Here is a 57337-nt window from a genome sequence, read left to right as displayed (position 1 = left end):
AAATGCTTGCAGCAATGCTTACAGTAGATGATATACCAAATAGCTTAGTACTTGGAGATATGGATCCAATAAAGCGGAAAGCGGCAATAGATAATTTTAAGGATAGAACATCCAAAGTTAATATCATTATCAATTATGATGTTCTTACTACGGGGTTTGATTCAACCAATATTAGATGTGTATTTATTACCAGACCTACAAAATCAGTTGTTTTGTATAGTCAGATGATAGGAAGAGGACTTCGTGGACCAATGATGGGCGGTAATGAGGAGTGCCTTCTCATAGATGTAAAAGATAATATTGAAGCATTTGATAGTGAAGAAGCTTTTCAACATTTTGATGATTATTGGAATTAAGGAGGATGACAATGAGTCATAGTATAGTAGATGTTCGTCATATAGGAGATGCATTAAGGAATACCGGATATAAAAATATTGAAAGTGCAGTTGCTGAGATTATTGATAATGCAGTAGAAGCAGATGCAGATGATATTTTTGTGATTATCAGTGAGGAATTAAATCTTAGCACGGGAAGAAAACAAGTTAGCGAAATAGGATTTTTAGACAATGGTTATGGAATGACTTCACAAGTCCTGGGAAGTTGTCTAGGTCTTGGATCTACAACAAGGGAGCAGCGTCGTGGTATGGGTAGATTTGGTGTAGGATTGCCTCAATCTTCTTTATACGCTTGTCCAGAAGTAGAGGTGTTTTCTTGGCAGTCAGGTGTGGATGGTGCTTATAAGGTTTTCCTTAACATTGAAAAGGTTAAAGAAGGTACTCAGAAAGAAATCGAGGATCCTATCGCGGAATTATTGCCAGAGAAATATGCTAAATATATTAGCTATGTAACACCAGGAAAAACATATGACTTTTCGAAAAGTGGAACACTTGTTATTTGGAAACGTTGCGATAGAATTCAACCGAAAACCAGTGGTCCTCTTTCGGAACGACTTGAATTTGCTTTAGGACAAAAATTCAGATATTTTATCAGTAAGGGGATATCGTCCATTCGCATTATTCCAGATGAAAACCAAGAGAGTGCTATTGACGTATGCCCGAATGACCCACTTTTTCTTATGGAAAATAATCTTGTTCTTGGCAATCCATCACACCCTACAGATTTGAATAAAAGAAAACATGGTGTTCCATATGTTTCTGTGTTTGAGTTTTATAATGGAAAAGACCATCAAATTAATAATGGTATGATAGAAGTTCCGGTTAAGTACTATGATAAAGCAGGAGAAGTAGCTGAATCTACAGTGATTGTCAGATTCTCTATTGTAAAACAGGAGTTTTATGATGAAACAGCTTGTAAATCAAATCCAGGGCAACAACCTTTTGGAAAATATGCAAAAAAATTAGAAGGTATCTCTGTTGTAAGAGCGAACCGTGAAATAGATTTTAGACAGTTCGATTTTTATGAGAATATTAATGAGCCTGAACACAGATGGTGGGGGTGTGAAATAATCTTTGAGCCTGAACTTGATGAGTTATTTGGTGTATCTAATAATAAGCAATATGTAGAACTAAAGAGAATAGATCAAAATGATGTTGATCCAGACGATGATGTTAAACCAATTTGGTATCAGCTCTATGGAACGGTATATGACACAATAAAAGGCATGTACGCTAGGAATAAAGCTATTCGAAAAATGACCAGATCTACCAATGATATTGAAACAGCAGCAGTTGATATTATTAATAATGTAGAGCAGGATTCTGATGATGAAGAGGCATCTGAAACAAAAGAAGTGCGTACAATGACTAATGAGCAGGAGCTGATTGAAAAAGGAAAAGATGAGTTAAAGCAGCAAGGAATAGCTAATCCTACAGACGAAGATGCTCAACGTTTTATTAATAACTTTGTAAATATAAAGTATGCACAAATAGGACAATTCGGTCCACTATTTGATTTTAACTTCGAACTTTCATGCGTAATGCTTACAATTAATACCGATCATAAGTTCTATACTGAGTTTTTGAGTGAGATATTTGATAGTGGAGAAGTAAAGACATCTTTTGAACTACTTATTGCTTCCTTTGTACAGGCAATAAATAAAACTAATCGATATCAAAAAGAAGAGAACGATAGGTTGGTTACGTTATGGCAACAGAAATTACTTCAATATATTAATGAACAGTTAAATCCAAGAAAGCGTTGATTGGGTGTGATATATGAGTTTACTTATGTCGGATGAAATAAAACAGGTAGTATATGAAGAATTAGAATCTGCCACGCAGTCGATTCATATTATTTCTGCTTTTTGTAAGTGCAATGCATTTGATGAACTTTTGAAACATATTCCATTAAGTGTATCCTCAAAGAAATTGTTATTACGTTTTAGATTGGATGATTTAATTAACGGAAGTACAGATTTTGAGATTGTGGAACGTTGCCGTCAAAAAAATTGGAAAGTTTATATTAGATTTGATTTGCATGCAAAGACTTACATAATTGATAAAAAGCGTGGAATTGTCGGAAGCGCTAATGCAACTGGTAGAGGGTTGTCATTTGGTAGAAATGGAAACCTTGAAATAGCTACACTAATTGATATAAGTGAGGGTGATAAGCGCAAAATAGATATGCTGTTTTGGGAGGCAGTTGAAATAAAAGATGAATTGTTTCAAAAGTTACAACAACAGTATTATTCCGTAATCAATAATAGTAACTTGGATTCAATACAACAAAAATGGAACAATGATATTGAAGGACTCTTTACTCCTGATATTACGACACTTTTTTCATATGACTTCCCAGATGAAGATGATGTAAATGATAATAGTGTGTATCGTTTTCTTGGCCTGCCGGTAGAAGCAAGGAGCGAGGACATTATTGAAACTTTTAAGTGGTGCCGTTGTAATGTCTGGCTGCGAAAAGTCTTAAGGGAACATGGTGGTGAAATATATTATGGTGAACTTTCGGCGCTACTCCATGGAGCTATTATAGAAGATCCCAGACCATATAGGAAAGATATTAAAAAGCTTTTATCAAATCAGCTGAAGTGGATTGAAATACTTGCATCAGACGATATAGTTATTGAACGCCCGAATTATTCGCAGCGTATACGGTTAAGGAAATAATAAATAATCATAATGTGAGTGATTAGTAATCATATCAAATCCACGAATTTCAATATAATTCCGCATCTTAATCCCTGTTTTTTGACAAAATAAATTGTCAGAAAGCAGGGATTTTTTAAATGCTTTTTAACTTTTTATGTCAATTACAAAGTTGACGAATAAATGTTCGATTTACTGGAAATACTTACCTTATCAACATATTATAGGGAGAAAATTCATGGACACAGACAACCGATTACAATTTGGAAGATATGTAGAATCACTGAGAAAAAACAAAGGAAGATCTTTACGGGAAACGGCAAAAGCAATAAGAGTATCCCCACAGTATTACAGCGAGGTGGAGAAGGGCAGAAGCAGCACTTTCACTTCTGAGCGTTTGAAACTGTTGGCCAGTTTTTTACTTTTGAATGAAGAGGAATCCCATGCACTATACGACATGGCGGCAGAATCAAAGTCATCAAATGACATCGTTACCCCACAAGATTGTGCTGATTACATGATTGGAAATTCCTATGTCATTGAGGCACTGCGTTTGTCTATGGAAACCGGGGCAGGAGAAAAGGAGTGGCAAGTGTTTTTAGATGATTTAAAAGCAAGAAAGGGGTGAGTCTCTATGTACCAGCCAAAATTGAGAAAGCAGAGGAATGGTATTCCTGTTTTGAAGAACAGTGAGATTGATGACCATGCAGAAGCATTTCTTCATGATTACAATGCCGCTTTACTGACTACGCCACAGCCGATAGACATTGAAACATTTGCAGAATTTTATCTTAATCTGTCACTTGATTATGTTAATCTGTCTCATTGCGGACTGATTTTGGGCAGGATGATTTTTCAGAAGACAGAACGGGTTCCAGTCTATTTACCGGAGGTTAACTGTGCAGATTACCTGTATGCCAAAAGAGGCACGCTGCTTATTGATAATACGGTACTTGAGGACAAGAAGGGGTACCGCCTGCGTTCTACCATAGGGCATGAGTGCGGTCATTGGTTATTCCATTCCGATTATTACACGGGTAAGGTGCAAAGGAACCACCAGAGGAATGTACATCTGGCAGAGATGTCAGGTTGTAAAGATACCGATATTGTAGGCGGGGCGGAGCTGTCAGGCAGAAGAAGGCTGGTTACTGACATTGACTGGCTGGAGCACCATGCGAAGTATTTCAGCGCAGCTATTCTGATGCCAAAGACACCATTTCTTTCAGCGATATCAGATCTGGCGGATAGAGCTATGCTAAATGATACGGAATTATCAGAGAAACTGTCGGACACTTTCCAGGTATCGCCTGCTTCTGTAAAGATCCGTTTATCGCAGCTGGGGATTGACCAATATACGCTCAAAAATGAACGGATACAGGATGCAAAGCCGCTTTATCAATTATTTCAGATGTCAGGCATTCTGTAATTGGCGGGGTGCCATATACAGAAAAAGGCTGTCAACGAAATGGATGACAAGTATATTGGCATTATTTTTTTATACCTTGTGTCAACTGAAAGACTGACAGGAAAGGAGCCATGCAGGATTGAAAGAAAAAATAAACTGCCCAGTCTGCAGAAAGAGAGCTTTTGATATTTGTTCCACGGCAAAAGGGGAGGTATGGATCGAACTGAAATGTCCCCATTGCAAAAACATTGTAAAGTTCTGCTGTAGAATCAGCAGTATGCATCAAGAAAGAATCAAAGAAGAATCAATCAACTAAATAAAAACTACTGAGCAACGGATCCGCATTAAGCGAGATACCAAATGGCCGGAGTAAAGCGAGTTTTCAGCTTACTCTGGCTATTTTTTTGCCCGTTTTTATTTCTGCTTAACCGCTTTACTCCCGGTAAAGAAGGGAGCAGAAATGAAGATAAACTATGAATTTGTAACTGGAGAGAAATTCGGTTTAGAAGTGGATGACTGCATCGGGGAAATTGTCATCGAATTGGAGGTGTCACAGTCCCGGCGAAACCGTACTGAGACAAGACGGCATAATTCCCTGGAGACCATGCAGGAGCAGCAAATCGGGCGAAGTCCTAAGCAGTTCATTGATGAGAGTATGGATATTGAGCAGTTCATTGTAGATAAAGACGAGCGCGAAAGACTGAATATGGCAATCTCAAAATTGGATTACAGGGATTCTATGATTGTTCATAAGTATTATTTTGAGAATAAAACCATGCAGGAAATTGCAGCAGATATAGGAATATCGGCTACGGCAGTATCAAAACGGCTGAAAAAAATCCCAGTAAAATTAAAAAGTTTGCTGAGTTAGTTTAAAAACGCTCTTTCCCGTGGCTATAAAGTAGGGACATAAAAATGCCCAGGAAGGAAAGGAGGTTTTTGCAATGAAAATAATTCGGATTACCCTGAAAAAATACGGGGATTCCAACCCAATTTTATTAAGGGAAGAGTATCAGAAGGTATCGTTGGTTTTTGTTTCTCAAAAGAAGAAAACATGGGGCGAAACAGTGAAGGAGGAGATGTGTAGATGAAAAAGGTATTTATCAGCAGTCCTTATCGTGGGGATGTGGAAAGGAACAGAAAAACAGCTGTGGGATACTGCCGCATGGCATATGAGGCAGGGCATCTTCCCATTGCCCCTCATCTTCTGTTTCCTCAGTTTCTGGATGAAGGCAGCTTGAAGGAACGTGCAGACGGTATTTCCATGGGCCTGGAACTGCTGCGTGATTGTGATGAACTGTGGGTGTTTGGGAAGGCAACTGAGGGCATGGAGCAGGAAATCCGGTTCGCAGTGGAGCATGGTATCCACATCTGGTTCAAAGAGAGAATGGAAGGAGGTGTGGCAGATTGAAGCATGTTCTAATCATAACAAAGATGACAGGAAATGAGAAAAATGACCGCATGAGGGCAGTGGAATACTGCCGGTACGCAGCACACAAGGGAGTGATTCCCATCAGTGCATATCTGAGTTTTCACGGTATGTTTGAAGGGGAGCAGGCAGGCGCGGCGGAGCATCTGCTGATTTCCAGGATGGCAAAGAAAGTGGATGAGATATGGGTATTCGGCAATGAGAAGGACGGGGAAAAGAAGAAGCGGATTGAGGAAGCCTGCCGGGAGTATGGCAGCAGGGCGGTATATTTTGATGCGGCGGAGATTGGGGAAGAACTCCTAATCTGTGCCATGTACACGGAGGAACTGATTGAGCGTCTGGAAGAAATGGAGGACTTATAAATGAGTAATGCGTTGTTGAAACTGGCGGACAGTCTTACTGAGGCAGCAGAAAGTCTGAGAGTACTGGCTGATGAGAAAATAAGTGGTAATTCGGATCATGGCATCAGACCGCAGGAACAGGCTTCTGAGCAGACAGGGAAAAAGGAAAATGCAGCAACGTCTAAAAAGGAGAAGCCTGTGGCGGTGGAGGATATCCGTGCAGTGCTGGCGGAAAAGTCTCAGGACGGAAAGTCCAGGCAGATTAAAGAACTGCTGGGAAAATACGGTGTGGCAAAGCTGTCAGCCGTTGAGGAGAAAGACTATCCGGCATTACTACAGGAAGCGAAGGTGCTTTGATGGGGAGGCATGCGCTTTTATCTGCATCATCTTCAAAACGCTGGCTGAACTGCACGCCGTCTGCAAGGCTGGAGGAACAGTTTAAAGAAGATGTGGGGAGCATGTATGCGGAAGAAGGCACTGCGGCCCATGCCCTGGCGGAGCATAAGCTGAAACGGTTATTAAAGCGGCGATCCAAACGTCCGGTTTCTGATTATCAGTGTGACGAGATGGAGGAATGTACGGAAGGATATGTGTCCTATGCCATGGAGCAGATTGAACTGGCCAGGCAGAATTGTCCCGATCCGATTGTGCTGATTGAACAGCATCTGGATTATTCTGCGTATGTGCCGGAAGGGTTTGGCACCGGGGATTTACTGATTGTAGCGGATGGTACGCTTGCTGTGGTGGATTTAAAGTATGGAAAAGGCGTGCCGGTGGAGGCGGAGTGGAATCCGCAGATGCTGCTGTATGGACTGGGTGCGCTGGAATTATTTGATGCCATTTATGATATTGATACCATCCGCATGACTATTTATCAGCCAAGGCTGGAGAGCATCAGTACCTGGGAGATTTCCGTGGAAGATTTGAAGAAATGGGTGGATACGGAACTGAAACCGAAGGCGGCACTTGCCATAAATGGAGAAGGGGAGTTTTCTTGCGGCTCCTGGTGCCGGTTCTGTAAGGCAAAGAACACCTGCAGGGCGAGGGCGGAGGAATATCTGAAACTGGCCCGGATGGAATTTAAAGCCCCGGCGCTTCTGGCGGATGAAGAGGTGGCAAAAGTGCTGAAAGTGGCGGATGAACTTGCCAAGTGGTCTGCGGATGTCTATGCCTATGCCACAGACGAGGCCGTCACCCATGGGAAGCAGTGGACGGGATTTAAGCTGGTGGAGGGCAGGAGCAACCGGAAGTATACGGATGAGGAAGCGGCGGCGGAGACGGCAAAGGCCGCCGGATATACGGATATTTATAAGAGCACTCTGGTGGGTATCACGGAAATGGAGAAGCTGATGGGAAAGAAGAAATTTGCAGAGATACTTGGAACACTGGTGTATAAGCCGCAGGGCAGGCTTACCCTGGCAGCGGAAACGGATATGAGAGAGGCAGTTATAACAGCAACCGCAGAAGCGGATTTTAAGGAGGAAGCAAGACCATGAGTAATGAGAATATAAACCTGACAAAAGTAATTGTACCCTGTAGATTTTCTTATCTTCACTGCTGGGAACCAAACGCAGTGAATGACGGGGAGCCGAAGTATTCGGTGTCTGCCATTATCCCGAAGTCGGATACGGAGACGATTGCAAAGATCAAGAAGGCGATTGAACAGGCGAAAAAGGATTCTGTGTCTAAGTGGGGCGGCAAGGTTCCGGCAAACTTAAAACTGCCTCTGCGTGACGGGGACATTGACCGCCCGGAGGATGAAGCTTATGCGGACAGTTATTTCTTCAATGCCAACAGCAGGCAGGCGCCCCAGGTGGTGGATCAGAACGTGCAGCCGGTCCTGGACCAGTCGGAGGTGTATTCCGGGTGTTATGGAAGAATCAGTGTGAATTTCTATGGCTTTTCCAGCAATGGGAACAAAGGCATTGCGGCAGGGCTTGGAAATATCCAGAAGCTCCGTGACGGGGAATCACTGGGCGGAAGAAGCAGTGCAGATGAGGATTTTGAAGTAGTATCTGCGGATGAAGATTTCCTTGGGTAAGATGAGTGGGCGGCGGGGAACTGCTGCCCGTTCTTTTCTGGATGTATGGAGAGGAGGCGTGCGGTGGAAAAGGAATTGAGTATTGACATCGAGACGTACAGTGATGTGGATTTGCTAAAATGCGGGGTTTATGCTTATGCGGACAGCCCTGCTTTTGAAGTGCTGCTGTTTGCTTATTCTTTTGAAGGAGAGGGGACGCAGCTGATAGATTTTGCACAGGGCGAGGAGCTTCCGTCAGAGGTCATGGATGCTATTTTTGATGATGCTGTGGTGAAGACGGCGTTTAATGCCAACTTTGAACGGATTTGTCTTTCTAAGCATTTTGGGAAATACCTTTCCCCGGAGTCCTGGCATTGCAGCGCAGTTCAGGCGGCAATGCTTGCCCTTCCCCGTTCATTGGAAGAGGTAGGAATGGTACTTGGACTGGAACAGCAGAAGATGAAAGAGGGGAAAGATTTAATCCGGTATTTTTGTATGCCGTGTAAGCCAACAAAAGCCAACGGCGGGAGGACACGGAATCTTCCCTGCCATGCACCGGAAAAGTGGGAGATGCTTAAAAGCTACTGTATCCGGGATGTGGATGTGGAGAAGGGGATAAGGAGGAAACTGCAGCATTTTCCGATTTCTGAAAGTGAGATGGGACTGTACCGTTTGGATCAGGTCATCAATGACCGGGGAGTATTGGTGGATAAAGAACTGGTGAGACAGGCGGTATCCTGTGATTTGATGTATAAAGATATCGTGACTAGGAGGGCATATGAACTGACCGGGCTGGAGAATCCCAATTCCGTGGTACAGATAAAGTCATGGCTGGGGGAAAATGGCATGGTGATGGAAAGCCTGTCAAAAAAGGCCGTGGCAGGGCTGATAGAGGAAGCAGACGGGGAGGTGCAGGAGTTATTAAGGCTCCGGCTCCTGATGGCGAAGACATCTGTGAAGAAGTATGAGGCCATGAAGAGGTCTGTCTGTTCAGACGGTCGGGTGCATGGCTTATTGCAGTTTTACGGAGCCAACCGGACAGGACGATGGGCAGGGAGACTGGTGCAGGTGCAGAATCTGCCCCAGAACCACATCCCGGATTTGGAGCTTGCCCGCACCCTTGTTAAACAAGGGCGGTTTGAGGATGTGGAACTGTTTTATGAGTCCACGCCAAATGTGCTGTCTGAACTAATCCGTACCGCTTTCATTCCAAAGCCGGGCTGCCGTTTTATCGTGGCAGATTTTTCTGCCATTGAAGCCAGGGTGCTGGCGTGGCTGTCCGGGGAGACGTGGAGGCTGGATGTGTTTGCTTCCCACGGCAAAATCTATGAGGCTTCTGCATCCGCTATGTTCCATGTGCCGATGGAGGAAGTGACGAAGGGCTCCCCGTTGCGGCAGAAGGGAAAGATTTCAGAACTGGCTTTGGGATATGGCGGCTCTGTAGGTGCGCTGACTTCCATGAGTGCTCTTGATATGGGCTTGGCAGAAGAGGAACTGGCTCCGCTGGTAACTGCCTGGAGGAGTGCCAATCCCCATATCACGCAGTTCTGGTGGGATGTGGATACAGCTGCAATCAAGGCGGTCACAGAGAAAAAGAAAACAAGAGTGGGGAGAATCACCTTTGAATACAAAAGCGGGATTTTGTTTGTGGAACTGCCATCCGGAAGGAAACTGTCTTATGTGAAGCCAAGGATGGCACTGAATAAGTTTGGCAGGAACGGACTGACCTATGAAGGGATCATGGAGAATAAGAAATGGGGCAGGATTGAGACTTATGGACCCAAACTGGTGGAGAATATCGTGCAGGGAACGGCAAGGGACTTACTGGCGGAAGCCATGCTCCGGGTTGAATGCAAAGGTTATCCCATTGTGATGCACTGCCATGATGAGATTATAGCGGAAGTGCCGGAGGGGACTGGTTCCGTGGAGGAAATGTGTGCGGTCATGGCCATGCAGCCGCTGTGGGCGGAGGGACTGCCGCTTCGGGCGGACGGATATGAATGTGTGTTTTATAAAAAGGATTAGGAGGCAGGGTGATGAAGTTGTTTGTTTCAATAGGGAATTCCAGGATGGAGAAACGCTGGAACGGCGTGGACATGGAGATGGAAGAATTTATTGGGCGTATCTCCAATACGGTACGCACATCTGAGACCGTGGAGCAGTACCGGAAGCTGTCAAAGGCAAAGCAGGATGACATCAAGGATGTGGGAGGCTTTGTACTTGGAAAATTAAAAGGTGGCAGGAGGAAGAAGGACTGCGTGGTGTTCCGGTCCGGGCTGACGCTGGATATGGATTATGCCACAGAGGATATTCCGGAGCAGATGGAGATGTTCTTTGATTTCCGCTGCCTTATTTATTCGACCCATAAGCATACGCCGGAGAAGCCAAGGCTCCGGCTCATCATTCCGCTGTGCAGGACGGTGACACCAGATGAGTATGCGGCGGTGGCAAGGAAGGTGGCGGAGGAAATCGGCATGGAACTGTTTGACGATACCACCTATGAGCCGTCCCGTTTAATGTATTGGCCTTCCACTTCTGCAGATGGGGAGTTTGTGTTCCGTGATATTGAAGGGGAGATTTTGAACCCGGATATGGTGCTGGGAAAGTATCAGGATTGGCGGGATTCATCCCAGTGGCCGGTAAGCAGCAGACAGCAGGCGGTGGTACAGCGGGAAATCAGGAAACAGGCGGATCCGCTTGGGAAGGAAGGCGTGATTGGAGCATTTTGCCGGACATATGGAATTGAGGAGGCAGTCAGCACGTTTCTATCTGATGTGTACCAGTCAAGTGCCATGCTGGGAAGATTTGATTATATCCCCGCAGATTCCCAGGCAGGTGTAGTAATTTATGAGGGGAAATTTGCTTATTCCCACCATGCCACAGACCCGGCCTGTGGAAAACTGATAAATGCTTTTGATATGGTGAGGATTCACAAGTTCGGGGATTTGGATGTGAAGTCACCGGAGGATGTGGAGGCTGCAAAACTGCCGTCTTTTAAAGCCATGAGCGAGTTTGCGGTGAAAGATGAAAAGGTGAAGCTGACGATAGCCGGGGAACGGAAGGAAAAAGCGGAGAAGGAATTTTCAGATAGAAACGTGGACTGGCTGAAACAGCTGGAGTATGAGCCACGTTCCACAGTGCTAAAGAATACCCTGAAAAACCTCCTGCTGATTCTGAATAACGATGAGAAGCTGAAAGGGATTGTGTTTAACCAGCTTAGTGACGGGATGGAGATTAAAGAGGAAGTGCCATGGGAGCATCCCAGCCGTTTCTGGAGGGATGCGGATGATGCACAGCTTATCTCCTATATTGACCTGGCCTATGGGGCCTTTTACGCAAGGAATTATGACATTGCGGTGACGAAGGTGGCGGATGACCGTTCCTATCATCCCATAAGAGAGTTCTTGTCATCCTTACCGGAATGGGATAAGGTGCCGAGGGTGGATACCGTCCTAATGGAGTTTCTGGGTGCTTCTGATAATGCCTATGTGCGGGCTGTTACGAGGAAGACCTTGTGTGGAGCCATAGCAAGGGTAATGAATCCAGGCTGCAAGTTTGATACCATGTTGGTGCTGAATGGCCCGCAGGGAAAAGGAAAGTCCACGCTGATTTCTAAATTGTGCGGGGAATGGTTTAACGACTCCCTTCTCCTGAATGATACCAGGGACAAGACGGCTGCAGAGAAGCTGCAGGGGTACTGGATTCTGGAAATCGGGGAACTGGCGGGATTGAAAAAAACAGAGATTGAGACGCTGCGGGGATTCCTTTCCAGGCAGAATGATATTTACCGGGCATCTTTTGGGCGCAGGGCCATTCCTCATCCGAGACAGTGTATTTTCATTGGAACTACCAATGCGGAAAATGGCTATTTGCGGGATACAGCAGGAAACCGGAGATTTTGGCCGGTGAAAACACCGGGGGACGGGAAACGGGCATCTTGGGAAATGACAGGGGAGGAAATCCGGCAGATTTGGGCGGAGGCCTTAGTTTATTATAAAGCTGGGGAACCCCTTCATCTGGATAATGAGCTTGCGGGCATGGCGCTCCGGGAACAGCAGATTGCTATGGAAGTGGATGAGCGGGAAGGTATGGTGCGGGATTATCTGGATATGCTCCTGCCGGAAAATTGGGACAGGATGGAACTTTATGACCGCCGGAACTATATCTGTGGTTCTGAGTTCGGCGGCACGAAGGAACCGGGAGTACGAAGGCGGGATCGTGTCTGCAACATGGAAATCTGGTGTGAGTGCTTTGGCAAGGAGCGTGGGAATTTGAAACGGCAGGATGCCAATGAGATCAGTGCGATTTTGGCAAATATAGAAGGATGGAAAAAAATGGACAATAAGGTGCGTTTTTCGATTTATGGGGTGGTGCGTGGGTATTGCCGTGGTTAAGTTTAGACGGCAAAGAACAGCAAAGGCTGGGAGCAGGGCAACAACCGGGAAAAGTTGCTGTTGCCAAAACAGATGCCGGAAATATGGCTGACGGGCAACCGGAAGGATTACAGTAAATATGGGCGGTTGAGTGAGTTTGTTGCTTATGTTGCTGATACTTCTTTATATTTTATAAATAAGTATAGAAAGGGGTATCAGTACCTGAGAACACGTTATTACATCATACACGCGCGAGGACGGCTTATGGGCAATGGCTGGAAGGAGTTGTAATGGGAGAAGAAAGCGGCATTGAGCGGGCATTAGTAAGAAGTGTGAAGAAAATGGGAGGTATGGCGGTAAAGTTCGTATCTCCCGGACTTGATGGAGTACCGGATAGAATTGTTTTGATGCCGGATGGGAAGTGTGCATTTGTGGAATTAAAGGCACCGAATAGGAAGCTGCGGGTTTTGCAGGAAAAGCGAAAACGGCAGTTGGAAGGACTGGGATTTATGGTTTATGTAATAGACGGTGTGGAGCAGATTGGAGGTGTACTGGATGAACTACGAACCACATGAGTACCAGGAATATGCAAAGGAATTTATCATTAGCCAGAATGCGAGTGCCTTGTTTTTGGACTGTGGGCTTGGAAAGACTGTGATTACCCTGTCCGCTATATGGGAGCTGTTGCTGGATTACTTTGAGGTGAAAAAAGTACTTGTGATTGCGCCTTTGCGTGTGGCCAGGGATACCTGGCCTGGAGAGCTAGGAAAGTGGGATCATCTTGCCGGGATTGAGATGTCGGGGGTTCTTGGTTCAGTGGAAGACAGGATAAAGGCTTTGGCCCGGAGGGCAAATGTTTATGTCATCAACCGGGAGAATGTGGAATGGCTGGTGGAGGAGTGTAAGTGGGATTTTGACATGGTGGTGCTTGATGAGCTGTCCTCTTTTAAATCCCATAAGGCGAAACGGTTTAAGGGGTTAAAAAAGGTCAGACCGATGGTGAAGCGGATAGTAGGGCTGACCGGAACCCCGGCACCAAATGGACTGATTGACCTGTGGGCGGAGATTGGGATTCTGGATATGGGACAGAGGCTTGGACGGTTTATCGGTGGATACCAGGAGCGCTTCTTTTTGCCGGATAAAAGGAGCAGGGAGATAATTTATTCTTATAAGCCGAGGGAAGGGGCGGAAGAAGCAATTTATAATCTGTTGTCTGATATCTGCATCAGCATGAAGGCAGCGGATTATCTGGATATGCCGGGATGTGTTTATAACCTGGTGGAAGTATTCATGACCGATAAAGAATTGAAGCTGTACCGGCAGTTAGAGCGGGATATGCTGATTCCTTATGAGGATGGTGACATTGATGCGGTAAATGCCGCCGGGCTTTCCAATAAACTGATGCAGATGGCAAACGGTGCGGTCTACGATGAGAACGGAACCGTGAAGCGTATTCATGACCGGAAATTGGAAATGCTGGAGGACTTGGTAGAGGCGGCAAATGGAAAGCCTGTGTTAATTTCCTACTGGTATAAGCATGACTTAGAGCGGATAAAGGAGAGGATTGGCGCCTTAGAGCTAGACACAGCAGAGGATATGAAAGAGTGGAATGCAGGGGAAATCCCGGTGGCGGTCATCCATCCGGCATCCGCCGGGCATGGCTTGAATCTACAAGCAGGTGGTTCAACGCTGGTGTGGTTCGGACTAACTTGGTCTTTAGAACTGTACCAGCAGATGAATGCCAGATTATGGAGACAGGGGCAGAAGCAAACAGTGGTGATTCATCACTTGATTACAAAAGGCACATTGGATGAGCGGGTGATGGAGGCATTGGAGAAAAAGGAATGCGGGCAGTCGGCACTGGTGGAAGCAGTAAAGGCGAGGATTGGAGGTATCCGGGATGGATGTGGAAAAGTTGTTTAAGGAATACACAAACTGGAAAAGGGATATGGGCCTTTTGGAATTTGAACTCAGCCGTTTTCAGGGAGTACCATATGATGATGTGATAGAAAGCCTGTGCTTTTCCAGGCCGGAGGGTGACAGGGTGCAGACCAGTGAAATTTCTGACAAGACGGGAAAGACAGCTATTATTTACCGACAGGTGAAGGAAAGGCTGGATGATGAATGGTTTGATTACTTGATAGAACGATATGAGTCTGTAAATGGAGATTTGGAATTTTTTGAATATGCCATAGGACAGTTAAGCGGAAAGCTGCCGGAGGTTATTTGGGATATGGTAATAGAGCAGATGACCTGGAGGGAATTGTCAGGCAAATATGATGTCAGTGAAACAATGATAGCTAAGTACAGGAAAAAGGCAATATCAGAGCTGACTGTGATTTATCAGATAAGAGAGCAGACAGCAGAGAGGTATCTTCTTAGCTGAGAAATCCCCTTTCATGTAGTTGGTTTAGTATTGGTTTAGTAAAAATGCAGTCAAGGTTTATTGCAAGTTCATTGGAATCTGTGTTATCTTTAGAATGCGAAGAAGTGTCAGAAGCTCTGTGGAGGAATCCATGGGGCTTTTTTATATCCTTCGCACAGGGCAGCGGACTTTATCCTTTCACCGCTGCCCTTTTGATAAGAAGGGATAAAGAAGGAAAAAACAAATGGACTGTTTTGGTATGAAAGAAAATGGGAAGTGTACCGTTTTGAGCGGTGGAGTCTGCACAGGGACATCCTGTGGATTTTATAAAACAAGGGAAGAACAGCAGGAATCCATAAGGAAAGCCAAAGAGAGGCTGAGGAAACTGCCGGAACACAAGCAGGAGGATATTGCTGACCGTTATTATGACAGTAAAAAGGAATGGTAACAATATGCCAAGAAAACCATTAAAGCCCTGTAAGCATGCGGGATGCCCGGAATTGACTGCAGGGTTTTATTGTACAGAGCATGAGAAACTGCATCAAGGTGACAGGATGACATCCTCCGGTCGTGGATATGACAGCCGATGGCGCAAAGCCAGGAGCCGATTCTTGAAAATACATCCTTTGTGTGAGAGATGCAAAGTACAGGGAAAATATGTTAAGGCAACAGTGGTGGATCACATTGTACCACACAGGGGAGATGAGGAGTTGTTCTGGGATGAAAGGAATTGGCAGAGCCTTTGTAAACCGTGCCATGACAGCAAGACCATGACCGAAGACCGATATCAGGAGTACCATTATTGAATGAATATTATCGTGTGAATCTCCTGTATTATGGAAAAATCCAGAGAAAAACTGCCGGGGAGGGGGAGCATAAATCTCTATAACCCTGCCCCCTGGAAACCGATGCCCCCCATGACGTGAGTTTTCGCAGAAATTGGCAGGGGGGATAGGAAAAAGGCACTTCTATTATACATAAACATAGGATTTATATGGCTTTTTTGATATCAACTTTGCTTAAAAAAGTCAGAAATCTCGTGTTTTTGGACTAAAAAACTATCAAATTATGATAGCTTTTTGGTCTTTTTTAGTTGGAGGTGGAAAGATGACGGATGTGCAGGCGGCTCGGATAAAAGGGCTGCGGACGCAGGGAATTGGATATAAGGCCATTGCTTCTGCGGTGGGGCTGTCCCGTGACATTGTGCGGAACTACTGCAAGGCAAACGGGATGGAAGGTTATGGGGAAGCTGCGGCTTTCAATTTGCAGAAAGGGACGGGTGAATGAGGCTGGCAGAAAGGATAAGCTGTATGTAGCCTCACTTTCCGGCGGGAAAGATTCCACCGCTATGGTGCTTCGGTTAATTGAGGAGAAGTGGCCGCTGGATTTAATTTTATTCTGTGATACGGGACTTGAATTTCCACAGATGTATGAGCATATCAGGAAACTGGAACAGTCCATACCAGTTCCTATCGTGTGGCTGAAAGAGGAAAAGGGGTTTGAATATTATTTTCTCCATCACCAGCCAAAGAGAAAAAATCAGAACCTTGTAGGTAAATCGGGGTTTAGCTGGGCAGGACCCAGAAACCGTTGGTGTACCTCCACATTGAAGGTGCGGGTAATTGAACGGTATCTGTCAGGACTTCGGAAGGATTATGAGATTGTGCAGTATATTGGGATTGCGGCGGATGAGCCGCAGAGAGTGAGGGAATACCGGTATCCTTTGGTGGAGTGGGGAATGACGGAGAAGAACTGTCTGGAATACTGCTATGAAAGAGGTTATGACTGGAGCGGTCTGTATAGGCTGTTCAGCCGGGTTTCCTGTTGGTGCTGCCCATTGCAGGGATTGGAGGAATTGCGCACGCTTCGCAGAGAATTCCCGCAGTTGTGGAAGCAGCTCCTGGAATGGGAGTCAAAGACATGGAGGAATTTCCGGGCTGATTATTCCGCCGATGAACTTGAAATAAGATTTCACTTTGAAGAGGAGAGGCTCCGGGATGGAAAAAGCATTAGGGGGAAGGAATTCTTCCGGGAACTGAAAGAGAGGTTAGGCAGACGTGGTTAAACTGTGTGTTTTTTATTGGAGTATCAAGACGGAGCATATTGACTGGGGAGATGCAGGATGGCGAGGATAGCAGTAATAGACGCTGATTTGATTGGCAGGAAGAAGCACAGATTTCCAAATCTGGTCTGCATGAAGTTGTCAGGCTACTATAAAGGGCTTGGGGATGAGGCTGTTCTGAAAACAGATTACGAGGGGCTGGGTGGTTTTGAACGTGTATATCTATCTAAAGTATTCACGGATACCCAAGTCCCGGAAGGAATTCTGGAAATGGAGAATCTGGAATATGGTGGGACCGGATTCTACTATGACAAGGCCCCAAAGCTGCCGGAGGAGGTGGAACATCATATGCCGGACTACCATCTCTATGCCGGATGGGTGGAAGAAAAGCTGGTGGCTGGGGCAAAGAGAAGTGAGTACCGGTTTTATCTGGACTATTCCATCGGTTTCCTTACAAGAGGATGTTTCCGAAAATGCCAGTTCTGTGTCAACCAAAATTATGACAGGGTAAATATCCACAGCCCTCTGGTGGAGTTTCTGGAACCGGAGCGGAAAAAGATATGCCTGTTGGATGACAACTTTTTTGGGCATCCGGCATGGCAGGAAATGCTGGATGCGTTGAAGGATACCGGGAAACCATTTCAATTCCGGCAAGGGCTGGATGAACGTCTTCTGGATGATAGAAAATGCAAAGAATTGTTTTCAGGCCGGTATGATGATTCCTATTCGTTTGCGTTTGATAATATTGAGGATGCAGGGATGATTGAACAGAAGCTTATACTGGCAAGAAGGTATACGGAAGCTTTTCTAAGGTTTTACTGCTTTTGTGGATTTGACAGACAGGATGTGTGGGACAGGGGATTTTGGGCAGAGGATGTCTTTGACCTGCTCCGGCGCATTGAAATCCTGATGAAATACCGCTGTCTCCCATATGTTATGCGGTTCAGCCGGTATGTGGAGAGTCCGTTCCGTGGGGTGTATGTGTCTATTGCAAGATGGGCGAACCAGCCCAGTCTGTTTAAAAAGAAAAGCCTGCGGGAGTTTGGGGAGGCGAATGGCAGACAAAGCGCGTGTTATAAATACTTGGATGATTTTGAGCGGCAGTTCCCACAAGCCGCTTATTTTTATGACCTGAGATTTGAAAAAGGCGGTGCCGAGGAAACAGGAGACGGAAGGGAAGGTGACTAATATGGGGCAGCTTACATTTCTGGATATCTGCTCAGGAATTGGCGGCTTTCGGCTGGGACTGGAAGCTGCAGGCCATAAATGCATTGGATATTGTGAGTATGATAAATTTGCCAGGGCTTCTTATGAGGCCATGTATGATACAGAAGGAGAGTGGAAAGCGGATGATGTTACAAAACTTAGGGCAGGAGATATTCCCTATGCAGATATCTGGTGTTTCGGATTCCCATGCCAGGATATATCCATCGCAGGAAAGCAGCGGGGATTGTCTGGAAAACGAAGTGGAATCTATTACAACATTATTGACCTTGTCAAAGGCAAAGAGGAAAATGATAAGCCCACATACTTACTTGTTGAAAACGTTAAGAACCTGTTATCAATTAGTGCAGGGTTCGATTTTGCTTTCGTTCTCTCTGAAATGGATGAAGCAGGGTATGACTGTAGATGGCAGGTGCTTAACTCAAAAAATTTCGGAGTCCCCCAAAACAGGGAGCGGGTATTCATTATCGCAAATCTTAGAAGCAGAGGCAGGCGAGAAATATTATCTGTCGAAGGAGAAAACCGAGCAGCTATTAAGCAGATTATAGGGGGTAGACAAGGACATCGTGTTTATGATACGGATGGGATTTCTACAACCCTGATGGGAAGTGCAGGCGGTCCGGGTGCTCATACAGGTCTGTATTTCATCGACCAGAGCAACATGAAACCTAAAATTACAGAGGCGGCAAGATGTTTGACGGCAAGTTATACGGTTGGGATGGTGAATCATACTTCCATGAACTCGGCAGTCCTTGAAGCTCATCCTGTACTGACACCAGAGAGGTTAAAGAAGAGGCAGAATGGGAGAAGGATGAAGGAGGCTGGGGAGCCGATGTTCACCTAGACAGGGCAGGATCGTCAGGGTGTTTTTTATGTCACGAAGTGGAGGAGTCCGGCCAGCCGGTTCTTCGTGTGAGGAATAGTTCGGAGAGGGGATTGGCAGAAGAGACAGAGAAAAATCTGGCACCGCTTGCGTATCCAGAAAACAGCACAGAGCATGAAATGGTGGTCAAAGAGTTGTCCAATACACTTGACTGTGCTTGTAAGATTGGGACGGTCATGAAATGCGGCAGGATACGGAGGCTGACACCAAGAGAATGTTTTCGGCTGCAAGGATTTTCGGATGAAATTTATGACAGGGCGGCTTCTGTTACCTCCGAGACTCAGCTTTATAAGCAGGCTGGCAATGCGGTGACTGCACCAGTGGCTTATGCGGTGGCTATGGCTCTGCCGGAGAGCCGTGAGGCAGAACCGGGGGAGACTGGAAATAAAGAATAGTGGGGGCGGCTTCTTGACGAAGCCTTTCCCCGCTATATAGTATCTTGACAGGAGGAGGTGAAAGCGGTGGCACAGAGGGGAAGAAAACCAAAACCATCAGTGGTAAAGGCACTGGAAGGTAATCCGGGAAGACGAAGCCTGAATACGGGTGAACCGAAACCGGAGAGGAAAGCTCCGAGATGCCCTTCTTGGCTGGAGGAAGAGGCGAAGAAGGAATGGAAGCGAATGGCGAGGCAGTTAGAGCACCTTGGTATCCTTACGGAGATTGATATGGCGGCTTTTGCGGGATACTGTCAGGCTTATGCCCGCTGGAAAGAGGCGGAGGAATATATATCTGAAAATGGAGCAGTCATCCAGACACCATCCGGGTACTATCAGCAGATTCCCCAGGTGTCCATTGCGCAGACCTACTTAAAGATAATGAACCGTTTCTGTGAACAATTTGGGCTGACACCTTCTTCCAGATGCCGGATTGTTACGGATAAGGGGGAAGACGAAGGAAGTGACACCATGGAGATTCTGCTGCACAAGGGAGGAATCGGTTAGTGTTTGATGAAGCAAAGGCACAGCGGACGCTGCAATTTATCAATTGCCTGAAACACACGAAAGGCCAATGGAGGGGACAGACTTTTGAACTCCTCCCATGGCAGAAAACGATTATCCGGGATGTGTTTGGGACGGTGAAAGAAAATGGGTTCCGCCAGTACAACACGGCCTATGTGGAGATACCGAAGAAGAATGGGAAGCAGCTGGCACTTGATACGCCAATCCCTACACCCAATGGATATACTACTATGGGGGAATTAAAAGTAGGTGATATCGTATTTGATGAAGACGGAGTTCCCTGCCATGTTGTGGCAAAGAGTGAAGTGGATGACACGGAGCGGGCTTATAAAATCTCATTTAGGGATGGAAGCAGCATTGTAGCCGGACACAGACATCTATGGAAAGTCCAAGTCACAAGGAACGGAAAAAAGGAAAAGCTCCTGACTACTGGAGAAATGTATCAAAGACAAGGAAGTCATGTGGTTGACAGGGCATTATTCCGCATCCCAATTGGGGGTGCTTTTATTTTGCCCGAAAAGCAGTTGGCACTCCACCCATATCTGTATGGATATTGGATTGGCAATGGGTGTGCAACAAAACCGGAAATCACTGTAATGCGGGATGACGTGAACAGGGTGGCTTCCTGTATTCCCTATCCATTGCATAACCATTACCAGCAGGAAGGTTATTCTGATAGACTGGCGTACAAAGTGCTGAAAAAGGTATTGGTATCCAATTACCGTGAAAAGAGGATTGGCCAGCCTTTTCTCTGCGGTTCCTACCAACAGAGACTTGAATTGCTGCAGGGGCTTATGGATTCCGATGGCTGTGTGAGCAATGAAAAGGGGCAGTCCATCTATGTGACGATTCTGCCGGGACTAGCGGATGATGTGAGAAAACTGCTATGGTCCCTTGGGATCAAGAATACCGTAAACACATTTCCCTCGAAACGATTTGATAGGGAAACGGGAGAAATATGCTACAGGGTTTGTTTTACGGCATTTGAAGATATGGCGGTATCAGGACTTAAAAGAAAAAATGGAAACAGGGTAAGAAGAAACAGAAGAAGCCGTTCTCACTTTCACTATATCAGTAAAATAGAAATTGTGGAAAATGTCCCGATGCAATGCATTCAGGTAGACAGCCCTTCCCACATGTATTTGGCAGGAATTTCAGCAGTACCAACCCATAATAGTGAACTGGCGGCAGGGATTGCCCTTTATATGACTTGTGGTGATGGGGAGTGGGGAGCGGAGGTGTATGGCTGTGCCTCAGACCGGCAGCAGGCATCTATTGTATTTGATGTGGCGGTTGATATGGTAGATCAGTGTCCGGCATTGAAGAAAAGGATTAAGCCGGTTATGTCCGTAAAGCGGCTTGTATATAAGCCTACCAATAGTTTTTATCAGGTGCTGTCGGCGGAGGCATATACAAAGCATGGGCTGAATGTCCATGCGGTTATTTTTGATGAGCTGCACAGCCAGCCAAACCGGGAATTGTTTGATGTTATGACCAAAGGCTCTGGTGACGCCAGGACACAGCCGCTATTTTTCCTGATTACTACAGCCGGGACAGACCGCCATTCTGTGTGCTTTGAACAACACCAAAAGGCGGAGGATATCATATTTGGAAGGAAGATTGATAAGACATTCTATCCAGTGATTTACGGTGCCGGGGATGAGGCGGACTGGACTTCGGAGAAGGTCTGGTATGCGTCAAACCCATCACTGGGGCATACGATTGACATTGAAAAGGTGAGGAACGCTTACCTGAGTGCCAAAGATAATCCGGCAGAAGAAAACATCTTCCGGCAGCTCCGGCTGAACCAGTGGGTAAAGCAGTCCACCCGGTGGATGCAGATGGAAAAATGGGATACCTGTGCATTTGCGGTGGATGAGCGGGAACTGCTGGGCAGGGAATGCTACGGCGGGCTGGATTTGTCCAGCACTACGGACATCACGGCATTTGTGCTGATTTTCCCTCCAAGGGATGAGGAAGAAAAGTATATCGTCCTGCCGTATTTTTGGATTCCGGAGGAGAACATGAGGCTCCGTGTCCGGCATGACCATGTGCCATATGATGTGTGGGAGCAGCAGGGATTCCTAAAGACAACGGAGGGGAATGTGATCCATTACGGATTTATAGAGAAGTTCATTGATGACTTGGGAAGGAAGTTTCATATCAAAGAGATTGCCTTTGACCGCTGGGGAGCAGTGCAGATGGTGCAGAATCTGGAAGGGCTTGGATTCACAGTGATTCCGTTTGGCCAAGGTTTCAAGGATATGTCACCGCCGAGTAAGGAATTGATGAAGCTGACGCTGGAACAGAAACTGGCGCATGGCGATCATCCGGTACTGCGGTGGATGATGGATAATATCTTTGTCCGTACCGATCCGGCAGGCAATATTAAGCCGGATAAGGAGAAATCTACGGAGAAGATAGATGGGGCAGTGGCAACAGTGATGGCACTTGACAGGGCAATCCGGAATGGTAGCAATTCTGGAAGCGTGTATGATGGTAGAGGTATTTTGGTGTTTTAAAAGGTATGTATATTTGATACACTGGAGTAATGAAACTTTAAGTTGTAGTGGAAAACTGGACAACATTTTGATATAATTAGAAAAAAGTAGAGGGGTGTTGTTTAATGGGTTTTCCTAAAGAAATTAGAGAGCAAGCGTTAATAGCTTGTAAAAGATATTGCGTTCTATGTGAGCGCGAAAAAGGTGTAAATGTTGAATGTCATCATATTATTCCCCATGCAAATGGAGGGCCAGACACTTTTGAAAATTGTATTCCATTGTGCTTTGATTGTCATTCAAAGGTTGGGGCATATAACCCTAAGCATCCAAAAGGAAATAAGTTTTCACCAGAAGAACTGAAAATAAGACGTAATTCGTTCTACCAAAGAGTCGCAGATGGTGAATTCCCCAAATATATAGATAGTGCGGGTGGTAATGAGGAGGATAAAGTATTATATCAAAAAATTAAAGAACTATTTCAATCTCCAAATTTGAAGTATTATTTAACGGAAGTCGATTTAGGTAATGATTTTGATAATAGAGTATTTTATCCGTTAAATCAGCTTATGCAATACAATAATGACCCTGATTACGAATTTGTAGATTATGAGGTTGAAGAGTATAGAAAGCGTTTGTTTGTTGCAGTGAATGAATTCTTAAACTATAAAGCGGTGAATACTTTTCCAACGAATATTGGCACACAGGCAATTTACACATGGAAAAATGATGATTATGATTTTAAAGAGAGTTCACACATTAACATGGAATTTAACAATCTTGCTACAGCAATATGGGATGCTTATAAAGCATTTATAAGTATATGTAAAAGAAAGCTAAATTGATATTGTTTTCTAGCTAATTATTGATAAGGAGTAGAGCGAACGAATGTTTGCAGATACACCTAACCGACAGTTCAACGATTTATGCATTGTGTATGGATGCGGTAAAAGTAGTCTAATTAATTCATTAAAAATCCAGTGTGCTGAATTAATAACCAAGGAGACAAATTACAGCTTGTCAGTACGTACAAGTTTCATTATGAATATCGTCAGCAATTGTGCATTCAAAGGCATCTAATTCAGAGGTGCTTTTCTTTTATCACTTATAGGAGGTACTGATGAAATTATCAACCATTTTAGGAATACGGAGTGCAAGGGATAAGCCAAAAGACAGTTTCAGTGGTTCGGCTTATTCCTTTTTATTTGGGCGGACTACTAGCGGAAAGCCGGTGAATGAACGGACAGCTATGCAGACTACGGCAGTTTATTCCTGTGTGCGGATTCTGGCGGAGGCGGTGGCATCCCTTCCGCTGCATATTTACCGTTATACAGTTGCTGGGAAGGAACGGGTGGTGGATCATCCTCTTTATAAAATTCTTAATGATGAGCCAAATCCGGATATGACTTCCTTTGTATTCCGGGAAACTATGATGAGCCACCTTTTGATCTGGGGTAATGCCTATTCTCAGATTATCAGAGATGGTGCAGGCCGGGTGATTGGTTTGTATCCATTGCTCCCCGATAAGATGGAGGTAGACCGACTGGAAAATGGGGAGCTTGTATATTATTATTCCAGGTATTCAGAGGAGAATCCAAACTTTCGGGAAATGGGCAGGATAGTTCTGCGGCAGCAGGATGTACTGCATATTCCGGGGCTTGGCTTTGACGGACTGGTTGGATATTCTCCGATTGCTATGGCGAAGAATGCTGTAGGCATGACACTGGCATGTGAAGAATACGGAGCCAGTTTCTTTGCCAATGGTGCAAATCCGGGCGGTGTACTGGAGCATCCGGGGGTGTTGAAAGACCCAGGTAAGGTACGGGAAAGCTGGAATAGCGTGTACCGTGGTTCTAATAATGCCCACAAGATTGCAGTATTGGAAGAAGGTATGAAGTATCAGCAGATTGGTATTCCGCCGGAGGAGGCGCAGTTTCTGGAAACAAGAAAGTTTCAGATTAACGAGATTGCAAGGCTGTACCGGATACCGCCGCACATGGTAGGGGATTTGGAGAAATCCAGCTTTTCTAATATTGAGCAGCAATCACTGGAGTTTGTAAAGTACACTCTGGACCCATGGGTAATCCTCTGGGAACAGTCTCTGCAGAAAGCGCTTCTTCTGCCAGAAGAGAAGAAAGAGTATTTCATAAAGTTGAACGTGGACGGTCTGCTCCGTGGCGATTATCAGAGCCGGATGACTGGCTATGCCACAGCGAGACAGAACGGATGGATGTCAGCCAATGATATTCGTGAGTTGGAAGATTTGAATCCGATACCGGAAAAAGATGGCGGAGATTTATACCTGATAAATGGAAATATGACAAAATTAAAAGACGCCGGTTTATTTGCTGGAAAAAACATAGAAAAGGAACTTACTTAGTGGTTTGGAAATGCCACAGAGAAGGTTCCTTTTTTAATGTCATTCTATAAAGTAGGCTGGTGGTTATGTGCAAGAGACAAAGAGGATTGTTGTGAATCTCTGCTTGCAGCAGGAAGGTGAGGGGTAAAGGTGAAACGGAAATTTTGGAACTGGGTTAAAAATGAGGATGAAGGTATAAGAACTTTATATCTGGATGGGGAAATTTCAGATGAAACATGGTATGGAGATGAAGTGACACCGCAGATGTTTAAGACAGAACTGGCAGCAGGGGAAGGGAATATTACGGTTTGGATTAATTCACCGGGAGGGGATGTGTTTGCGGCGGCACAGATTTATAACATGCTGATGGACTATAAAGGCAATGTCACGGTCAAGGTGGATGCTCTGGCAGCTTCGGCGGCTTCTGTCATCGCTATGGCTGGAACTACAGTTCAGATGTCCCCAGTGGCAATGATGATGATTCACAATCCCATGACCATAGCAATTGGGGATTCGAAGGAGATGAAGAAGGCTGGTGAAATGCTAAATGAGGTAAAAGAAAGCATTATGAACGCCTATGAAATCAAAACTGGAATGAACCGCACAAAGATATCCAATCTGATGGATGCAGAAAGCTGGTTCAATGCCAGAAAAGCGGTGGAGCTTGGTTTTGCAGATGAAGTCTTAGAGGACAAATGCGGAGGTGGAGGGCAGAAGAAAAAGGACGGGCTGGAAATGGAAGGAATGATGTTTTCCAGAATGGCGGTTACTAATTCCCTAATGGAAAAGTTAATCCCGAAACCGGAGGGAAAGAAAGTCCCGGTGGAACAGTTGGAAAAGAGGCTTGCCCTCTTATCACATTAAGTGGAGGAAAATCAGAATGAGTAAAGTATTGGAATTAAGGGAGAAACGGGCAAAGGCATGGGAGGCGGCAAAAGCTTTTCTGGATACAAAAAGAGGAAATGACGGGCTATTGTCCAGTGAGGATACTTCCACTTATGAAAAAATGGAAAAAGATGTGGTGGATTTAGGAAAAGAGGTAGAGCGTCTGGAGCGTCAGGCGGCTATTGATCTGGAATTATCGAAGCCAACCAGTACGCCGATTACGAATAAACCCAATGGGAATCCGTCTGGTGAAGGGAAGAAGGGCAGGGCAGCCGATGAGTATCGCAGGGAGTTCTGGAATTCCATGCGTAAGAAGAATTATTTTGACATCAATAATGCCCTACAAATCGGAACGGATTCCGAGGGCGGCTATCTGGTGCCGGATGAGTTTGAAAGCACCTTGGTGGAGGCATTGGAGGAAGAAAACGTGTTCCGTGCCCTGGCAACGGTCATCCAGACTTCCAGCGGTGACAGGAAAATCCCAGTGGTGGCTACAAAAGGGGAAGCCTCCTGGATTGATGAGGAGGGTTCAATCCCGGAATCGGATGACATCTTTGGTCAGGTGTCCATTGGAGCCTATAAAGTAGCTACCATGATTAAGGTATCCGATGAACTGTTAAATGACAGTGTATTTAATCTGGAAGCGTATATTTCTAAAGAATTCGGACGAAGAATCGGGGCAAAGGAAGAGGAATCGTTCTTTGTAGGTGACGGAACAGGAAAGCCCACAGGAATATTTAATGCCACAGGCGGTGCGGCAGATGGTGTGACAACAACAGGGGCAGCTATTACTTTTGATGATGTGATGGATTTATATTATGCTGTAAAATCTGCATATCGAAAAAAGGCGGTATGGGTATTGAATGACACGACTGTGAAGGCAATCCGCAAATTAAAAGATGGCAATGGGAATTATATCTGGCAGCCATCCTTACAGGCTGGACAGCCGGATATGATTTTAAACCGTCCGTACCAGACCTCCTCTTATGTGCCGGAACTGGCGGCAGGGAAGAAGGTCATGGCATTTGGGGATTTTTCCTATTACTGGATTGCTGACAGGCAGGGGCGTTCTTTTAAGCGTCTGAATGAACTCTTTGCGGCAACAGGGCAGGTTGGCTTTCTGGCAAGCCAGAGAGTTGATGGCAAGCTGATTTTATCAGAAGCTATCAAGACGCTGGCAGTAAAAGCAGGAAGTGGTTCATAAATAGCATATAAATCAGGCTTCAATCTGATATAGGCAGCGGATTTTTTATGAGGAGGGAGGAGACTTATGGTAGTGACGTTAGAAGAAATAAAACAATATGTGCGGATAGACACTGCAGATGAGGATGTTCTCCTTCTCACCCTGCTTGCCACATCGGAAAGTCTGTGCAGTGATATTTTACGCAGTTCCTTTGAGGAGATGGAGGAAATCCCGGAACCGGTGAGAACTGCGGTGCTGTATGGAGTTTCCTATCTGTATGAGAATCGGGAGCAGGCAGACTTTAAAGACCTGACTATCACTCTGAAATGTCTGCTCTTTGGTCAGAGGGATGAGGTGTTCTAATGAGGATAGGGCAGTGGCGGGAGCGTATTCTGATTCAGAAAAACGGGATTGAAACCGATAATGTGGGCAATCAGAAAAATATATGGACAGAATATTATTCCTGCTGGGCATATGTGAACAATCTGTCATGAAAGGAATATTGGGAGGCGGCTCAGGTGAATCAGGAGGCTTCCTTGTATTTTATTGTCCGGTATTGCAGCGAATTGAAACAAATGGACAGCACCCAGTACCGGATTGTGTTCCGAGAGGAAATCTACAATATTACCTTTGTGGATTTCATGCAGTACCAGAATAAGACGTTGAAGTTGCGGGCGGAGAAAGTGAAGAGGTAGAAGATGTCAGACAGACGTGTCCGTGTGGAGGGGATGGCAGAAGCAATAGCACAATCCATATCAGATTATGCGAATCTATCCAATGAAGTCATGAAGGAATGCGTGGCGGATGTGAGTAAGTCCATTAAGAAAGATATTCGGGACAATGCCCCGGTAAAGAGCGGCAGATACAAGAAAAGCTGGACGGCCGCAAAGCAGCAAGAAAATGCAAACACACTGACTATGGTGGTTCACAGCCGGAACCGTTATCAGATTGCCCATCTTCTGGAGCATGGGCATGTGAAACGGGGCGGAGGCAGGGTACAGGCCATTCCTCATATTGCTCCGGCGGAGCAGCGTGGAGGGTTGGAATTGGTTTCCAAAATAGAACGGGGGATTTCGGAATGAACCAGCAACAGGTAATGGCAATGGTAGAAGAAATAAATCTGCCTTTTGCTTATGACCACTTTGCAGAAGGCCAGTCACCAGAACCGCCGTTTTGTGTATTTCTATATCCGGGAGCCAGGAATTTCTCAGCGGATGGACTGCCTTATTTTAAAATAAATCGTCTGCATGTGGAGATTTATACGGATTTCAAATCCGCAGAACTGGAAGAACAGGTGGAGGCGGTGTTGGAGCGACATGACATTTTTTATGGAAAAAGCGAAGTATGGGTGGAATCGGAGCGTCTGTACGAGGTGCTTTATGAAATGGAGGTTTAGAAAATGGGAAATAAAGTGAAGTTTAATATCTGTAATGTTCACTATGCCCCGCTGACAGCAGGGGAAGAGGGTTCGGATACTTTTGGAACACCAGTGGCAATGCCGGGTGCGGTTTCTCTTAGCATGGATCCAAATGGGGAGCCGGAATCTTTCTATGCGGACGGTATTGAGTATTACATCATAAATAATAATATGGGATATGACGGAGATTTGGAGCTGGCGATGATACCGGAGGCATTCCGTACAGAGATTTTAAAGGAAGAAACGGATGCCAATAAGGTACTGGTGGAGAACTGCAATGCAGAGACAGGCAGCTTTGCCCTGCTCTTTGAGTTTGATGGGGATGTGAAGAAAATCCGCCATGTGCTGTATAATTGTTCGGCATCCAGGCCCAAAATTGAGAGCAAGACCAATGAGGAGTCAAGGGAAGTGCAGACGGAAACCCTGACGGTGAAAGCCCGTCCGCTGGCAAGTGGTTATGTCAAAGCGAAGACTGGGGATACAACAACATCTGCGGTTTATGATGATTGGTATAAGGCGGTATATCTGCCTACTGCGGAAGAGGCGAAACCTGCCCGGGCGAGTCAGGTTCTGAATGGTTTGGAAGCAAAAATGGGTTCAAAGATGGAAAAGGGGGTCTCTGAAAAATGAGTATTATAAGGAATGTAGGGATAGATGGGAAGGAAGTCCGGTTTAAGGCATCAGCGGCGATTCCGAGGATTTACCGCTTGAAATTCCAGAGGGATATTTATAAGGATTTGCGATTATTGGAAAAGAGTGTGGGAAATTCGGAAGAGGGTGAGTCCAGCCTGGATTTGTTCTCACTGGAAATGTTTGAAAATATTGCCTTTGTCATGGCGAAACATGCGAATGGAACTATCCCGGATACGCCAGAGGAATGGCTGGATGAATTCAATACCTTTTCAATCTATCAAGTACTTCCGAAGCTGATTGAACTTTGGGGATTGAATGTACAGACGGACATTGAGGCTAAAAAAAACTTCGCCCCACAGAGCGTGAAATGACAACACCGCTGTTTCTTCTGCGGTGTGTGCAGTTAGGGCTTTCCATGCAGGACTTGGAACTGTTGTCTATTGGCCTGATTAATGATATGTATGCGGAGAGCCGGAATGATGACTGTAAGTATGCTGTATTGGCTACGCAAGAGGACATGGATAAATGGTAATGTTTCAATTTATTCATTTATCACTTTTATACAATCAGTATCTTTTTTCAATTTTTCCATGATAAAGTCACTTTGAACACAAAAGGTTTTGATTTTATTTTAGCCAGCAAATTATAAGGCTAATATTATTTTGGCATAACATGACGGTTTTTCGCTTTTAGGATAAACACTAGAGACATTTTGACAGATGATGCAGTTTAATAAAATCCGAACTTTTATCTGTTTAAAACGCTGAGATATCGAATTTATTTGGAAAAGGTTCGGATTTTCTAAAGGTACGGATAAATGGACAGATTCTGATTTACGTTGATAAACCAGCCTTTTCTTGTTATACTGAGAGCAGAAACGGCTGGCAGAGTCAGCGGAAAATCAGAATTTGTAGGAGAAAAAGATTATGGCAAAAGAAAAGGCATCATTCAGAGATTTTTTATCAACAGTTGCACCAGAACACCAAGCGTTTGTTGAGAAACTTAATGAGAAACTTGTTGAACAAGGCTGTGTACTTGTAATTAAGGATTCAAAAAGTGGTTACGCTGCTTCATATCAACTAGATAAAAAAACAGTAATGAATTGGGTGTTTCGCAAATCAGGTGTTTGGGCACGGATTTACGGTGATAATGCCAGCAAATATGAGAATACAATCGCTTCTTTGACCGCTGATATGCAAAAGAAAATGACTGCTTCTCGTGACTGCAAGAGACTTATTGACCCTACTGCATGTAGCGATACCTGTGTTAAAGGTTTTGTTTATGCTCTCAATGGCGATACACATAAAAAATGTCGGAATGACGGAATGTTATTCCTACTGACAAATGAAACAGCGGAGCATATAGCTGAGCTGATCTGTGCAGAGGTTGCTGTGCGAAGGTTGGTTTCAAAGTAAATTCCAGGTTGTCGGAATAAATAATGGAAAGCAAACAGTAAAGTTAGGAGGTCGCATAGTTGATTGATATAAAAGATATGAATTACAAACCAAATATGGAAGAACTGAGCACCTTCATAAACAATCCGTTTTTCGCCGAGTTATGCCGACATTTGAAGAATGATTATAAGGCTCTTTGCAAAATAGAATATAGCAAAGATGTCTGGCTGCGAGGATGGAACATAAAGTTTAAAAAGGCAGGGAAATCATTATGCACGGTTTATCCGAAGGAAAACTATTTTACTGTGTTAGTGGTTGTTAGTAAGAAAGAAAAGGAACAGGTGGAATATCTTTTGCCGCAATTGTCCTGTGATATTCAGAAAGCATATGCGGAAACAAAAGAAGGAAACGGACAAAGGTGGCTGATGATTGATTTAGAGACTTGTGGAGGAGTATACGATGATGTTGCACAGCTTATTCGTATCCGCAGACAAAGTAAATAGATTCTGCTTTCTGGGAGGTAACATACTTGACTGAGCGAACGGAAGTTTTGGATTACGGCATGACTTTGCCTGATGTATATATGGATACGCCATTCCATGATAACAACTGGGTGCTTCTCCGTTCCAAAAAGAATAAAAAGGCATTTGCATGGACTTATGAGAAAGACGGAACGATGAGGGTAAATGTGAAGGTAGAGCCACAGTGGAGGGATTTCTGGAGGAATGCCTATCTGTCTGTCCTGCCGGGATACCATCAAAATAAAGAACATTGGAATACGGTTATTCTGGACGGAACAATTCCTGATAAAGAGATAAAACGGATGATTGCAGAAAGTTACGACCTGATTATAAAGAAAAAATAGTACCTTCAACCATAGTTAAATAAAGATTACATAGGCATCTATCGAAATGATGGGTGTCTTTTTTAATACATTTACTGAGCCTTAGAGGCTCTTTTTTTCTGTCCAAAAACAGGAGGTAAGTATCACATGGCCAACCGAATACAGGGTATCACGGTGGAAATCGGCGGTGATACCACTAAGTTATCCAATGCATTAAAAGGTGTCAATTCTGAAATACGCAATACCCAGTCACAGTTGAAGGATGTAGAAAAACTGCTAAAGCTGGACCCGCACAATGCGGAACTGCTGGCACAGAAGCAGCGGCTGTTAACGGATGCCATCGGGGAAACCAGAGAGAAGCTGGAGGCGTTGAAGTCTGCGCAGCAGCAGGTTCAGCAGCAGTTTGAGCGGGGAGAAGTTACAGCAGACCAGTACGATGCCCTGCAGCGCGAAATCATCGAGACGGAGCAGAATCTGGAAGACTTGGAGCATCAGGCAGAGGACACCAACAGATCCCTGTCCGGCTTTTCTCAGGCTGCGGATAAGATTGGCAAGTTCGGGGATGCCGCTACGTCTGCCGGAAAGAAGATGCTTTCAGTAACCGCCGCCATTACAGCGGCAGGAGGGGCATCTGCTAAGATGGCAATGGATTTTGAGGACGCTATGGCAAAGGTCAGTACCATTGCGGATACCACGGAGGTTCCGCTATCGGAGTTGGAAAAATCTATCCTTGCCCTGTCAAACCAGACTGGGATTTCTTCCACGGAGATTGCAGATAACGTGTATGACGCTATTTCCGCAGGGCAGAAAACAGGGGATGCGGTGAACTTTGTTTCCAATTCCACTATGCTGGCAAAAGCAGGCTTTGCAGATGCCGGGAGTGCTCTGGATGTGCTGACTACCATCATGAACTCTTATGGCTTGGAAGCGGGGGAGGTCACGAAGGTGTCGGATATCTTGATTCAGACTCAGAATCTTGGTAAGACAACAGTGGGGGAACTGTCTGCTTCCATGGGTAAGATTATCCCGACTGCCAAGGCAAACGGTGTGGCTTTAGATCAGGTGGCGGCTGGCTATGCGATTATGACAGCGAATGGTGTTGCGACCGCAGAAACCACCACCTATATGAATTCTATGCTGAATGAACTGGGAAAATCCGGTACCAAGGTATCGGATACCCTGAAAGAGAAAACGGGAAAATCTTTTACGGAACTTATGCAGGGAGGGGCAAGCCTTTCTGATGTACTGCAGATTGTATCTGACAGTGCAAAAGACCAGGGGCTTGCCTTTACGGACTTATGGGGCAGCGCTGAAGCTGGTAAGGCGGGATTGATTCTTCTGGGGGACAGTGCGGATACATTTAACGGTACATTGGAGCAGATGCAGAATTCCACTGGGGCTACACAGACTGCTTTTGATAAGCTGCAGACAAACTCCAACACGATTAAAATTGCATTTAATCAGTTGAAAAACACAGCGATTGAATTTGGTATAGCGATTATGAGTGTGCTGGCTCCGATTTTGGTTGCATTGGCAGATAAGATACAGGCTTTCACCACATGGTTTTCCGGTCTATCGGATGGTACAAAAAAGATGATTGTTATGATTGCTGGGATTGTTGCCGCAGTTGGTCCGGTATTAATTATTGTGGGAAAGGTAGCAACCGGTATTAGTGTCATTATGACATTGGTATCTACGCTTGGCCCGGTTATTGCGGGTATTATTCCTGTCATCTCCAGTGTTGGTGCGCCGATACTTGCCATAATTGCAGTGATTGTGGCAGTGATTGCAATTGGGAAACTTTTGATTGAACATTGGGATGAAATCAAGGCAGCCTGTCAGGCTATTTGGAATTCCATTAAGGAGTTCTTTGCAGGATTGTGGGAGGGAATCAAAGCAACAGCAAGCGCGGCATGGACAGCAATTTCCACATTTTTTACATCTCTATGGACAGGGATTTCTACGGTGGCACAGACCATATGGAATGGAATTTCCCTGTTTTTCACTACTTTGTGGGAGGGAATAAAAACTTTGTTTCAGACGGTACTCACTGTGATTTCCACCATTGTGACTACGTATTTTAACCTTTATAAATCCATCATTACGACCGTTCTGACGGTGATTCAAAACATTTTCACCACGGTCTGGAATGCAATCAATACTGTGGTGACTTCGGTTGTAACAGCGGTACAGACATTCCTTACCACCGCATGGACTGCCATCCAGAAGGTTATAACCGCAGTTCTTAACACAATTGGGAACATTGTTTCAACGGTTTGGAACGGTATCCAGTCTGTGGTGTCCACTGTAATGAATGTGGTCAGCAGTACCATTTCCAATGTGTGGAATGGGGTCAAAAACACGGTATCCACAGTGTTGGATGCCATAAAGACTTCGGTAACTAACATCTTTGGCAGCATCGTAAGTGGTATCAGCGGAGCCATGGGCAATGTTTATAATGCGGTCAAGGGAGGATTTGAGCAGGCGGCAGGATTTGTCAAAGGGCTGGCTTCGGATGCGTGGAACTGGGGTGTTGACATTGTAAACGGAATCGCAGACGGGATCAGAAACGCAATAGGAAATGTGGTGAATGCGGTGAAAGGTGTGGCGGACAGAATTGCGTCCTTCCTCCACTTCTCTGTGCCGGATGAAGGACCGCTGTCAGAATATGAAAGCTGGATGCCGGATTTTATGCAGGGTCTGGCAAAAGGCATTGAAAAAAGCAGGGGAATGGTAGAACAGGCAGTGGGCGGCGTGGCTTCTGATATGGTAATCAGCCCACAGTTGTATGGAGTGGATAAAATGGCATTGCAGCAAAGTATTTCCAAAGATTCCATGGGGCAGTTATTAGGAAGTATTAAAGAAATGATTGGTGGAATAAGTGCGGGAAATTCAGGGACGATTAGTATCCCGGTTTACCTTGGCGGGACACTTCTGGATGAGGTGATAGTAAATGCGCAGACCAGGCAGAATCTTAGATCAGGAGGCAGATAGCATGGCATTCATACAGTTCTTAAATTTTGATGGGGAAGACCTGCCCTTACCGGATTCCTATGAAGTTGGAATGGATGACGTGGAATCTGATGCAGGTGGAGAAACCGAAGCCGGGACAATACAAAGGGATATAGTGAGGGTAGGAGTATACCGTATTCCCGTTGCGTTCTCGGTAAGCTCTAAGTGGCTTAAGAAGCTGACCGAGTATAAACAGAAAAAAAGAATTACAGTTACTTTCTTTGATCCATGGACGATTAAAACCAGGAAGTCAGAGATGTTTATAGATGGGTACAAAGCACAGCTTGTAAAAGACACGTCCTATCAAGGCTTGTGGAAAGTATCGTTTACCGTAAGAGAGTTTTAGGGAGGCAGTTTATGTATCCGGTCAGTTTGGAATTTTTAAAGGCAGTACAAGAGAATACCAGAGTCTGCTATTTTGAGGGGAAAATTAAAACGCTGCAAGGAAGAGAGTATTTATTTGGCAATCAGGAAATCGTAAAAGGCTCCGGTTATGTGCTAAATCAATGCTGCAGTGAAACAGAAATCGGGATAGGAACAGTCTATGCGGCTGAAATGGGAATTACCCTGTATTCGGAAATAGACCATTACACACTGGAGGGGGCATTCATTGAACTGAGCTACCATTTAGAGGTGGCAGAAGGCAGATATGAATCCGTACCCATGGGTGTATTTGAAATCAGCGAAGCAAACCGGATGGTAAAATGCCTGGAAATAAAAGCATATGACTACATGCTTCGTTTTGATAAGCCATTCAAGACCAATGCATCCTCTGGCAATGCATATGATTTTCTGAAAATGGCAGGAGAGAGCTGCGGTGTGGAGCTGGCACAGTCCGAGCAGGAAATCCAGCGGATGGAAAATGGAAGCACTGTCCTTGGTATCTATTCGGAGAACACCATAGAATCATGGAGAGATCTGCTTGCTTACACCGCACAGGTACTTGGATGTTTTGCGACAATAAACAGGGAGGGAAAACTGGAACTGCGGAGTTACAACAGAAAATCTGTGTGGAAATTTTCTGACAGGCATCGTTTTTCCAGCAGCTTCTCCGATTTTGTGACCAGATATACAGCAATCAGCTCCACGAACCAGAAAACAGCAACAGCGGAGTATTACGCTTTGGAGAAGGATGACGGGCTGACCATGAACCTTGGAATTAACCCGCTACTCCAATTTGGTTTAGAGGAAACAAGGAAAAAACTCCTCACCAATACCCTGCATAAAGTCGCGGAAATCAATTATGTCCCATTCGATTCTGTGACCATAGGAAATCCGGCGCTGGATCTTGGAGACTGCATTCAATTCTCCAATGGGCAGGCAGATGAAAACCAAAAGACCTGTATTACCAGCTATCATTATAAACTGAACGGAAAGCAAACGGTAAAATGCGTTGGGAAAAATCCAAGGCTCAGTCAGGCAAAATCAAAAAATGATAAGAACATCATAGGACTTTTAAACCAGATAGAGGCAGGCAAGATTGCAGTGCGTGTCTATCGGAATGCAGCCCCTGTGGTGCTGGGAGCAGATATGGCGGAAATTATCAACATGGAATTTGCCGCCAATGAGGATACGGATGCCCAGTTTTTTGCATCCATTTTATTGGATGTATCAGCGGAAACTGTGGAGAGACAGGTGACCGCAAGTATTACTGTACCGGATTCAGAAAAACAGCAGGGAGACAGGATTGAGCTGGTCTGGACAGAAGAAGGAAAAGCATCTTTTCAGGTAATTTATAAGATAGACGATAAAGAAGAAATGGTTTACCGACCGACAGAGACATGGCAGTCTGGCCAGCATATCCTGAATCTCTATTACCCGCTTACGGGGATTGCCAAGAATACAATGAATCGGATGCAGGTGTATCTGACTGTATCGGGAGGTGAAGCGATTGCGGAAAGGGGCTGGATTTTGGCTTCTGTCAGAGGGCAGGGGGTTAGTGCTAATCAAAATTGGGACGGACGGATTGAAATTAAGGAACAGTTTGCAGTAGTTGAGGCACCGGGACACATGGTAGTAAAACCAATTTCGGAGATGGTATCCGTTAAGCAGCAGATCCCAACATCTGCAAACTTAACACAGCAAATCCATACGGTTGTAATGGGTGGAATCAGGCTCATAGATATGGAGGAAGAAATGAGTATATTAGAAAAAGACAGAACAGAGCAAAGATAGAAAGGGGAGAAATGGTATGTATTACAAGGGAATCGCAGAAATAGAAATGACAAGTGTTGAGGATGGAACAAAAGAAGTTGTATATGAAGAGAATATGGTGACAAATGCAGTCCGGCAGGTATTTGAGGGCAGCTTGGAAGCACTTTTTTGTACTATTGATAACTGTTACGGGCTAAACCTGATTGACAGTTTTCTGCCCATTGCAGGCAATGCCATAGGGGGTATCCTGCTTTTCAAGGATTCAGTGGAAGAAAATTCAGATAATATCTATGTCCATTCATCCACGGAGTGTATAGGATATGCGTCCAGCAATGTAAACCCTACAGAAAATCCGAAAAGAGGAAGCCTGAATCTGACAGAATCTATAAAGCTGGATAATGGATTTAAGTTTGTCTGGGATTTTACAACCAGCCAGGGGAATGGAACAATTGGAAGTCTTTGCCTGACACACAAAGGGGGAGGCGCGGGCTTCTATGGAGATGGCTATGATAATGAATCCAAAGTGCTGCTCATGAAAAAGTTGAATTCCACCTGCCATTTCTCATTTCTGGACCGGTATCTGGACATTGTTGAAATTGATTTTGTGAACGATTACTTCTATTCCATATCCATGACACTCAAGAATGAAATAATTATTAAAAAAATAAAAAAACGGTTTCTGGCCATAGGTGTCAATGACACACCACTTGATACAGGGGATGTACTTCTGGACAGCAGAACCTTAATTCCAACGATTTTTACAGATACACTTTCAAATGAAAGGAACGTAGACTTTTTTGATGGAAAAGATGGATACTGGTACGGATTTATGGGAGCCGACAGCAACCGTGCAAATGCTGAGATCAAATGGATGAAAATTCATAAAGACACTTATGCATTCACAGAAGGGAAATGGGTACTGCAGGGTGTGACGATGAAGATGCTGGGGTCCCGTTCGAATATGAATACAAACCTTTATTTAAAATGCACGTATTGCGTCATGAGAAACGGATATCTGTATTTTATTAATTACGACAAGACTGGGATTTATAAATTAAATGTGAATAACAGTGCGGATATTACCTTGATACCGCTGGGATTTAAGTCTGCATTTGCACAGGGAGAGCCTTATGGATATCTCTACATGTATATGCTGGATGATTGGATTATGGGGTCGGATTTTAGCATTGATATCAACGACAGAGTGTGCAAGCTGTTCAATAAGAATCCATTTCAATATGTGAATACTCCATTATTCCAGTGTGGTCCTTATCTGTATAGTTTCGGAAAATATACAAGCAGTGAGAAGAATAACCTGCAAAAAAGCTATTGGCTGCTCACCCCCTATCTGGCCACAATCAATAACTTAAGCAATCCGGTTGTAAAAACTGCGGATAAGACCATGAAGATTACGTATTTTTTGACAGAAACAAGTTAGCCGATTTGCAGTTAAAACCGTCAAATAGCTAAGTCTGTTTGAGCCTAATAAAAAAAGAAAAGCGAGGAATGGAAAATGAAAGATTTTGTATCAATGGGTCAGTATGTATTTGCATCTGTCGGGGTATTTTTTGGATGGTTTGTAGGGGGATTTGATGGATTTGTGTATACTTTGGTGGTATTTGTGGTTATTGATTACCTTACCGGTGTCATGGCATCTATTTTGAAAAAAGAGCTATCCAGCGGAGTGGGCTTTCGTGGAATTTTCAAAAAAGTAGTGATTTTTTGTCTGGTAGCGGTAGGGCATATCATTGATACCTATATAATTAAGAATGGCAGTATGCTGAGGGATGCGGTCATCTTTTTTTATTTATCCAACGAAGGTATTTCTATTCTGGAGAATGCAGGAAGAATTGGGCTGCCCATTCCAGAAAAATTGAGAAGCGTATTGGAACAGTTAAGGGAGGAAAAATCTGATGATGGTAAATAGGGATTATGTATCGGACAATAACACTTATGCGAATAATGATCCTCGGTATATCATTGTTCATAACACGGATAATTTTAATGCCGGTGCAAACGCACTGGCTCATGCCAAGGCACAATATAACGGGAATTTCGATAATATGTCTGCCCACTATTACACAGATGATGGGGAAACGGTGTATCAGGCGGCTTCCAATGGCAGCGGATGCTGGCATGTTGGGGTGAATTATGGAGGGCGGTTATTCGGTACAGTTAATAACAAGAATACCATCGGCGTGGAAATATGTGTACAGGCAGGGTATGATTTTGACAAGGCTTTTAATAATACAGCAGAGTTTGTCCGTCAGTTGATGGTGGAGACTGGAATTCCGGCTGAGCGGGTACTGCAGCATTACGATGTATGTGCAAAGAACTGTCCATCACAGATTAGGGCAAAAGGTTTATGGGAGGAGTTTAAACGCAAGATACAGTCTGGCGGAGGCAATGAGGGGGAAGATACAAGCACTTTTACTAAAATCATGGGAAACTCTGCGGCAACAGTTGAGCAGATGAAAACCTATATCAAAGAAAAGAATCCGGCGGTGGCACAGTCTGTATTGGACATGCTGCCGCTTTATTTATCAGACGGGGAAGCAGAAGGAGTCAGAGGTGATATCGCTTTTGCTCAATCCTGTTTGGAGACCGGAAATTTCACATTTGCACAATCAGCAGTTGCCTTAGAACAGAACAATTTTTGCGGTATGGGAGTTACGGAAAATGGTATGAAAGGAAATTCTTTTGATTCACCTCAGCTTGGCATCAGGGCACAGATTCAGCATCTGAAAGCTTATGCAAGTATGGATGCTTTGGTCAATGAAAATATTGATCCCCGTTTTAAATATGTTATGAGAGGGTCTGCCAAATACGTGGAATGGCTTGGCATACAGGAAAACCCAACTGGGAAAGGATGGGCGGCAGGAGCTGGGTACGGGGCGAAGATCGTTGCCATCTTGAAAGATATCACAGGGAATACAGGTAGTGGAAGCGGGGATGTGGCCGGCTCTGACCAGTCTGTTAAGCCGCTGTCTGGATTTGTGAAAGTGTTCTATAAGGGCAGAGATGGTCTGTATGTGAGGACTGCCCCGTGTATGGGGAACAATGTGAGCCAGGTGGTGTATGAAGGGATTTTTACCGTGACGGGTATTAGCGGTGACGGGCTGTGGTACAGGCTGAAATCGGGGCTTTATGTAACTACGGGAAGGGAGTATGTGCAGTTCATGGAGAGTCTGCCGACGGTATCTTCTTATTTGGTGAGGGTTAATATTGTGGATTTAAACATTCGAAAAGGACCGGGAACGGATTATTCCGGTACAGGGAAATTTACAGGTGCTGGTGTGTTTACCATTGTTGAGGAAGCGGGCGGGCAGGGAGCATCCAAATGGGGACTTCTGAAATCCTGCCAGAAGAAACGGGATGGGTGGATTTCTTTGGATTATGCCACGAGGATTTAGATGGCTCAGGAGGATGACTCAAAAACAATATTATGTAAGCATATAGAAAGGACATAAATTATGGATACCGATATGACCACTTTTGCTGAACAGCTTGCCAATCTCATAGCTAAATATGCAGATAAAATTGACTTAGAAAACTTACCTGATCCACCCCCGCCAGACCCGCCACAAAGATCAGCAGATTAAATGGTTGGTCTTTTTCTTTATTAAATCAAAATCTTGTTGAATATCCTTACCGTATTTGATATAATTCTTTTAACAAATTAATTCTACGTGTGACCTAAGTCCAAACTTTTACGAGGTGATTTAATATTGAATAAAAAAACGAAAGTATACACCTATAAGAGAGTATCTACATCCATGCAGGTAGACGGATATTCTCTTGATGCCCAGGATGATCGAATTACAAAATATGCCGACGCTTTTGATTTTGAAATCGTTGGCGAATATGAAGACGCAGGAAAGTCCGGAAAATCTATTGAAGGCCGTGCAGAATTTAAGAAGATGCTGGAAGATATAGAATCCAATAAAGATGGAGTTTCGTATGTGCTTGTGTTCAAGCTGTCACGTTTTGGCCGGAATGCCGCTGATGTATTAAGCACTCTTCAATTCATGCAGGATTATGATGTGAACCTAATTTGCGTTGAAGACGGGATTGATAGTTCCAAGGACGCAGGAAAGCTTATGATATCTGTGCTTTCAGCAGTAGCCGAGATTGAACGGGAAAATATTCTTGTGCAGACTATGGAAGGACGGAGACAGAAAGCCAGAGAAGGAAAATGGAATGGCGGCTTTGCGCCCTATGGCTATAGTCTGAATAATGGTAAACTGGAAATTGAAGAAAGTGAAGCGGAGGCTATCCGTTTGATTTTTGATAAATATACGAACACGGATATGGGGTCTAATGGCATAGCAAAGTATCTGGCGCAGCAAGGGATAGCGAAAAAGGAAAGGCAAAACGGTAATAGCCCGCTTTTTTCTGCAAAACTTATAAGGGATATATTGGATAACCCTATTTACAGCGGAAAAATAGCTTTTGGCCGGAGGCGGAATGAGAAGATAACAGGCACAAGGCAATACCATATCGTGAAACAAGATGATTATATGGTTTGTGATGGAATTCATGAAGCAATCATTGATGAAGATACGTGGGAAAAAGTGCAAGAAAAACGCAAATTACAGGCAAAGCGGTATGAACATGTCAACAAGGGTAAAGATGAAAAAATACATCTCCTATCAGGTATTCTGTGCTGCCCAATGTGTGGTTCTGGCATGTATGGTAATAAGTCAATTAAGAAGAAAAATGGCAAACATTATAAAGACTATTTCTACTATGGATGCAAACACCGCAGTATGACGCTGGGACATAAATGCACCTATAATAAGCAGCTGCAGGAAGAAAAGTTAGATAGTGCTGTAGCAGAAGTCATTGGAAAATTGGTTGGTAACCCTAAATTTGCTGATATGATGAAAAAGAAAATCAACATCAAAACAGATACCAGCGAAGTGGAAAAAGAGATAGCCAATTATCAAAAGCAGTTAAGTCAATATATCGGTACGAAACGAAGTCTTGAAAATCAGATAGACAACTTAAATTATGATGACAAGCATTATGATAGAAAGTTATCCGACTTGCAGGATAGGCTGGACAAGATGTATGATAATATTGAAGACGTTGAACACAGCCTAAAAGACTGCAAGGATAGAAAGCGGGCTATTGAGGCTGAAAAGCTGACAGGCGATAATATATATAAGACACTCATTTATTTTGATAAGCTTTATAATGTGATGGAAGATGCTGATAAAAGGGCATTACTGACAGCATTAATAAAAGAAATACATGTTTATGAGGAAGAACAAGCCAACGGACAGTGGTTAAAATCTATAGTATTTAAACTTCCAATCATTGAAAGTAATATGGAAATATGTTTGGACAATGAAACGCACGTTGAGTGCGTTTGTTTAATGACGAGAAAAGAGAAGTAAAAGTGCTGAAAAAGCCGATAAAATGGGCATTTCTCGGAAGATGGTTCGTAGCGTGAGTGAGTAGGAAATTTGGGAAATAGGGCGAGGCCTCAATGATGCCTTGATGGAATTTTGAAATCTGCCCTATGACTTATTATTCGATTTTGGCTTGGTGAGTGCGCAGGACTGCTGACATAGTGCGAGTGTAGGATTATTGACAGCAATCGGAGACACTGAAAGGCAAGCCAAATGGCTGTTGTATGGAGTTGATTTCAAAATGGGTAAGGAGGATTTAGAATGATAAATTTAGGGCAGCTTAAAGAGATAAGGATTTAAGAAAAGTATGGCCTCATGAGAAACTGGATTTCATGCCGTGGCTTGCAGAAGAAGATAATCTTATGTTGTTGTCAGATGCGGTAGGCTTAGAGATTACTGTGGATACCGAATCCAGTGTCGGAGATTTTAACGTGGATATTTATGCGATTGAAACTGGGATGGACAGAAAGATTATTATCGAAAATCAACTGGAAGATACCAACCATGACCACCTTGGCAAACTGATTATATACGCATCAGGAAAAGCGGCAGATTTTGTGATTTGAGTGGTAAAGCGCGCCCGTGAAGAACACGGAGCGGCAATCGAATGGCTGAACAACCATATGGATGAAAATATTGCGTTTTTCCTTTTGGAGGTTAAGTTATTTCAAATCGGTGATTTAGATATTGCTGTAAAATTTGAAGTCATTGAAAAGCCGAATGACTGGACGAAAGAAATTAAGCGCCAAACAAGCAGTTCCCCCACACTGCAGGCGAGATATGATTATTGGGTTGCCTTTAACGAATATGCTTTTAATAATGCCCAATAAGCTAAGGCCTTTAACAGAAGAAAGGCCAGAACTGACCATTGGATGACCTTAAGTTTCGGTTCAGCTGCTTGCCATATTAATTTGTTGCAAGTCAGGAAGGAGAACAACATTATCGTTGAGTGGTATATCACGGATGATAAGGAACTTTATCAGAAAGTTTATTCTTACAAAGAGGACATTGAAGCGGATATGGGAATGGCACTGGATTGGAGAGAATCGCCGGATAAGAAAGCAAGCAGAATTCTGGTAATTAACGATGCGGATTTTGATAATAAGGATAAATGGCAGGAGCAGTTTGATTGGGCGATGGATGTTGCGATGAAGATGAAGAGAGCCTTAAAAAAATATTTGTAGTGAATAATTTAGATGGAAATATAAATAATTAGAGAACCAAGGGAGTGCCCACCCAATAAGGATGCTCACTCCCTTGCTGAACATAAGCCATGCATTGCTTGAACCGCCTAAAAGTATTCAGATACCGCCCTCAATATCCACTTCAAATTTGTCATAAATAAAGTCAAGTAGTTCCGCTGCTGTAGGGGTATCGCCCGCTTTCTTTATGCGTTCCCGATAGCGCTTGTCTTGAGAAGCCAGGCCCATTGCTATATATTTATTTAAAATTTTTGAGAGATCATTTTCTGTCATTTTGCAACGTTCAGCCATATGTAGCAGGACGGTCTTTCCATCAAATCTTAATCCCTGCATATATGACTTGCTGTATGCCAGCCGGACTGACCTGACCTGAGGGTATTTTCCTTAATCTGATTTACCTTGCCAGCGGTAATATTTTCAGTTTTGGCTACTTTTGTGTATTTTCTTAAGTAATAGCATTTTAGGAGAATATTGATTTGCTCTTGGGTTAAAAGTTCATAATTTCCCATGAGCCTATACCACTTCCGTATCTAACGGTATGATATCCAGAAGAAGCTGGAACATCTGACTACTGGTTTCAATGTCACGATAGGTTAATTTGTAGAGTAATTTATCCGTAAATCCCTGTGCAAACAATGCGGAAGCTGGTGCGATATAAACCGCTGTTTTATCCGCTGGTTTAATTCCCCCAGCATTGAATCGCCAGCTATATGGGAAATTGGGTCATACAGTTTTAAATCAAGTGTCGGTATCGCTTATTGGAAATTTGCAAAGGAGTTGATTGCGAATGAAGGCTAATGCTCCGAATACAAAAATGTTCACTGACGCTGTGGATGTATTATGCGGGATAGAGAGTATGTCTGATTGGGATTCAGATGCTATCCATTGACAGTGTCTTTCCGTTTCGGAACCACCCTTTCCGTTTATATGAGGGGGAATGCTTGGATGATATGGTTGAGAGTATCAGGGAACATGGAATTTTGAGTCCGGTGATCGTTTGGAAGAATTCTGATGGTTATGAAATGCTTGCAGGGCATAACCGTCAGAATGCAGGAAAGCTTGCAGAACTTATGGAAATTCCGGCTATTGTGAAATCGGATCTGACGGTAGAGGAAGCCTATGTGTATGTCATAGAGACGAATGTTGTTCAGCGTGGTTTTGCAGAGCTGCTTCTGTCAGAGAAAGGCAGCGGTTCTGGCGGAACGGTATGAAAAAGTCAGTAGCCGGGGAAGGCGGAATGATATTCTGTAGGAGATTGAAAGACTGAACGGCACCCACAAGGGAGAGGCTGGTGGACATGATGTCCACAGGTTGAAAAGCCGGGATGCAGTAGGGGAAGAGTATGGGATGACTGGTAGGAACATTGCCAGATACATCAGGGTGAACCTGTTGGAACAGTCATTAAAGAAACGGCTGGATGGAGGGGAACTTTCTCTGGTGTCGGCTGTGGAGCTTTCGCATCTGTCTCCAAAAGAACAGAAAACCATATCCAAAATGGCGGAACAGGGAAAGATAAAGCTGAATTCCAATACGGTCAAAGGCATAAAGGCTTTGGCGGGAGAGGTGACGGAGAAAAGTGTGCTGGAGCATGACGGGTATAAGAAAAGAGGAGAGGTGCCTGTAAAGCGATACAGCTTTCCTCAAATGTGTATGAGCGATATTTTGCAGACGTGAAGGCTGAGAATGTGGCTAAATTGTGGAGGAGGCATTGGAGGCGTGGTATACCGAAAGAAAGGGGCGAGAGGTGGTTTAAAGAAAGAGTCATAGGGATGTTGGGTAAATCGTATTTTAATATTGTGCTGACAGCAGACTATGATGTGACCGTCCAGTCTAAGAATACCGGACATTTCTGATATATCCATAATCCGGAAGTTCCTGGGGAGGATACTTTTTCATAAGCACAGGGCTTCCATCCATACCATCAGCACGGGAAGGCAAAGAACCTACGCAGGCGGTTAGGAAGATTAAGGGGCATGATGTGTTTCAGATGAATGGGAAAAGATAATTCTGGCATATATGAGAAATAGTAAATACATAATATGAATGCGAGAAGAAAATTAAGGCCTTCAGGGAGTTTAAGCTCTTTAGTAGGTCTTTTTATGTGGCTATAAAGAAGATTTAAGAAATATATAAAACATATTTTTCAGCTTTAATTTCAAGTAGTAAAATGAGGAATGTTATGGTAAAATATTGTAAAAGAAACGGAAAAAATGACTATTTGGGAAGGGGGCGGATAGAAGTTATTACCTTTTTGGAAGAATGCATATGAGAGATGAATCAAAAAAGAATATCGGTTTAATTAATGCAGGTTGCCGGAGTGTGTTGATAACGCGATAACAAATTTGACAGATAAACCTGAAAAAGAATATAATAAATAATGACATTAGAATACATAAGAGTTTTGTAGAAAACTTGACAATTACAAATATGGCTTTTAATATGTTATCAAACTATTTGGTGAATAAAAAGTTATCAGGAACAGTTTTGCCCAGGCATAAGGAAGTTGTAGATTTTTAAAAAAACAATTTCAGTTACTAATTTGGGCGAAAGCCATAAAGACATTTACTTTTGATATTATGTTGTGATATGAAGATATATAAGAAGGTGAATTTTTGAATAGAAAAGGGATAAAATGGTCAAAAGAAGAAACGATACTAGCTTTTGATTTGTATTGCAGGACTTCATTTGGCAGAATAGGTTCTTCAAATAAAGATATAAGGGAATTAGCTGGATTGCTGGGAAGGACTCCAGGAGCGGTGGCGCTTAAAATGCATAATCTGGCTCATTATGATCCAGAACTTAGAAAAAGAAATGTTACAGCAATGGCTCATGGGAGTAAGCTGGACGCTTCGATATGGGAAGAGTTTAGTAGTAACTGGGAAGACCTATCTTATCAGGCGAGATGTATACTGGCAAAACTAAAGAGCGAGAGTATTGATAAGGTTGTGAATGAAACGGAAATCGTTATGCTTCCGGAAGGCAGAGTTCGGGAGCAGCTGGTGAAAAATCGGATTGGTCAGTACTTCTTTAGAATGGCAGTTCTAAACTCATATGAAAATAGGTGTTGCATTACTGGACTGGCGATTCCTGATCTTCTTGTTGCAAGCCATATTAAGCCATGGAAAGATTCTAACAGCAGGACAGAACGGACAAATCCGATGAATGGGCTTACACTTAATGCACTTCATGATAAGGCGTTTGACAGAGGTTTGATAACGGTTACTCCTGATTATATTATCAAGGTTTCAACTGAAGTAAAACCGTCTGTGGAGGGAGATACAATGGAAGATTGGCTATTAAGTTTTGCTAATCAGAAAATCAGGATGCCGAATAAGTTTTTTCCTAGAAGGGAATTTCTGGAATTTCATAATGATGTGATTTTTATAATATGATTTGGGATTGATAAAGTAGAAAATCACGTTAAAAGCAAAGATGCAAAAGATATGGAATATCAGGTTCAATGATATCAGCAATGATCTAATGATGGGGAGGAGCTGTGGGGAAGAAGAATTTAGTTTGGCGAGATTAAAGAAAACACTTTACTTGGTCAAAAAATAATGTTGATAAAATATAAGGATAACAGTAGTGTAGAAAAAATAAATTTGGAAGGGAGTTTATTATGCCAAAGGCAGGAGATGCATTTGTAGTTGCATTAAAACCATCTCATTTAGGATGGGGTACATATCGCTATACTGATACCCGCGATCTCATTTATGGGGAAGGTTATATTAAGATACCTCGGAATTATGCACAACGGTTTGACATATTTAATGATAATCATTCTACTGCAAATCCAAGATATAGTTGTACCGCAGTAAATGGCATTTATTCCGGCACCTTGCTTGCTCAGGGATGTAGCAGAGCAGGAGATATATATGCAAAACAATTTGCAGAAGAGGGAAACTTGAAAGGCATTGGTAATTGGTATAGAAGCGTTGGCGCACAAGTGGGTGGGAGAGTTAAAGTAAGTTTTACCTCTTCTAACAGCCTTGAGATTGAGTATCTTGGGTAGATGGTGATAGCAGTGAAAATGTTTATATTGTGATTTGGGGCTGATAGAATGGATAATATTACCAAGGAACAAAGACATAAGAATATGAGAAATATCAAGTCAAGAGATACCAGCATAGAAGTGAAATTGAGGAAAGAGCTGTGGGCAAGAGGGTTTCGGTATAGGAAAAATTATGCCGCGTTGCCTGGAAAGCCGGATATTGCATTGACGAAGTATAAGATTGCTATTTTTTGTGACAGTGAGTTTTTTCATGGAAAGGACTGGGAGGTTTTAAAACCGCGTTTGGAAGTGGGGAACAATCCAGAGTATTGGAAGAAAAAGATATTAAGGAACATGGAGCGGGATGACGATGTGAATAAGGCTCTTATGTTTATGGGATGGACGGTAATTCGTTTTTGGGGAAAAGATATCTTGAAAAACTGTGGAGAGTGTATCTGGGTTATTGAGGAGTGTATTTTTGAACTGAATCTGCAGGATGACAGGCTGTTTCTGGATTCGGATGATGAATCATAATAGAAAGTTCCAGATTAATCTGCTATACTTGCAGTAATTACCAAGGATGGAGAAGAAGAAATGCGTTTATTATATTCTAATATGCTCCCATTTATAAATTGTCAAGTAAAAGTTCCCACTTTGGATCATATAATAATGGCCACTTTATTCACTATGCTTGATGTGATCTTTGATACGATACAACTTCCCTGTTATGGTGATTACGGTCGCATGGTGGAGTACTCGGCCAAGGATGGCGTTTGCCACAACGGGGTCATAAAAAATGGATTCCCAATCTATGCTGTGCGTGAAGCGGATGAAATTGAAATTGCAGTTGGGTATGTATCGAAGGCTGCATTGAAACGGTTACAGAGTCTGGTTGATGAAATCAGGATGAAGCGGATATGTCTGACAATTGGCATGTATTATCATGAGGGGATGCAGGAGGGTACATATAATGTGGCAGCATCATTGAATGAGTATTGGAATGAGCGCGGAATCGGTGAAGTGCGCTTGGTGAAAGCGTTTAAATATCATGGGAAAGCATATGTTTTTTATAAAAGCGGAAATCCGTTTTCTGCTGTGATTGGTTCGCACAATTTGGGAGCCATTAAGCTGGAGGCATCTAATCTGCGCCAGTATGAATTATCAGCGGTTACAGAGGAGCTGGAGGAACTAATGGAGGTTTCGACCATATCAGGGATATCATGCTTCCGAAGTGTTCTGCTGATATATCTGAACTGCAGGATGTGCCTTTGGTTCGGGAAGTAAATAAGGCCTTGGTGGATCAGGAGTTTGTTTCAAAGGTTACACCGGAAGAAGTGGAGGCTTATAAAAAGAGAATGACAGAAGTTTCTTTTGAGCTTCCGCTGAAAGTATCGGAGGATGAGAATGATTTATCCATGCGGGGATCAAATATAAATGTTTGTTATGCAAGCGGGAGAAAGCGTGTATGGTGGGAAATTGAAATGGTGGTTAGTAAATCTATCAGAGATCTTACGGGATATCCGCTGTATCAGAAACCGTTTATGGCTATTACGGATGACGGATGGAAGTTTCAAGCCTGGACATGTGGACAGAATAATAAAAATCTGTATTTAAAAGATGATTTGATGATTATGGGGCTATTTGTGATGAATATGATTCTGAGATTTTTGCTGAAAATTTTTGATGTAGCCAGTTATTATAGTTTTGAAAAAGAATGTAAGGACTATGAAGCAGTGGGCTAATATTTGGGCTCTACAGGATTTATGAGAGGAAATCCTTTGTTTATTGTCAATGATGAGGTAGATGCGGCTTCGTTAAATACCATGATTAACAAAAACAGCAAATCTTCAATCAACAGATATCTTGATGATATCAAGGCAAAGTCTGCTTGTAGTGTATATCTGCAGGTACTGGGACACCTCAGGCTCTGTTGTTACAGACAATGTCATCAGGGGGGCATCCTTATTTTACATATTATTTTCAACCGGGGGACGGATATCTTGGAGGAGATTTTTTCTTTCAGGAAGAGGGTATTGGAGACTGTATTACTTATATATATTCTTTAAATAATCCATTGGAAGAGGCATTAATGCACCATCTGACAGTATCAGGGCTTATGCTGGCGGCAGGGAAAAAGGTATGTAATTTTCTAATTCATCCTAGCAGATATCAGCAGGATGTATCTAAAGTATTAGCGGAAATGCTGGGATGCTGGGTTTATTGCACAGCTTAAACAATAGTATGAGCGGCTGGACCCAGCCAAGTTTGAAAAGAAAGATTTTAGTGAATTCTGGCCATTATTCAGGTGCTGTTGGTGAAAGAAGATATTAAAGTTCTGGTAATGAATGGAAATTCCAACGTAAGCAGCGATCTAATGTGTCAGGTTCCAATGTGATTATCGGGGGGAATACGCTTGGGGGTACTTTTACAGGACTGCAGACGATTTATTATACAAGGACTGCTAAAAAGCTTCAGGCAGATACGATGTGGCAACACAGCCGTATGTTTGGCTATGACAGGGATGCTGGGCTTATGAAAGTTTTCATTGATGAACATTTATATAAGTTGTTTTCGGATATCACTGCAACTAATAATTCCATTATTTCGCAGGGGAGCAGACGTAAAGATTTATTATCCAGAGGGACTGAATCCAACAAGGAAAAATGTTCTGGATAATAAAAAACTGACTATGATTTCAGGAAGAATAAATTATTATCCTTATTCACCGGAAAATGATTCGATTGCCGACATTGACGGACTGTTGGAGGCATTTGATGATTTTCAGCCATGTTATCAGATGAGCCTTAGATTGATACGGGAGATTTTTTCACATATAAAATCAGAAGATGATTTTAAGGTCAGTGTTTTTAGTGCCATTATTGATATGTTTCTTTCTGAAAAGCCGGCAAGTCAGGAGAGGGAAAGCCCTTCTCTTAATTCAGAAAGAACAGCCCTGTATTCGGTATCAGCCGCTGCGGCATGATAGAACCATTTTTCTAAAGTACAGGATTTTAAATCAGGGCAACCGTTACAAACATAAGAGCGGAATAAAGTCTGGAACATTTTTGCACAACAAAATCGTCACATACGGAAGTGCATTTTTTATAACTCCAACAGTAACGGTTGTTTGTACAGAGAGGACAAAGTTTTCTGTGATCACAGTTCCTGCGGAAGGCACAATTATTGAAGGCTCTGCCAAGGCCCCCATGTTCTTTAGGATACGATGGTTCCGGATTTCTTTTGAAATGGTTGTGCAATCCCGCTCAAGTTTTAACCCAATTGCCTTGAAAGAACATTGCTTTTCTAATAAGTTAGCGATTGTAAATCTTTCATTTAAAGTAAGGTGTTTGTTTTTAGTCATGATAAACATCCTGAAACGGGAGCAAGGCAAGATAATCATATAAAAAGAAACCGTTTAAGGGAATAAAAAAATATGAACTGGAAGATTGTAATTTTAGTCAGAGTAATGCCCCCCCCCCGCAGAGTTTTTCAAAGTAATTTCAACTTTTGGAATGGAAGGGGAGAAATTTATTTTGGAAAGTAACAAACGCTGCATTTATGCAGCGAAAATATAAAATATGATTGATAAAATGCAGCGAAAGTGCTATACTTATATAGAGGTGAGAATATGTCCAACTTAGGTCAGTTTATAAAAAATAAAAGAGATGCCGTTGGGCTGTCTCAGGACGAATTGGGTGCGATTTGTGGAATGAGTGACGCAACAATTCAAAGAATAGAAACTGGAAAAACAAAGCAACCGGGATGGGAGCTTTTGTGTAAAATCGCAAAGGCTGTGAAGATTCATCCTTTTGAAATCCTGAAAGAGTCTGGTTACATTACAGATGAAGATATTAGTCCAAGTCATAGACTGAATGGGCTGAAGGACTTGGATAAGAACGAACTCCAATCTGTGCAAGTGTACATAGACTTTATGATGTTCAGGAAAAATAATTGTAATAATTCGAAGGAGGAATTGGAATAATGCCATATAGATTAGGAGAATTATTTTGCGGACCGGGAGGCATCGCTTGGGGCGCAACTCATGCAAATATAGGAGATCCGAATTTTAGAATTGTTCATCAGTGGGCAAACGATTATGATGCCAGCACTTGTGACACATATCGACACAATATATGTCCTGATGCACCAAAGACGGTTTATCATGAAGATATTCGTAAATTTGATATGGACAAACTCGCACCTATCGATGCCTTGGCCTTTGGTTTCCCATGCAATGACTACAGTGTTGTGGGTGAACAGAAGGGCATGGATGGAGTTTATGGACCCCTTTATTCCTACGGTGTAAAGGCATTAAAAAAATTCAAACCGCAATGGTTCCTGGCAGAAAATGTTGGTGGTTTAAGAAATGCCAATGAGGGTAAGGCATTTGCAAAAATTCTCGCTGAACTTCGTGGTGCAGGATATGCAATAACCCCTCATCTTTATAAGTTTGAGGAATATGGCATTCCACAGGCACGTCACAGACTTATCATTGTAGGAATCAGAAACGACCTTGATGTTGTTTATCATATACCTTCAACTGAGCCATACAAGGATATAGATAACACTTGTAAAACAGCTATTGAAGTTCCGCCTATTCCTGCTGATGCTCCAAATAATGAAGCAACAAAGCAGTCCAAGACGGTGGTAGAACGCCTTAAACACATTAAACCCGGAGAAAATGCTTTCACAGCAGATATTCCAGAAGAACTGCAGCTGAATATCAAAGGAGCAAGAATTAGCCAGATTTATAAGCGTCTTGACCCTGCTAAGCCTTCCTACACAGTCACAGGAAGCGGTGGTGGCGGCACTCATATTTATCATTGGTATGAGCCGAGAGCATTAACAAACCGCGAAAGAGCGAGACTTCAGACTTTCCCAGATACCTATGAATTTCAGGGAAGTAAAGAAGGTGTCAGAAAGCAAATTGGTATGGCAGTTCCATGCAGAGGCGCACAGATTATCTTTGAAGCAATTCTGAAATCTTTTGCTGGAATTGAGTATCCAAGTGTCGAATCAAATATAATTAAATAAAAGAACTGCTACCCCATATAATCGGTATATGGGGTAGCCAAGCGGGATTTTGTGCCTGTCTCACCAACCCTTGCAAGGAGTGATAAGTGAACGCAGTTTTCCTAGGATGTGTCTGAAGATGTTGAAGGTGCAGTGGAAGAAGAATGCACAGCGATGTAATCATCAACCTCTGAGTGATTGCAGTAAATGGAACGGTCAACAGATTTTTCATAGAGACCACGATCGTATGCGGCTAAACGTGTGTGCATGGATCCGCTGTGATTTCTAAGCGTTGATAGCTGTGTGAACTAATAAGAGCATCCGAATGCTTTTACAGGTTTTTCACAATCTAGCCAAATGTAATGTTTTTGTTTCAAGGCAGGAGGCTGAAAAAGATAGTTGCATGAAATATTGCTCCAGATACTTGAATATCTGTTTCCATGTAGTTCCTTAAAACCCTAATGAGAAATATCATTAATACCCTTGTCAATAACATCACTTATGATAAGTTGCACTTCAACATCCCTATTCCTTTTTCTTCATAACTTTTTAGAAGCTATGAAGCCATACTTGGTGTTGCGTGGGAAGTCAGTATGCACAGTTTATTTGCTTATCTGAATAAAGAGGTCTGTTGGCATTAAGCATCACCGCCAATAACATCATAGTACATAGTGTCGTTTGGAAGCTTGATGTTCGGAACCCACAGCTGTTTACCTCCCCATCCTTTAGTTCCAGTCACTTGGTACATAGTCAATACAACTTTATCTGTAAAGGAACCGCCTAACTGCCAGTCGTTTGGTGACAGCAATGCACCCGTTCCCTGTGCAATGTTTCTGTTTCTGCGAACGAGAAGAATGCCTTGTCCAGTTGGCTGTTCAGCAAGAATAGTATCAATAACAGACTGAAATGATTCCAACTTAAAATCAGGACTCGGAATGATATGCGAAAGGATTTCTTTAAGCAATCGTAGACTGACCTGATAATAAGGTTCTGTATCTGTAAAAGGCTCCAAAATCGCAGTGATTCCCTCGATGGAGTCATTGCCCGGGTAGAACGGATAGTAGTTAGTGCCACCAGACAGGATTTCGACATGGTCACTATCAAGCACATTTTTTCTGGTTGGGTTTAATCCGTTTGGATAATATATCTTCACATCATCAATTCCACGTTCGACCTGTGCAATAATGGAATTGTTGGTTGAATTGATATCGGCAAAAAGTTTATACAAATTCTCGTCAATATAGACCATCATCATGCCGGGGTTTCTGTCATAACCAAACATTCGGCTGTGTTGCCACATAGTATCCGCTTGAGGCTTTTTGCTTGTTCGCGTGTAGTAGATGGTCTGGAGGCTTGGGAATGTCACGCCTCTTCCTAAGGTGTTACCGCCAATCACAAAGTTGCATCCAGTCTCATACTCTGAACTGTCAATGTCGTTCTTTCCATTCATTATTAGTATTTTTATGCTCTGAGACAGGAGCAGTTCCTTAGATTTTGTATATAAAACATCGAATTCAACTTTTTGTGATTTCACAGGAGCAAGGGTATCGTACTGCCTCAAGAGTTCAGATTTGAAATCACCATCCGTATTTTCGATGCACCATTTGATTTCTTTTTGTACCTCATCAGCAAATTTCTTATGTGCGGCAACACGCACACTTGGGTGGAACAGGCAGTTAGATACCTTTCCGTCTGAAAGCAGTATCTGAGATGAAACAGCAATATGTCGGATTACAACATCCCTTGTCGGATTTTTTAGCATTTCTAAGAATGATACACAGGCAGGCTTGCCATCCACAGGGAAAAAGAAGTCCCCGCCAAGATAAGCATTACCGGGCTGGAAATAGTAAGTGAAGTACGGATGCCAGCCGGAAGCAATAGTCTGAAGGAAGATTGCCTGTGGTGTGCCAGTAACTTGAAGATATAAACTGCTGGAGGCACCGTTTTTAATAGCGTCCAAGTATTTGTTGATTGAGGACTGACGGTCTTTGTTTACTAATGTATTTAGTGATGCCGCATCAGCTTCATCATCAATAATAAAAAGTGGATTTCCTTTCATAAAGCCTGTGGAGTTAAGAATGTTAGCCCATAATTTCAGTACGCGCACATTCTTTTTCAGCACAATGATGGCAGGCTGAATCAGGCTGTTTTCTGAAAAGAGTCCGGCATCGGTTTCACCACATATACAAAATCCTTCAAGATCTGATTTCACTCTGTTCAATGTCTGCTGCTGCAGCACAATATTATCGGTTGTAAGCAAAACGAATACAGGAAAACCAAGGTCGGCGGCTTTGCACATGATGCCAAACATCTGACCTGTTTTTCCAGATTGAACATTTCCGAAAAGGAGTCCGATTTCATGGCTGGAGAAAGATAAAGTTTTGATGTACTTGTTTCCGACATCCTCCGATGTTTTTGAAATGGATTCCGCCAGTTTAATATTTCCACGGTCTGTAATTTTTTGTAGGTAGGTTTTTAAATACTGCATATGTATCACCTCTAATCGTCATTTTCTGATGTGAAGGAAAGCATCCATACATCAAGTGCATTTCCATCTTCGTCAAGAGCAGTTTGTCCAGTCTTTTTGAATACAAGTCTGTCACATCCGTATTCATCGAGCATTTCTTCGGTTATCATACCAGCACGATCTGTGTCGGCAGCAGTGTTGTTGACTGGCCTTACGATGCCGGCAGCAGCCAAGCGCCCCTTTAACCATCTGCCCATTATCAACTCATCACCAACAGCACTAAACTGTTTGTTGTTGTCGCTGGTGGTGTGTGCTTTGAACCAATAACCATCGTCAGTTACCACGAAGAATGGCTCGTTCTTTTCTGGGTATCCTTCCATATGATATACATCAGCTCCCACTGTCAGCTGTGTTTCATACCAATCTCTGGCTTTTCTTTTGCTTCGGGGAGCCGCATAGCAAACATTGATATTGGATTTAGTATAGTGTTTTCCATCGTCAATATGGCGCTCTTCAGAATGAGGTACTTTGAGTTTTAGGAAAAACGATACATATGCTTTGCAACGTTCGTAGAAATCAACATTTGCCTGCGGAACAGAAGTAACTAATTCTATTCCATTAAGGGCTGTATTGGTTTCCCTTATGATTGGCATTCCTTTAATATTGGCAATGTTGTCGGAACAATTAGGTGACTTTAATTGTTCAATATGAGAAGCGATTTCTGCTGCTTCTATTTCTTCAATAGTGAGAACAGAAATTTCATACTGCCTTCGGTTAGTAGCCTCAAGTTTAATTGCACCTAAATTTGCAGAGCCGATGATTGCAGAGACGGGCATTCCGTTTTGGTAGAAACAGAATAGTTTGCCGTGGTATTTAAAGGATTTAACGATGCGGATTTCACCTTTGCCGGAGTCCATCCATTTTTGATTTAATTTCAGTGCAGTATGATAAGCACGTTCAGGCATACCTTCAATAAAATACATTCCTATAATAAGGCAGATTTGTTTTGTTGCATATTTATCGGCAAGAGCATCCAATTCGGTAATAGATGCATTTGAGGTATATCCGACAGCGATTTCGACACGGTCAGCAATTTTCATCTGCTCCTCAAAGCAGTCTATTATGGTGGTTTGCTCATCGTTACAGCCAAGCGGCAGTATGTTTGAGTAAAGTAGTTTCATGAGATTCCTCCATCAATCTTTTATAGTTTCCATAATATCTTCAAGGGGACAGTCCAGAGCATCGATACCAGCTGCCTCCTGCAGATCTTTTCGCTTCATATTTTCATCTATAAGAAGTGAAGTTTCCATAAACGCTGAATTACTTCTTCATAATGATTTGGGTCAGAGAGCAGTTTTTCTATTTCAATTTCATAGTTTAGGCCAACTACATCAGGTTCTCCAAATTCGTGGATATACTCTAATGGCACTTCGGTCAGTTCAATCAATTTGTCCGTGTCTATGTCAGGGTCTTGATAATGCTCATCTAAATACACTCACTCATTTATGATAAAGCGTTCATCAAGTGATAAATATAAGCATTAATTGATTGTTTATGAATGATGAAGCCGTACAGGAAGGATGCCGGGTCATTAAATGTGAATCCATCAGTTTTACCTTCCTCGTAATAGAGGATGGGATACATTCTTTCAAGAAATATCCAGTAACCATTGCTTTTGTCACACTCCTCAAAAAGAGATTGTAAAAAGGGTTCAAAAATATACTCGTCAATTTTGTTAGTAATCATGTCGTAGAGCATATTAAACGATTTGTCTGTTCCTCGAATATGATATTTTAGAATCATCATAATTTTTAGATGGAATGAAAATTGGTATTTGCCCGGAATCCTCATAGCTCTCGATAGCGTCCAGAAGTAAATGCATCATCATTGATTTTTCAAGACCGACAGTTCCCGAATTCAAAATAAAATTTGAACAGTTCTTAAGCGTTTCTGCCGTAGCATCGTGAATGGTAATCGTTCAGTATGTGTATCGCTTTATAAAAATCTTCTGCGAAATGTCATTGCACACATAAAGTTTGTAAAACTACCGTGGGGTATCGCTGTACAGCAGAGATTTCACCTCTGATTTTCATGTTTTGACACTATTGATGCTATTAAGACTGTTGTCTGTTTACACCAACGTTATTAACTATAAGTTATTCCTCAGAGAGAAATCTCTGGGGATTTTCTTTTTTAAGTAAGACTGTCTTTTATTATAACACTTTTTCTGTGCTTTTGCCAGAGGTAAAGAAGAATAATCGTGCGGATAGAAAGAAAAAATCGCAAGAAAGAAAACTCTCTTTAGAAGTAAAACAAATCATATCTCATCGTCTTAGATGGACATTAGGACGGTGGGATGCATAAAGAAAATCGGAAAACACGGGCGTTTGACACATCCATCAATCCAAAAGTACTTCAAAGCCTTATTGTAGGCTTATTTTTTTGTCAACTTTTTTGTTTTACTATCTAGTAATATTTAGTGATTTGTGCTATACTGGTATAGAGGTGATTATTATGCGAATTACAACATCTAAATCAAAAAATTCAGAATCCTTTTACATTACCAAATCCTATACCAATGACCAGGGAAAAAGTACTTCGAAGACCATTCGAAAATTGGGCACTCTGGCAGAACTTTCAAAACGTCTTGGTACCGACCGGGACGGTGTAATGGCATGGGCTAATGAACAGGCACGTCTCGAAACACTGAAATATAAAAGTGAAACCGAAGATGCTGTTATTCTGATC

Annotated in this window: 66 protein-coding genes and 4 pseudogenes (1 of these 70 cut by a window edge); 63 read left to right on the top strand and 7 right to left on the bottom strand. The window is 43.2% G+C overall.

Translation table 11 applies throughout. The annotated features are described in order from the left end of the window. The 50 genes and pseudogenes from QR40_RS09110 to QR40_RS32245 all read left to right on the top strand — a co-directional run. Window positions 1–356 carry the 3' end of a DEAD/DEAH box helicase gene (locus QR40_RS09110; protein ID WP_044294543.1) on the top strand. 1369 nt of this gene lie to the left of the window's left edge, so only the last 356 of its 1725 coding nucleotides appear in the window; the start codon falls outside the window, past its left edge; it ends in the stop codon at window positions 354–356. Window positions 357–367: 11 nt separating this feature from the next. Next, window positions 368–2161 (top strand): ATP-binding protein, encoded by a 1794-nt coding sequence (locus QR40_RS09105; RefSeq protein ID WP_044294541.1) that lies wholly within the window; start codon window positions 368–370, stop codon window positions 2159–2161. 25 nt (window positions 2162–2186) lie between these two features. Continuing rightward, a complete protein-coding gene (locus QR40_RS09100; protein WP_052430769.1) occupies window positions 2187–3080 on the top strand; it encodes a phospholipase D-like domain-containing protein in 894 nt (297 codons plus the stop codon). A 217-nt stretch (window positions 3081–3297) separates the two neighbouring features. After that, window positions 3298–3687: a helix-turn-helix domain-containing protein gene (locus tag QR40_RS09095; protein ID WP_044294537.1), complete on the top strand. Its 390-nt coding sequence runs from the start codon at window positions 3298–3300 to the stop codon at window positions 3685–3687. A 6-nt stretch (window positions 3688–3693) separates the two neighbouring features. After that, window positions 3694–4485: an ImmA/IrrE family metallo-endopeptidase gene (locus QR40_RS09090; protein WP_052430768.1), complete on the top strand. Its 792-nt coding sequence runs from the start codon at window positions 3694–3696 to the stop codon at window positions 4483–4485. Window positions 4486–4924: 439 nt separating this feature from the next. Continuing rightward, window positions 4925–5335: a sigma-70 family RNA polymerase sigma factor gene (locus QR40_RS09085; RefSeq protein ID WP_044294534.1), complete on the top strand. Its 411-nt coding sequence runs from the start codon at window positions 4925–4927 to the stop codon at window positions 5333–5335. A gap of 73 nt (window positions 5336–5408) precedes the next feature. Then, window positions 5409–5555, top strand: coding sequence for a hypothetical protein (locus QR40_RS31710; protein WP_160295790.1), 147 nt, complete (start codon window positions 5409–5411; stop codon window positions 5553–5555). Continuing rightward, the gene (locus QR40_RS09080) at window positions 5552–5875 is read left to right on the top strand and encodes a DUF7768 domain-containing protein (protein WP_044294532.1); all 324 of its coding nucleotides are present in this window, start codon (window positions 5552–5554) and stop codon (window positions 5873–5875) included. Before QR40_RS31710 ends, QR40_RS09080 begins: the two co-directional genes overlap by 4 nt. Continuing rightward, on the top strand, window positions 5872–6255 hold the full coding sequence (locus QR40_RS09075; protein WP_044294530.1) for a DUF7768 domain-containing protein: 384 nt from the start codon (window positions 5872–5874) through the stop codon (window positions 6253–6255). Before QR40_RS09080 ends, QR40_RS09075 begins: the two co-directional genes overlap by 4 nt. Next, the gene (locus tag QR40_RS09070) at window positions 6256–6591 is read left to right on the top strand and encodes a hypothetical protein (protein ID WP_044294528.1); all 336 of its coding nucleotides are present in this window, start codon (window positions 6256–6258) and stop codon (window positions 6589–6591) included. It begins immediately after the preceding gene. Then, window positions 6591–7730: a DUF2800 domain-containing protein gene (locus QR40_RS09065; RefSeq protein WP_044294526.1), complete on the top strand. Its 1140-nt coding sequence runs from the start codon at window positions 6591–6593 to the stop codon at window positions 7728–7730. The genes QR40_RS09070 and QR40_RS09065 overlap by 1 nt, the downstream gene beginning before the upstream one ends. After that, entirely contained in the window at window positions 7727–8275 is a 549-nt protein-coding gene (locus QR40_RS09060) for a DUF2815 family protein (protein ID WP_044294522.1), read from the top strand. Before QR40_RS09065 ends, QR40_RS09060 begins: the two co-directional genes overlap by 4 nt. A gap of 63 nt (window positions 8276–8338) precedes the next feature. After that, window positions 8339–10279, top strand: coding sequence for a DNA polymerase (locus QR40_RS09055; RefSeq protein ID WP_044294519.1), 1941 nt, complete (start codon window positions 8339–8341; stop codon window positions 10277–10279). A gap of 11 nt (window positions 10280–10290) precedes the next feature. After that, window positions 10291–12648 carry a virulence-associated E family protein gene (locus QR40_RS09050; RefSeq protein WP_044294518.1) on the top strand — a complete coding sequence of 786 codons (2358 nt, stop codon included), beginning with the start codon at window positions 10291–10293 and terminating at the stop codon, window positions 12646–12648. Continuing rightward, window positions 12636–12764 (top strand): hypothetical protein, encoded by a 129-nt coding sequence (locus tag QR40_RS32510; RefSeq protein WP_276325429.1) that lies wholly within the window; start codon window positions 12636–12638, stop codon window positions 12762–12764. Before QR40_RS09050 ends, QR40_RS32510 begins: the two co-directional genes overlap by 13 nt. 138 nt (window positions 12765–12902) lie before the next feature. Next, window positions 12903–13202 (top strand): VRR-NUC domain-containing protein, encoded by a 300-nt coding sequence (locus QR40_RS09045; protein ID WP_465231363.1) that lies wholly within the window; start codon window positions 12903–12905, stop codon window positions 13200–13202. Next, on the top strand, window positions 13183–14550 hold the full coding sequence (locus tag QR40_RS09040; RefSeq protein WP_044294514.1) for a DEAD/DEAH box helicase: 1368 nt from the start codon (window positions 13183–13185) through the stop codon (window positions 14548–14550). Before QR40_RS09045 ends, QR40_RS09040 begins: the two co-directional genes overlap by 20 nt. Next, a complete protein-coding gene (locus QR40_RS09035; protein ID WP_044294513.1) occupies window positions 14528–15013 on the top strand; it encodes a hypothetical protein in 486 nt (161 codons plus the stop codon). The genes QR40_RS09040 and QR40_RS09035 overlap by 23 nt, the downstream gene beginning before the upstream one ends. Before the next feature lie 223 nt (window positions 15014–15236). Continuing rightward, window positions 15237–15440 carry a hypothetical protein gene (locus QR40_RS09030; RefSeq protein ID WP_052430767.1) on the top strand — a complete coding sequence of 68 codons (204 nt, stop codon included), beginning with the start codon at window positions 15237–15239 and terminating at the stop codon, window positions 15438–15440. Window positions 15441–15444: 4 nt separating this feature from the next. Next, window positions 15445–15798: an HNH endonuclease gene (locus tag QR40_RS09025; protein WP_044294937.1), complete on the top strand. Its 354-nt coding sequence runs from the start codon at window positions 15445–15447 to the stop codon at window positions 15796–15798. Between the two features lie 301 nt (window positions 15799–16099). Further along, window positions 16100–16279, top strand: a complete 180-nt coding sequence (locus tag QR40_RS09020; RefSeq protein ID WP_200889741.1) for a hypothetical protein — start codon at window positions 16100–16102, stop codon at window positions 16277–16279. Continuing rightward, window positions 16233–17057 carry a phosphoadenosine phosphosulfate reductase domain-containing protein gene (locus QR40_RS09015; RefSeq protein WP_044294512.1) on the top strand — a complete coding sequence of 275 codons (825 nt, stop codon included), beginning with the start codon at window positions 16233–16235 and terminating at the stop codon, window positions 17055–17057. The genes QR40_RS09020 and QR40_RS09015 overlap by 47 nt, the downstream gene beginning before the upstream one ends. A gap of 57 nt (window positions 17058–17114) precedes the next feature. Next, on the top strand, window positions 17115–18242 hold the full coding sequence (locus QR40_RS09010; protein ID WP_044294508.1) for a radical SAM protein: 1128 nt from the start codon (window positions 17115–17117) through the stop codon (window positions 18240–18242). 1 nt (window position 18243) lies between these two features. Continuing rightward, window positions 18244–19556, top strand: a pseudogene (locus QR40_RS09005) (DNA cytosine methyltransferase). Between the two features lie 66 nt (window positions 19557–19622). Further along, window positions 19623–20102: a phage terminase small subunit P27 family gene (locus QR40_RS09000; RefSeq protein ID WP_044294506.1), complete on the top strand. Its 480-nt coding sequence runs from the start codon at window positions 19623–19625 to the stop codon at window positions 20100–20102. Continuing rightward, window positions 20102–22642, top strand: a complete 2541-nt coding sequence (locus QR40_RS08995; RefSeq protein WP_044294504.1) for a terminase TerL endonuclease subunit — start codon at window positions 20102–20104, stop codon at window positions 22640–22642. Before QR40_RS09000 ends, QR40_RS08995 begins: the two co-directional genes overlap by 1 nt. Before the next feature lie 104 nt (window positions 22643–22746). Continuing rightward, complete coding sequence (locus QR40_RS29705; protein WP_052430766.1) at window positions 22747–23463, top strand: HNH endonuclease; 717 nt, start codon at window positions 22747–22749, stop codon at window positions 23461–23463. 275 nt (window positions 23464–23738) lie between these two features. After that, the gene (locus QR40_RS08985; RefSeq protein WP_044294501.1) at window positions 23739–24998 is read left to right on the top strand and encodes a phage portal protein; all 1260 of its coding nucleotides are present in this window, start codon (window positions 23739–23741) and stop codon (window positions 24996–24998) included. Between the two features lie 129 nt (window positions 24999–25127). Then, window positions 25128–25841 carry a head maturation protease, ClpP-related gene (locus tag QR40_RS08980; RefSeq protein ID WP_044294499.1) on the top strand — a complete coding sequence of 238 codons (714 nt, stop codon included), beginning with the start codon at window positions 25128–25130 and terminating at the stop codon, window positions 25839–25841. Between the two features lie 16 nt (window positions 25842–25857). Beyond that, window positions 25858–27066: a phage major capsid protein gene (locus tag QR40_RS08975; RefSeq protein ID WP_044294498.1), complete on the top strand. Its 1209-nt coding sequence runs from the start codon at window positions 25858–25860 to the stop codon at window positions 27064–27066. 66 nt (window positions 27067–27132) lie between these two features. After that, complete coding sequence (locus tag QR40_RS08970) at window positions 27133–27408, top strand: head-tail connector protein (RefSeq protein WP_044294497.1); 276 nt, start codon at window positions 27133–27135, stop codon at window positions 27406–27408. After that, window positions 27408–27740: pseudogene (locus tag QR40_RS33945) on the top strand (phage head closure protein). The gene QR40_RS08970 and the pseudogene QR40_RS33945 overlap by 1 nt, the downstream one beginning before the upstream one ends. 3 nt (window positions 27741–27743) lie before the next feature. After that, the gene (locus tag QR40_RS08960; protein ID WP_044294495.1) at window positions 27744–28127 is read left to right on the top strand and encodes an HK97 gp10 family phage protein; all 384 of its coding nucleotides are present in this window, start codon (window positions 27744–27746) and stop codon (window positions 28125–28127) included. After that, window positions 28124–28441, top strand: coding sequence for a phage protein (locus QR40_RS08955; protein ID WP_044294494.1), 318 nt, complete (start codon window positions 28124–28126; stop codon window positions 28439–28441). Before QR40_RS08960 ends, QR40_RS08955 begins: the two co-directional genes overlap by 4 nt. 3 nt (window positions 28442–28444) lie before the next feature. Continuing rightward, window positions 28445–29092 carry a major tail protein gene (locus tag QR40_RS08950; RefSeq protein ID WP_044294492.1) on the top strand — a complete coding sequence of 216 codons (648 nt, stop codon included), beginning with the start codon at window positions 28445–28447 and terminating at the stop codon, window positions 29090–29092. Continuing rightward, window positions 29089–29466 carry a hypothetical protein gene (locus tag QR40_RS08945; protein ID WP_044294490.1) on the top strand — a complete coding sequence of 126 codons (378 nt, stop codon included), beginning with the start codon at window positions 29089–29091 and terminating at the stop codon, window positions 29464–29466. Before QR40_RS08950 ends, QR40_RS08945 begins: the two co-directional genes overlap by 4 nt. After that, window positions 29463–29627: a hypothetical protein gene (locus QR40_RS32045; RefSeq protein WP_200889740.1), complete on the top strand. Its 165-nt coding sequence runs from the start codon at window positions 29463–29465 to the stop codon at window positions 29625–29627. Before QR40_RS08945 ends, QR40_RS32045 begins: the two co-directional genes overlap by 4 nt. A 394-nt stretch (window positions 29628–30021) precedes the next feature. Further along, window positions 30022–30510 carry a hypothetical protein gene (locus tag QR40_RS08940; protein WP_044294489.1) on the top strand — a complete coding sequence of 163 codons (489 nt, stop codon included), beginning with the start codon at window positions 30022–30024 and terminating at the stop codon, window positions 30508–30510. Window positions 30511–30569: 59 nt separating this feature from the next. Next, complete coding sequence (locus QR40_RS08935; protein WP_044294487.1) at window positions 30570–30992, top strand: DUF3788 domain-containing protein; 423 nt, start codon at window positions 30570–30572, stop codon at window positions 30990–30992. A 26-nt stretch (window positions 30993–31018) separates the two neighbouring features. Next, complete coding sequence (locus QR40_RS08930; RefSeq protein ID WP_044294485.1) at window positions 31019–31354, top strand: MmcQ/YjbR family DNA-binding protein; 336 nt, start codon at window positions 31019–31021, stop codon at window positions 31352–31354. A 126-nt stretch (window positions 31355–31480) separates the two neighbouring features. Then, window positions 31481–34327 carry a phage tail tape measure protein gene (locus tag QR40_RS08925; RefSeq protein ID WP_044294483.1) on the top strand — a complete coding sequence of 949 codons (2847 nt, stop codon included), beginning with the start codon at window positions 31481–31483 and terminating at the stop codon, window positions 34325–34327. A gap of 1 nt (window position 34328) precedes the next feature. Next, the gene (locus tag QR40_RS08920) at window positions 34329–34691 is read left to right on the top strand and encodes a hypothetical protein (protein ID WP_044294481.1); all 363 of its coding nucleotides are present in this window, start codon (window positions 34329–34331) and stop codon (window positions 34689–34691) included. 11 nt (window positions 34692–34702) lie between these two features. Next, window positions 34703–36520, top strand: coding sequence for a hypothetical protein (locus QR40_RS08915; protein WP_052430765.1), 1818 nt, complete (start codon window positions 34703–34705; stop codon window positions 36518–36520). A 16-nt stretch (window positions 36521–36536) separates the two neighbouring features. Continuing rightward, window positions 36537–37937: a hypothetical protein gene (locus tag QR40_RS08910; RefSeq protein WP_044294480.1), complete on the top strand. Its 1401-nt coding sequence runs from the start codon at window positions 36537–36539 to the stop codon at window positions 37935–37937. 75 nt (window positions 37938–38012) lie between these two features. Beyond that, window positions 38013–38426 carry a phage holin family protein gene (locus QR40_RS08905; RefSeq protein ID WP_044294478.1) on the top strand — a complete coding sequence of 138 codons (414 nt, stop codon included), beginning with the start codon at window positions 38013–38015 and terminating at the stop codon, window positions 38424–38426. Further along, entirely contained in the window at window positions 38413–39912 is a 1500-nt protein-coding gene (locus QR40_RS08900; protein ID WP_044294475.1) for an N-acetylmuramoyl-L-alanine amidase, read from the top strand. Before QR40_RS08905 ends, QR40_RS08900 begins: the two co-directional genes overlap by 14 nt. 312 nt (window positions 39913–40224) lie before the next feature. After that, on the top strand, window positions 40225–41901 hold the full coding sequence (locus tag QR40_RS08895; protein ID WP_152614189.1) for a recombinase family protein: 1677 nt from the start codon (window positions 40225–40227) through the stop codon (window positions 41899–41901). Window positions 41902–42248: 347 nt separating this feature from the next. Further along, on the top strand, window positions 42249–42482 hold the full coding sequence (locus QR40_RS32255; RefSeq protein ID WP_242858475.1) for a hypothetical protein: 234 nt from the start codon (window positions 42249–42251) through the stop codon (window positions 42480–42482). Then, window positions 42483–42746 (top strand): hypothetical protein, encoded by a 264-nt coding sequence (locus QR40_RS32250; RefSeq protein ID WP_242858474.1) that lies wholly within the window; start codon window positions 42483–42485, stop codon window positions 42744–42746. It abuts the gene before it with no gap. Between the two features lie 42 nt (window positions 42747–42788). Then, window positions 42789–43100 (top strand): DUF4268 domain-containing protein, encoded by a 312-nt coding sequence (locus QR40_RS32245; protein WP_242858472.1) that lies wholly within the window; start codon window positions 42789–42791, stop codon window positions 43098–43100. Window positions 43101–43217: 117 nt separating this feature from the next. Here QR40_RS32245 and QR40_RS32040 read toward each other — a convergent pair whose 3' ends face one another. Then, window positions 43218–43391 carry a hypothetical protein gene (locus QR40_RS32040; protein ID WP_200889739.1) on the bottom strand — a complete coding sequence of 58 codons (174 nt, stop codon included), beginning with the start codon at window positions 43389–43391 and terminating at the stop codon, window positions 43218–43220. 240 nt (window positions 43392–43631) lie between these two features. Then, on the bottom strand, window positions 43632–43754 hold the full coding sequence (locus tag QR40_RS32505) for a hypothetical protein (protein ID WP_276325427.1): 123 nt from the start codon (window positions 43752–43754) through the stop codon (window positions 43632–43634). A 239-nt stretch (window positions 43755–43993) separates the two neighbouring features. On the opposite strand from QR40_RS32505, the gene QR40_RS32240 reads away from it, so the two are divergent. From QR40_RS32240 to QR40_RS29670, 10 genes and pseudogenes are all read left to right on the top strand, one after another. Further along, window positions 43994–44329 carry a ParB N-terminal domain-containing protein gene (locus QR40_RS32240; protein WP_330373703.1) on the top strand — a complete coding sequence of 112 codons (336 nt, stop codon included), beginning with the start codon at window positions 43994–43996 and terminating at the stop codon, window positions 44327–44329. Window positions 44330–44429: 100 nt separating this feature from the next. Beyond that, the gene (locus QR40_RS31295; protein ID WP_052430763.1) at window positions 44430–44792 is read left to right on the top strand and encodes a hypothetical protein; all 363 of its coding nucleotides are present in this window, start codon (window positions 44430–44432) and stop codon (window positions 44790–44792) included. 938 nt (window positions 44793–45730) lie between these two features. Further along, the gene (locus QR40_RS08870) at window positions 45731–46510 is read left to right on the top strand and encodes an HNH endonuclease (RefSeq protein ID WP_044294469.1); all 780 of its coding nucleotides are present in this window, start codon (window positions 45731–45733) and stop codon (window positions 46508–46510) included. Between the two features lie 227 nt (window positions 46511–46737). Continuing rightward, window positions 46738–47130: a hypothetical protein gene (locus QR40_RS08865; RefSeq protein WP_044294468.1), complete on the top strand. Its 393-nt coding sequence runs from the start codon at window positions 46738–46740 to the stop codon at window positions 47128–47130. A gap of 48 nt (window positions 47131–47178) precedes the next feature. After that, a complete protein-coding gene (locus QR40_RS08860) occupies window positions 47179–47643 on the top strand; it encodes a very short patch repair endonuclease (protein WP_044294466.1) in 465 nt (154 codons plus the stop codon). Window positions 47644–47778: 135 nt separating this feature from the next. After that, on the top strand, window positions 47779–48393 hold the full coding sequence (locus tag QR40_RS32500; RefSeq protein ID WP_152614187.1) for a restriction endonuclease PLD domain-containing protein: 615 nt from the start codon (window positions 47779–47781) through the stop codon (window positions 48391–48393). Then, complete coding sequence (locus tag QR40_RS32495) at window positions 48378–48851, top strand: phospholipase D-like domain-containing protein (RefSeq protein ID WP_052430761.1); 474 nt, start codon at window positions 48378–48380, stop codon at window positions 48849–48851. The genes QR40_RS32500 and QR40_RS32495 overlap by 16 nt, the downstream gene beginning before the upstream one ends. Before the next feature lie 200 nt (window positions 48852–49051). Beyond that, window positions 49052–49342 (top strand): hypothetical protein, encoded by a 291-nt coding sequence (locus QR40_RS29680; RefSeq protein ID WP_052430760.1) that lies wholly within the window; start codon window positions 49052–49054, stop codon window positions 49340–49342. Between the two features lie 128 nt (window positions 49343–49470). Then, window positions 49471–49785, top strand: a pseudogene (locus QR40_RS29675) (Z1 domain-containing protein); the annotation flags it as partial. A gap of 13 nt (window positions 49786–49798) precedes the next feature. Then, window positions 49799–50092, top strand: a complete 294-nt coding sequence (locus QR40_RS29670) for a hypothetical protein (RefSeq protein WP_052430758.1) — start codon at window positions 49799–49801, stop codon at window positions 50090–50092. A gap of 45 nt (window positions 50093–50137) precedes the next feature. Here the strand turns inward: QR40_RS29670 and QR40_RS08845 are convergent, their stop codons facing one another. Beyond that, window positions 50138–50470, bottom strand: coding sequence for a helix-turn-helix domain-containing protein (locus QR40_RS08845; protein WP_044294465.1), 333 nt, complete (start codon window positions 50468–50470; stop codon window positions 50138–50140). Window positions 50471–50737: 267 nt separating this feature from the next. Here QR40_RS08845 and QR40_RS08840 point away from each other — a divergent pair, with 267 nt between their 5' ends. Together QR40_RS08840 and QR40_RS08835 are read left to right on the top strand one after the other, a co-directional pair. Continuing rightward, window positions 50738–51091 carry a helix-turn-helix domain-containing protein gene (locus QR40_RS08840; RefSeq protein ID WP_044294464.1) on the top strand — a complete coding sequence of 118 codons (354 nt, stop codon included), beginning with the start codon at window positions 50738–50740 and terminating at the stop codon, window positions 51089–51091. Continuing rightward, on the top strand, window positions 51091–52143 hold the full coding sequence (locus tag QR40_RS08835; protein WP_044294463.1) for a DNA cytosine methyltransferase: 1053 nt from the start codon (window positions 51091–51093) through the stop codon (window positions 52141–52143). The genes QR40_RS08840 and QR40_RS08835 overlap by 1 nt, the downstream gene beginning before the upstream one ends. A gap of 616 nt (window positions 52144–52759) precedes the next feature. On the opposite strand, the gene QR40_RS08830 is transcribed toward QR40_RS08835, so the two are convergent. From QR40_RS08830 to QR40_RS33570, 4 genes are all read right to left on the bottom strand, one after another. After that, window positions 52760–54610 (bottom strand): Z1 domain-containing protein, encoded by a 1851-nt coding sequence (locus QR40_RS08830; RefSeq protein ID WP_044294462.1) that lies wholly within the window; start codon window positions 54608–54610, stop codon window positions 52760–52762. Window positions 54611–54621: 11 nt separating this feature from the next. Next, window positions 54622–55770: a restriction endonuclease PLD domain-containing protein gene (locus QR40_RS08825; RefSeq protein ID WP_044294461.1), complete on the bottom strand. Its 1149-nt coding sequence runs from the start codon at window positions 55768–55770 to the stop codon at window positions 54622–54624. Window positions 55771–55877: 107 nt separating this feature from the next. Beyond that, window positions 55878–56018, bottom strand: a complete 141-nt coding sequence (locus QR40_RS33575; protein ID WP_416389840.1) for a hypothetical protein — start codon at window positions 56016–56018, stop codon at window positions 55878–55880. A 74-nt stretch (window positions 56019–56092) separates the two neighbouring features. Continuing rightward, window positions 56093–56335 (bottom strand): hypothetical protein, encoded by a 243-nt coding sequence (locus QR40_RS33570; protein WP_416389833.1) that lies wholly within the window; start codon window positions 56333–56335, stop codon window positions 56093–56095. A gap of 768 nt (window positions 56336–57103) precedes the next feature. Here QR40_RS33570 and QR40_RS08815 point away from each other — a divergent pair. Beyond that, window positions 57104–57337: pseudogene (locus QR40_RS08815) on the top strand (IS1634 family transposase); the annotation flags it as partial.

It is taken from the genome of Robinsoniella peoriensis, assembly GCF_000797495.1.
Classification (GTDB): Bacteria; Bacillota; Clostridia; order Lachnospirales; family Lachnospiraceae; genus Robinsoniella; species Robinsoniella peoriensis.
Note: the sequence above shows the minus strand (reverse complement) of the source record. Positions and strands in the feature narration are given on the sequence as shown.

Excerpts from the sequence above, each read along its gene's own strand:
- QR40_RS08865 (WP_044294468.1), top strand. The coding sequence starts at position 46,738 with ATGCCAAAGGCAGGAGATGCATTTGTAGTTGCATTAAAACCATCTCAT.
- QR40_RS08860 (WP_044294466.1), top strand. The coding sequence starts at position 47,179 with ATGGATAATATTACCAAGGAACAAAGACATAAGAATATGAGAAATATC.
- QR40_RS29680 (WP_052430760.1), top strand. The coding sequence starts at position 49,052 with ATGTCATCAGGGGGGCATCCTTATTTTACATATTATTTTCAACCGGGG.
- QR40_RS32240 (WP_330373703.1), top strand. The coding sequence starts at position 43,994 with ATGCTATCCATTGACAGTGTCTTTCCGTTTCGGAACCACCCTTTCCGT.
- QR40_RS09100 (WP_052430769.1), top strand. The coding sequence starts at position 2,187 with ATGTCGGATGAAATAAAACAGGTAGTATATGAAGAATTAGAATCTGCC.
- QR40_RS09030 (WP_052430767.1), top strand. The coding sequence starts at position 15,237 with ATGGACTGTTTTGGTATGAAAGAAAATGGGAAGTGTACCGTTTTGAGC.
- QR40_RS08910 (WP_044294480.1), top strand. The coding sequence starts at position 36,537 with ATGTATTACAAGGGAATCGCAGAAATAGAAATGACAAGTGTTGAGGAT.
- QR40_RS09085 (WP_044294534.1), top strand. The coding sequence starts at position 4,925 with ATGAAGATAAACTATGAATTTGTAACTGGAGAGAAATTCGGTTTAGAA.
- QR40_RS08955 (WP_044294494.1), top strand. The coding sequence starts at position 28,124 with ATGAACCAGCAACAGGTAATGGCAATGGTAGAAGAAATAAATCTGCCT.
- QR40_RS09095 (WP_044294537.1), top strand. The coding sequence starts at position 3,298 with ATGGACACAGACAACCGATTACAATTTGGAAGATATGTAGAATCACTG.
- QR40_RS09025 (WP_044294937.1), top strand. The coding sequence starts at position 15,445 with ATGCCAAGAAAACCATTAAAGCCCTGTAAGCATGCGGGATGCCCGGAA.
- QR40_RS08905 (WP_044294478.1), top strand. The coding sequence starts at position 38,013 with ATGAAAGATTTTGTATCAATGGGTCAGTATGTATTTGCATCTGTCGGG.
- QR40_RS08840 (WP_044294464.1), top strand. The coding sequence starts at position 50,738 with ATGTCCAACTTAGGTCAGTTTATAAAAAATAAAAGAGATGCCGTTGGG.
- QR40_RS32245 (WP_242858472.1), top strand. The coding sequence starts at position 42,789 with ATGACCTTAAGTTTCGGTTCAGCTGCTTGCCATATTAATTTGTTGCAA.
- QR40_RS08950 (WP_044294492.1), top strand. The coding sequence starts at position 28,445 with ATGGGAAATAAAGTGAAGTTTAATATCTGTAATGTTCACTATGCCCCG.
- QR40_RS32500 (WP_152614187.1), top strand. The coding sequence starts at position 47,779 with ATGGCCACTTTATTCACTATGCTTGATGTGATCTTTGATACGATACAA.
- QR40_RS09010 (WP_044294508.1), top strand. The coding sequence starts at position 17,115 with ATGGCGAGGATAGCAGTAATAGACGCTGATTTGATTGGCAGGAAGAAG.
- QR40_RS29670 (WP_052430758.1), top strand. The coding sequence starts at position 49,799 with ATGATTTCAGGAAGAATAAATTATTATCCTTATTCACCGGAAAATGAT.
- QR40_RS08925 (WP_044294483.1), top strand. The coding sequence starts at position 31,481 with ATGGCCAACCGAATACAGGGTATCACGGTGGAAATCGGCGGTGATACC.
- QR40_RS33570 (WP_416389833.1), bottom strand. The coding sequence starts at position 56,335 with ATGATTACTAACAAAATTGACGAGTATATTTTTGAACCCTTTTTACAA.
- QR40_RS29705 (WP_052430766.1), top strand. The coding sequence starts at position 22,747 with ATGGGTTTTCCTAAAGAAATTAGAGAGCAAGCGTTAATAGCTTGTAAA.
- QR40_RS09065 (WP_044294526.1), top strand. The coding sequence starts at position 6,591 with ATGGGGAGGCATGCGCTTTTATCTGCATCATCTTCAAAACGCTGGCTG.
- QR40_RS08945 (WP_044294490.1), top strand. The coding sequence starts at position 29,089 with ATGAGTATTATAAGGAATGTAGGGATAGATGGGAAGGAAGTCCGGTTT.
- QR40_RS08960 (WP_044294495.1), top strand. The coding sequence starts at position 27,744 with ATGTCAGACAGACGTGTCCGTGTGGAGGGGATGGCAGAAGCAATAGCA.
- QR40_RS09105 (WP_044294541.1), top strand. The coding sequence starts at position 368 with ATGAGTCATAGTATAGTAGATGTTCGTCATATAGGAGATGCATTAAGG.
- QR40_RS08915 (WP_052430765.1), top strand. The coding sequence starts at position 34,703 with ATGTATCCGGTCAGTTTGGAATTTTTAAAGGCAGTACAAGAGAATACC.
- QR40_RS09015 (WP_044294512.1), top strand. The coding sequence starts at position 16,233 with ATGGGGAAGCTGCGGCTTTCAATTTGCAGAAAGGGACGGGTGAATGAG.
- QR40_RS08920 (WP_044294481.1), top strand. The coding sequence starts at position 34,329 with ATGGCATTCATACAGTTCTTAAATTTTGATGGGGAAGACCTGCCCTTA.
- QR40_RS09070 (WP_044294528.1), top strand. The coding sequence starts at position 6,256 with ATGAGTAATGCGTTGTTGAAACTGGCGGACAGTCTTACTGAGGCAGCA.
- QR40_RS09040 (WP_044294514.1), top strand. The coding sequence starts at position 13,183 with ATGAACTACGAACCACATGAGTACCAGGAATATGCAAAGGAATTTATC.
- QR40_RS08940 (WP_044294489.1), top strand. The coding sequence starts at position 30,022 with ATGGCAAAAGAAAAGGCATCATTCAGAGATTTTTTATCAACAGTTGCA.
- QR40_RS08970 (WP_044294497.1), top strand. The coding sequence starts at position 27,133 with ATGGTAGTGACGTTAGAAGAAATAAAACAATATGTGCGGATAGACACT.
- QR40_RS09080 (WP_044294532.1), top strand. The coding sequence starts at position 5,552 with ATGAAAAAGGTATTTATCAGCAGTCCTTATCGTGGGGATGTGGAAAGG.
- QR40_RS09035 (WP_044294513.1), top strand. The coding sequence starts at position 14,528 with ATGGATGTGGAAAAGTTGTTTAAGGAATACACAAACTGGAAAAGGGAT.
- QR40_RS08975 (WP_044294498.1), top strand. The coding sequence starts at position 25,858 with ATGAGTAAAGTATTGGAATTAAGGGAGAAACGGGCAAAGGCATGGGAG.
- QR40_RS31710 (WP_160295790.1), top strand. The coding sequence starts at position 5,409 with ATGAAAATAATTCGGATTACCCTGAAAAAATACGGGGATTCCAACCCA.
- QR40_RS08845 (WP_044294465.1), bottom strand. The coding sequence starts at position 50,470 with ATGACTAAAAACAAACACCTTACTTTAAATGAAAGATTTACAATCGCT.
- QR40_RS09050 (WP_044294518.1), top strand. The coding sequence starts at position 10,291 with ATGAAGTTGTTTGTTTCAATAGGGAATTCCAGGATGGAGAAACGCTGG.
- QR40_RS09020 (WP_200889741.1), top strand. The coding sequence starts at position 16,100 with ATGACGGATGTGCAGGCGGCTCGGATAAAAGGGCTGCGGACGCAGGGA.
- QR40_RS08825 (WP_044294461.1), bottom strand. The coding sequence starts at position 55,770 with ATGAAACTACTTTACTCAAACATACTGCCGCTTGGCTGTAACGATGAG.
- QR40_RS08900 (WP_044294475.1), top strand. The coding sequence starts at position 38,413 with ATGATGGTAAATAGGGATTATGTATCGGACAATAACACTTATGCGAAT.
- QR40_RS32040 (WP_200889739.1), bottom strand. The coding sequence starts at position 43,391 with ATGACAGAAAATGATCTCTCAAAAATTTTAAATAAATATATAGCAATG.
- QR40_RS32255 (WP_242858475.1), top strand. The coding sequence starts at position 42,249 with ATGCCGTGGCTTGCAGAAGAAGATAATCTTATGTTGTTGTCAGATGCG.
- QR40_RS09060 (WP_044294522.1), top strand. The coding sequence starts at position 7,727 with ATGAGTAATGAGAATATAAACCTGACAAAAGTAATTGTACCCTGTAGA.
- QR40_RS32045 (WP_200889740.1), top strand. The coding sequence starts at position 29,463 with ATGACAACACCGCTGTTTCTTCTGCGGTGTGTGCAGTTAGGGCTTTCC.
- QR40_RS08985 (WP_044294501.1), top strand. The coding sequence starts at position 23,739 with ATGAAATTATCAACCATTTTAGGAATACGGAGTGCAAGGGATAAGCCA.
- QR40_RS08830 (WP_044294462.1), bottom strand. The coding sequence starts at position 54,610 with ATGCAGTATTTAAAAACCTACCTACAAAAAATTACAGACCGTGGAAAT.
- QR40_RS09090 (WP_052430768.1), top strand. The coding sequence starts at position 3,694 with ATGTACCAGCCAAAATTGAGAAAGCAGAGGAATGGTATTCCTGTTTTG.
- QR40_RS08835 (WP_044294463.1), top strand. The coding sequence starts at position 51,091 with ATGCCATATAGATTAGGAGAATTATTTTGCGGACCGGGAGGCATCGCT.